This window comes from Vibrio aquaticus, from assembly GCF_003970385.1.
In the GTDB taxonomy this organism is placed as follows: domain Bacteria; phylum Pseudomonadota; class Gammaproteobacteria; order Enterobacterales; family Vibrionaceae; genus Vibrio; species Vibrio aquaticus.
This window is the reverse complement of record NZ_RXZH01000002.1, coordinates 230,687-288,357: the sequence shown is the minus strand read 5'-3', so window position 1 is coordinate 288,357 and position 57,671 is coordinate 230,687. Positions and strand designations below refer to the sequence as shown.

Genomic DNA, 57,671 nt, shown 5'->3' with positions numbered 1-57,671 from the left:
CGAGAATCTCTACCACACTGATGTTTAGGGCAAACAACAGAGTTTGGGTCTCTATACCTTGAGCTTCCAGTTTTTTCACCAAGTTAGCGAGCTGGCCAATATTGAACTTAGTGAGCAGTCCAATATCACCTATACGTTCGGCAATTGGAATAAACTCCACTGGCGAGACAAACTCGCCATTGAGTGTCCAACGGATCAGGCACTCTGCCCCGGCGACGCTTTGTGACTCGGTCTCGTGAATCGGTTGAAACAAGACATAGAAATCTTGATCCAACTTATCTCGACTGAGGGCAGCACGAAACTCAGTTTCCAAGTTATTTTGATGTTCGATTTGACGAGCCAGTTCTTCTTGAAATTCAGCCAGCCGCACTCGCTCGCTGAGAACATCAAGAATCGCCATTTCTGCCTTGTTTAGACTTAACTCATGCGCATCACCAGGTTGTTCAACGTAATAACCAAGTGCGACGTTACTGAAAAAGTGGCGCTGATTAAAATGGAACGGTTCATTGAGCAAGGCGTAGAAACGCTCAACATTAAAGTTAATCTCAGGAGGAATAAACACATTAAAACTGTCGGTTGAATGTTTACTGCAAATCGCATCGGGGATGTCACTCATCACCCTTGATAAGACTTCCATAAACACAAGGTTTGCAACCGCGGTTCCCCATATTTCATTGATGCGTTGATAATTACAAATACGCACGCAGCAGACCGTACCGCATTGATCTTTCGCATTGAGATTAGAAAGAAAAGCCTCTCGGTAGAACAAACCGGTATGAGGGTCTTGCGTCGACAATTGACGATTCAGCCGACGAGTGGCGATCAGTTCGCTGTGCTCGATCAGGTACAAGATGTAATAATCTTTATATTGGATCAGTGACAAAACTGCCCATTCAACATTTTTGTCAGGGTAGCTTAACCCAATCTCCCACTGAGCATCTTGATGGGTGGCCATTGAATGACGCAACTTTGCCTGCAGATCAAAGCCCTCAAAGCTTTCATCAATCACTCTGACATTGCCTGCAAAAAGGTAATCGCCTTTCGATACACGAAATAGCTCCGAAGCTTGAGTCGAAATTTCGCAAACCTCTAACGACTCTTCCACAACCACATAAGCGATGTGCATGGCTTCAATTTGATCACTCAAGTTATTCATCGCGCCTCCAGCGATTTTATTACCTGATAAGGCAATAGCTCCAACGCATACACCCCATCCACTCCACCTTTCTCTATCGCTTCTTTCGGCATCCCATAGATTAAGCAGCTTGCTTCACTCTGAGCGAATGTTCTTGCGCCAGCATGATGAAGTTCAAGCATGCCTTGTGCTCCATCATCCCCCATACCCGTCAAGATGACACCAATCGCATCTCTACCCGCGGCTTTTGCTGCCGAGCGAAACAGAACATCAACCGATGGTTTATGCCTTGAAACCAACGGACCGTCTTTTAATTCTAGGTAATAATGCGTTTGTTTGCGTTTTAACAGGGTATGCACACCACCGGGAGCGATGTATACCCAGCCTGCTTTCAACTCTACTCCCTCACTCGCCTCTACCACGGTTTGCTCTATTTCATTGTTTAGCCGCATCGCAAACGCACGAGTAAATTTTTCAGGCATGTGCTGAACCACCACAATTGGCGGGCCAGATATAGGCGTATGGTGCAAAAAATGGCGTACCGCCTCTGTCCCACCTGTTGATGCCCCTATCACGATAACTTTGTCTGCGCCTTCGGTCGGAGAACATGACTTATAATCCAACACCACATCCGCATTGTTATGCGTCCGGTAGCTGTGTTCACCGATGTACTTGAGTGTTTTGACCTTCGCTTTGGCGGCTTGTTTGATTGCATTTAAAATCACCACCACTTGTTGAGAATGCAGATAGTCATTGAGCTGAGATTGAGGTTTATTGATCACTTCAATCGCCCCAGAGGACAGCGCCTCAAGACTAAGCTGTGGATCGGCTTCAGTTTTCGCGGAACATATAACGATCGGGGTTGGGTGGGTCGACATAATATGGCGTAAGAAAGCGATGCCATCCATTTTCGGCATCGCAATATCTAAAACCACTACGTCCGGCCAGTCCTTCACCATCTTGCGTTCAGCAATGAGTGGGTCCGGTGCTGAACCACAAACGGTCAATTGAGGATCGCTTTCGATGACCTCTCCAAGAACCTGACGCATAACAGCGGAGTCATCAACGATGAACACTCGAATCTTATTCATGCTGACTCCTTCCGATAGACGCAGTTGTCGACAAACCGCATCTTCGGGTGCTGTTTTAGGACATTCTCACTATGACCTAGAAACAAGTAGCCCCCGTGATGCAATTGATTTATCACACCATCAACAATTTGGTTCTGTTTCTCAACATCAAAATAAATAAGGACATTGCGCAGGAATATGGCATGAAACGGTTGATCAAATTTTGGTGACAGGAGGTTCTGCTTAATGAAGTGGCAACGTCGGCGTAACTGATTAGATATAGTGAAGTAACCGTCAAACTCCCCGACCCCTTTAAGACAATACGCCCTTTTTAACTCAGTAGGAATCTGCCCAACCAAGCTAATATCATACTGACATGCTTTAGCTTGAGTCACTGCGGCTTGAGAAATGTCGCTGCCCGTAATGGACCACTGTCTTGCGCCCAAGCTCTGATCCAATACCATTGCAAGGCTATAGACCTCTTCACCTGTCGAGCATGCTGCACTCCACACTCTTATTGGCGCACTGGTTGGCCACTCTTGAATCACATCGCTGAGTTGCTCAAACTGCTGCGATTCACGGAAAAACCGGGTTTCATGGGTGGTCAAACGGTCGATAAAGTAATCCAGCTCCTCACCATTTTTTGGTGTATACAAGAGTTGAATGTAGTCATCAAACGTTGTGCAATCTCGGTAAGGTAACCTGGTCTTCAAGCGGCTTTCAACCATCACTCGTTTATGCTCGCCGAGGTGGATACCGGTGTGGGTTTCCATCAGTTTTTGTATCGATTTAAATTGAGCCTTGTTGATGATGCCATTCATATCAGGCTTTCCACTGCATAAGAGCGGCTCGTTGATGGGCTAGCATCCCTTGATTAATCTGGCGTCCGTCGAGTAGTGCTTCCATCGCCAGCAAAGGGATGGTCTCTTGATCAACCTCAATCATGTTAGTGACATATTGCTCTGGGATGTGAACGCCAAACGCCGGCTTATCCATGATCTGTGCGTTAGAAATTGTTTGTATGGAACGGACCCTAGAGACGACTAACCCTATCATGATGTTCTCTTGTAACTTTTCATCCATCGATTCATATAAAATGATGCAGCTGAATTTGTCGTATTGATATTCTGTCTCCATCCTTAATCGAATGGCTGCGTCCACGACGGGAACGACACTGCCTCGCACATTGATAACGCCACTCACCTCTTTGAAACACATCGGAACGGACGTAATTTTCGAGTACTCAATCACTTCGTTGACCGCTGAGATAGGAATGGCGACAAGCTCGTTCGAAACATCCACTAACAGGACTTCAAACCCATTGACGGTTTCTTGTTTTTCTAACTCACCCATGGTTTAGCTCCTGCTGTGCTTGTGCCTCCGTTAACCAAGACCATTGTTGATGAGAGAGAAGTCGCTCGACATTCAGGATCGTCAATAGACGTTCATCCAGCTTTGCGACGCCTTGTACCATTGGAGATTCAAAGTGACCGCCGAGTTTTGGTACTTCTTCCATCTCTTGCTGCGAAATATCGATGACTTGCCTAACCAGATCGACTTTATTAGCCACAACATAAACCACGTTTTCTTTCAGCACTTCCGTCACGATGACACAGGTTTTAGTCGTCACCGGCGTTGTCGGCTCACCAAGGCAAGAGGCGATATCAAACACCACCACTAAGTTCCCCCTAAGGTTCATCACGCCCAGTAATTGCTGAGGTGCCCCTGAAATCTGTTCAATGTTCGGGTATTCGATAATTTCACGAATCGAGTGAATCGGATAAGCGAAATATTTATCTGCGACCTTAAACTCTAGATATTTCTCTTTCATAACGGCCTGCTCTATTCATCAAATGGAACATAGCCAGTTTCACGCTTGGCATTGTTACTTACTGCGGCTTGTCTGCGTGCCGTCTTTGGCTCATCTCCTTCATTAGTGAGTTTAAAGAAGCTCACCGTGCTACGAATGTCGTTGGTTTGGTCTTGTACCATGGCCGCTGTTGATGCCAATTCCTCAGATGCAGAGGCGTTCTGTTGCGCGATTTCATCAAGTTGTGAAACCGTGCGATTTATTTCAGCCACACTGGTGCTTTGCTCTGTCGATGCTGCCGTGATTTCTTGTACTAAGTCGGCGGTTTGTTGAATGTTGGGAACCATGCGGTTGAGCATATCGCCTGCGTGTTGAGCGACTTTCACGCTGCTGTCTGCAAGCGTACTGATTTCTTGCGCCGCCACTTGGCTTCGTTCTGCTAACTTACGCACTTCATCCGCTACCACAGCGAACCCTTTACCATGTTCACCTGCCCTCGCCGCCTCAATCGCAGCATTCAGGGCAAGTAAGTTCGTTTTGTAAGCGATGTCTTCAATGATGCCGATTTTCTCAGCGATCGCCGTCATCGCATCCACGGTATCATTAACTGCTTTACCCCCTTCATCCGCTTCAGAGCTTGATTGGGTGGCAATGCCATTCGTCACTTTTGAGTTTTCGGTATTCATGGAAATAGAAGAGCTCATCTGGTCCAAAGAGGCACTGGTTTCTTCAACACTGGAAGCGAGTTGGCTGGACGTGGTACTCAGCATTTGCGAGGTCGTGGAAACCTCATTGGTACTATGAGCAATCGCTTCGACCGAGCGTCTAATATCGAGCATGATGTTTTGTAGCTTATCGAGGAAGCCGTTAAAGCTTTGCGCTGTTTCACCGATTTCATCGCGGCCAAAATCGGGAATACGACGAGTAAGGTCACCTTCCCCTGAGCGAAGATCCTCTGCCGCTTCAGAGAGCGCTTTAATGGGCAATACGATCCCTTTGATTAAGAACATCGCGGTCACAAACGCAAGCAATACCGCTAAGCCAAGTAGCCCCCAAACTAGCGAAATACTTTCTCGCGCCGCTTCTACCAGTTGGTCCAAAGAGTCCCCACTTTGACGATCGGCCGTGTTACTGATGTCATCTAGGATGGTTTCCAGTTTGCTAAACACTTCATGTTCAAGTTTGTCGATTTCTAACGCTGCTTCAAGTTTGTCTCTTGGCCGATACAAAGCGAAGATGTCTTTGCCACCTTTGTAGAGCTCTTGATACATTTGCTCGACTTGCCCTAGGCTCTTAATCTCTTCTGGCTTTCTTTCTAACGGCTTTATCAGTTCTAGGTATTCAGCAAAGTTACGAGATTCTTGTTCAAAGACATTGATCGCCCCTACCTCGCCACGCATGTAAGCGTTGAGGGCAGACATCATATCGCCCTCTTCATCTATCAGCTCAAGATAGTAACGCACCCCTGGCAGGTCATCATTGACCACATCTTCAAAATCACCCCGGCCCGCATCCGCGACTTCTTCTTCTTTCAGCGTATCGAGCATTCTTTCTAGTGGGTCGGCAAATTCACTGATCAAGTAGTTGTACTTATCTACGGCTTGGCTCTCTAAGGTTGGATCAAACTGCTTAAACACCAAGTTCAGCATGTCATCGTAGTAACGTCGGGATAGGTCATCGATTTGACGAACTAAGATGGGGTCAGCCGACTCTAACTGCTTCAAGCTTTCAAAGTAGGCCACAAAGGCGGTGTAGTTTTCTTGGAAGTTATCTTTTTCTTCCGCTTCCCCGGTAATAAACTCCAAGACATTCGAGTTCATATCGGCGAGCTCATCCAGCATGTTGAGTGACAAAATCACTTTAGGAATTTCTTCACTGCCGACGCTGATTGCATAGGTTTCAATCGTCCGATTTTTTAGCTGCACCGATACCGCAATGACTAACAACAGAAACCCCATTGTGCACATTGCGACAATGATCTTGTTCTTTATCGATAGTTTACTGATCATGCCCCTCTCCCTAGTGTGCCGATGTCTCTCACCGACTCGCACCCAAATTGCGGAACGTTTCAAACGCTAATTGAAACGTTCGGTATTCACTCGATCTGATGGATTCAAAGCGGTCTGAATTAAAGCAAAAATGTCCAAAATAATGGCCACCTCTCCGCTTCCTAAAATTGTAGCCCCGCTGATCCCTTGTAATCCTTCAAACAGTGGTCCTAATGGTTTCACCACGGTTTGGAACTCTCCGCTCAAGCTGTCTACTACAAGGCCCGCCCTTAAAGAGCCCAGCTGAATAACGATGAGTGCTTCTTGCTCTGAGTCGACTGTTCGTTGAATCCCAAACCATTCAGCCAGCCTCAAGAATGGCAACACCTCATCCCTCAGGTGGACGTATCGCTTACTGGTGCTTTGAGCCCCTTGTAGCACTTCACTGAGTTCCAAACATTCGACAACGTTATCCAGTGGAATCACATAATCTCCACCTGCGACTTTGAACATGAACCCATCCACAATCGACAGGGTAAGTGGTAAGCGGATAATGAAACGGCTTCCTTTACCCTGTTCGCTGCTGATCTCGATATTGCCGCGCAGCAGCTCAATGTTCTTCTTAACCACATCCATACCAACGCCTCGGCCAGATAAGTCGGTGACCGTTTGGCTTGTCGAGAATCCTGGCTCAAAAATCAGATTCCAGATCTCTCTCTTGGTTAGGACTTCCTCGCCATGAACCAACCCCAACGCTTTGGCTTGGCTTAGCACTCGCTCTTCATCAATGCCTTTGCCGTCGTCACTCACTTCAATCACAATCGATCCCGAGTCATGGTAGGCGTTAAGGCGGATGACCCCTGAATTGGGCTTTCCCGCTGCCACTCTGTCTGCCGCAAGTTCAAGACCATGATCGATGGCATTTCTAACTAGGTGGGTTAACGGGTCGCTGAGTTTTTCAACAAACGTTTTGTCCAACTCAGTTTCAGCACCACTGACAATCAACTCGACGTGTTTACCGAGCTCTTGAGCCGTGTCTCTGGCGATTCGCTTAAACTTATTGAACGTGTCCCCTATTTGAACCATCCTCAGTTGCAACGAACTATCACGAATCCCCTCAACTAATCGTTCCAGCATCGCCATGGATTCAATCAGTGGCTCGTTACCCGTTTGATGCGCCAATAGATTGGTTCGAGCACCCATGATCACCATCTCACCGACTAAGTCGATCAACCTGTCTAGTTTTTCTGCTTCGACACGAAGCGTTTTGGACGTCACAATATTGGGGCGGTAGGTGGGCTCAGAATCGGGTTCACACTGGTGACTTTGCCAATTTCGATATTGTTCAGGAGTGATGACGGACATCCCCGCCCACAGGCTCATCAAATGGTCAGTGCTACCTGTTAACCGCTCTGCCAGCGCGACATAATCATCAAATGAGCTCTCAGGTGACAACACCTCAACCTGTGCGTCATTGAGAAGAAAGTCAAACGCATCCAATATCTGATTTTTGTTAGTAAATGCATTAAATCGAATCTCATAACCCAAGTAGCTTTTCTGAGGCTGAAACGACTCTTCTTTGATGCTGACATGTAACGATTCCGTGACTAACTCGATATGTTCCAACTCCCCTTTTGTGCCCAAATAATGAATAAAGCGAATCGGATCGAGTCCATCTTCCAATACGTGCGGCTCTGGACGTAAGGAGATATGCCAAACCCCAGAGCAATCATCGACGCTTTTTTCAGGTTCAGGCGTATGAATTTCGGTGCTGCTAGTGATGACTTGGATGAGATAAGGGGTAAGCCTTGCGACTACAGATTCGGTATTAGGCAGAGGCTGCGCTTGGCTGAGGGCGCTTACTTGTTGGCGGACAACGTCATTACTTTCGATCAGAGTCGCTAGTAAGCCATCATCAAGACGAGTTTGCCCATCCCTCATTTGAGCTAGCAAGGACTCGAGCAAATGCGTCAACGTAGTGATTTCATCAAAACCGAATAAGCCTGCGCTGCCTTTAATGGTGTGAATGGCTCGAAACAGTTCGTCAATCCATTCTGAAAACTGCTCATCTAACAAGGTTTGATTGAGCAGCAGTTGTTCAACGTCATCCGTCAATTCTAATGACTCATTTATAAACACTTGAACAGCTCGATCAAACTCTGTCATTTTTAGCCCACTGATTGAAGTGTCTTGATGGAAAACAGCGCCATCTGCTGCTCAAGAAACAGCGGAACATTGAAGATGTTTACACCTGATTCGGAAACATCTGGCTGAGAAAGGTACCAAACCAACAACTGAAAGCCGGCGGTATCGAGTTCAATCAAATGTTGGCAGTCTAACTGAACAAAGTCATGATCTTGTATCGCTAAGCACAACTCTTGGTAGGTTTCTTCTACCTCATAGATGGTCAACTCTTGGGGAAGCACATAGCTAAATCCACTCATCGTCTACCTCAATTTAGCAGTTTGTTGACCGCTTCAAGCATCTGCTCAGGTCTAAATGGCTTGACCATCCACGCTTTTGCCCCTGCTTTTCTTCCCTCCTCGATAAGATATTGTTGGCTTTCTGTGGTCAGCATAATGACAGGGGTGAACTTATATTTGGCCAGTGATTTAAGTTGCTTCACGAAGTCAATGCCGTTCATGTTCGGCATATTGACATCACTGATGATCAGGTGGATTTTAGCCCCATCTAATTTCGCAAGACCGTCGACACCATCTCTTGCTTCGAGCACTCGATACCCTGCTCCACCTAAAGCAATACTCACGACTTGTCGTAACGACTCAGAATCATCCACAACCATAATTGTCTTCTGCATGTTTACTTCCTAAAAAAAGGTCACACTTCCTTCATCTTCCGGTGAGCGTCCGGGCTCGACTTTGGTCGTCTGTTCAATAAGCTCCAGTTCTTCCAAGAGAGTCACTTCATCCCAACCAAGTTGTTCTATATCGTTTAACGCTTCCTCTACCATGCTCAGCCCTTCTTTTAGCCCTTCTTGCTGCTGGTGTAATCGGTCCCCAAATTGAAGCACGACCAGTATATCTTTATAGAGCTGTTCCATTTGGTCACGGTACTGTTGGATCTCGTTACAGGGGTCAGCATCAACCTGTTTAATGTGGCTGGCAATGTTTCGCATCGACTCAACTTTGGTACTAAGTTGTATCACCGCTTGATAAGAAAATTCCGAAGAAGTCACCACTTGCTGACGCAGTTTGGGTAATAAGCGTAACGCTAATGATTGGAGGCTTTGTTGATAGAGATGTGAGGTCGATTTTCGGGTCTTTAGGAAGACGATAAAAGTAAGTGTTGTGATAAGCGCAGCGGATAGCATCGCCGGCGCAGTCACCCCGACAAGCAGAGCCTGGATTAAGAAAATAGTCGCTCCAAGACCAATTAAGTACATATAGCGCCCCACTTAAATACCCTTTTATCAATAGCCTAGTTTTTAGACTAGTTCATAAACAAACTAGGAGCGCAGTTTTATAATAAAAAAGGTCTAAACGTTGCCGCTTAGACCCTTTAAGATACAATGTAGAAGACGTTATGCGTTGTTCGCTTCAAACTCTTGCATAAATGCCACCAAGGCTTGAACACCTTCCAATGGAACAGCATTGTAGATCGACGCTCGCATGCCACCCACAGCTCTGTGACCTTTCAATGACACCAAACCTTTCGCTGCCGCTTGCTCTAGGAACAAAGCATCAAGTTCTGGCTTCGCTAACTGGAATGGGACATTCATGCGTGAGCGGTTATTCGGATGAACATTGTTGATGTAGAAATCTGAGTCATCGATTTGTTGATAAAGCAGTTGTGCTTTTTCTTTATTGATTTGCTCCATCGCTGCTACACCACCTTGCTCTTTCAGCCATTTAAAGACCAAACCTGATAAGTACCAAGCAAACGTTGGTGGCGTGTTAAACATGGACTCTTTCTCAGCCAAAATTTTGTAGTTCATGAAACTTGGCAGTAAGTCATGCGCAAACTCAAGTAAATCATCACGAACAATCGCAATACACAAACCAGCTGGGCCAATGTTCTTTTGAGCACCGGCGTAGATGACGCCATATTTAGCAACATCAATCTCGCGAGACAAAATAGTTGAAGACATGTCAGCGACGATTGGCTTATCGGTTACTGGAAGATCTGCGATTTCAACACCATCAATGGTTTCATTCGGACAGAAATGAACGTATGCCGCTTCTGGATCCACTTGCCAGTCTGACGCACTCAATACGGCTGTTTTGCCATCAATCTCAGACTTCGCATTAAAGGTATCAACCTGACAGTATTTGCTGGCTTCACTGATGGCACTTTCTGCCCAGTAGCCAGCGTCAATATAAGTTGCCTTTTTCGCCGAGCCCAAAAGGTTCATAGGTACCGCGGCAAACTGAGCGCGAGCACCACCTTGGCAGAATAGCACTTTATAGTTGTCAGGGATGTTTAGAAGATCTCTTAAGTCTTGCTCAGCGTCTTCAGCAACTTTAATAAACTCTTTGCTTCGGTGGCTGATTTCCATGACGGAAGTGCCTAAGTTGTTCCAATCAACCAATTCCTTTTGCGCTTTTTCCATCACCGCTTTAGGCAGACCAGCCGGTCCTGCACTAAAGTTAAAAACATTGTCCATTTTGTTTCCTTGCACACGATTTATTAATCTAACTACCCGATTAATACCATGTTTTTCGATGTATAAAAAGCAAGAAAAGAGGTCTTACGACCTCTTTTCATTTTAAAACCATCAAATAGAACAGTTAAGGCTGAATTAGAGCAGGCAGAATCAAAGCCATTAAAGGGATCTGTTGGCCATTTTCAAACACTAAGTTGCCTTCTTTTAGCTCCGCATGGATTTGATAACCCTTATCTGTCTCTTGAATCAATTCCATGATCATCGCTTCATCAACGCCTTGTTGAATAAACGGGTACTCCTTTACAAGACCACTCGAAAAGAAGGTATCTAACTGCCCTGTTAGGGCCGGCAAGATCATCATTGGGTTTTGAGCTACGTTGCTTGTGCCTTCTGGAACCGTCAACTTCCAGCGAGATTCAAACTCACTTTGATCACTTAACTTCACCGCCATTTTATTCATCGCTAGGTAAAAACCTTTTGAGAATAGGTTCTCGACATAAGGAATCGCAGACTCGATATCCGCACTCGTCAACATCGGATTGTTTTGGTAGAGGTTCACTAGATGCTCAAAAGACTCGCTATCTAAGTCACCGAAAGAAAGATCAATGGAAACGCTATCCACTTCACCGTCCGCTGTCAGCAGATTATTCAGTTCTACTTTGTGGCCGCTACTGACGGTTTTAGCCAACTCATCAAACGAACTGTTGAATGAATATTGACTGTCACTTAATGCAAACAAAGGCTGCTGGGAAACATCAAGGATTGATGCCTTACCCACTTTCATTGTCTGCTCACCAAGCCAGAAGCTGTTCATTTTTTTGCCTTCACCTTGGCCGGTTAACCCAGAAAGCAGCACTTTTTCACCAGAGTTGAAGTCAATTTCTACCGAAGGAATATCAAGGTCATAGGTAATATCACCTAGCACACTCACATGGCCTTTCAGAGTCGATGGAGAAACCGAAACAATCGCACCTTCAGCGCCTTCTGTTACCTGATTCCAATTGCTCAATGTTAGCTCGTAATCCGTATTACCATTGAGCTGAGTGGTGGTATTGAGAGTCAATGGAAACTCGGGCATGTCTTTTAGCGTCGATACTGCACTTAAGCTGAGTAGGCCATGCGACAAATCACTGTGAACAAGAATAGTTGAAGGTAAGCCATCAATCGCAAACTGTTCCGCTAAGGTTGGATCCGTGACTGTGTAACGGGTAGTCACCGTTGACGAAAAGTAACCACGGTCGTATTCAACAATTTCAGCCTGAACTGACTCGTTGTTTAAACTGACTACGCCGTCTTCAATCACTTTTTGACCAATATGGCCAACCGCTAAAGGCCAACACAACGCAAGCGAAATTGCGCCACCGATGGCGCCGATTTTTTTAAGTTCCATGGATTTACTTTCTTATATTCGGGTTTCTTTCAGTCTACACGAAAAAACATTGAGTTAAATCAGTGTATTGGCTTTCTACAAATTTCATTCAAAATTCTCGTAGCTAGCTCTCAGCAAGCCTAGTAGAAGATTGTTAAATTGATAGGTAATGATCAATAGAGTGTAGCCTAGTTGTGAATCAATTTTCCGTCCTTTGCCTTGACAGTAACCCTATCAGCAATGAGCAATTGCGGCGTGAGCTTAGCCCTTTTGCCAGCAAGTTTGATCTTCACTGTCTAGAGTCGATAGCAGAAGCCAACGCCGCTTTAGAATTTTGTACCGAACGTCACCAAACCATTGCTCTTGTTATTGCTAGCCATCACGAAACCTTTAATGGCGCTGATTTTCTCATTCACCTCGACAAGCACCGCCACACTCAAGACGCGCGGAAAATATTAATCAGCTGCGGTCAGGATATCCAAGCCATTCTATCCGCGGTCAATGACGGTCGACTCGATCACTGTTTGACAAAACCGCTACAAGATAACTTGGTACGAAAAACCGCAGAGAAAGAGCTCACTACCTTCATTATTGAACATGACCAAGATAACCTGCTCTCATACAGCCACATCCTTGATCAACATCGCTTACTTCGGACTCACATTGATCTCAAAATGCGTCACTACCGCGAGGGGTTTATTACTGATCACCATAGCCTCTCAGACCAACAACTTGCCAAACAAGTCAGTAGTGCGTTGCTGACCTTCTTCGACCAAGAAGACGATACCCACGCCAAACGTGTCTATTCCGCCGATCATCTTTTAACCCAAGAAGGGGAAGAAAATCAGTTCTTGTGGTTCATCACCAAAGGGGTTGTCGCGCTCTACAAAAAGGATGAAGAGGGACGTCAACGTGAAGTGGTTCGTCATACGCAAGGGAATATAGTCGGAGGCATGTCGTTTGTTACCGGTGAACCGTCATTTTCGACAGCCATAACATTGACCGATACCGAGGTCATTAAATTGGATAGAGCGGTGTTTGCCAAGGTCATGCACTCTAATACAACCTTGCTGCCCCTCTTTACTAACTTGCTGTTACGTCACTTCAATCGCCGCTTGCAACGAAGTATTACCACCAAATTAGAGCTGCAAAAAACCATTGAATCCCTTGAAGACGCCCACCAGCAATTGATCGAACGTGAGAAGATGGCAATGCTTGGTCAACTGGTCGCAGGGGTCGCTCATGAGCTGAATAACCCGATAGCCGCCATATTACGTGGCACTGAAACCCTGACCAATAAGATTCAGCCTCTTCTTGATGTCCGTTCCTTGCAACACGCCGGAGAATCGGCAGAGCACATGTTGCAGCGTGGATTAACGCAAAGGCCCCGCTCTACCGCCAATGAACGGGAACTAACCCGAGAAGCAGAAAAAGTCACACACAATCGAAGAATTGCCAAAAAGCTCGTCAAGCTAGGGTTAACTAAAGAACAACATTGGCAAGCACGTTCGGTGGAATCACCCGAAGCGACCTTAGCGCAGCTAGAACGGTTAGAAGAGTATTTCTTGACGGGGTCGACGCTACGTTCGATTAATGTTTGTGCTGGTCGTATTGCCGATATGGTAAAAAGTTTAAAAGGCTATTCGCGTTCAGACGATGAAAAACGCAGAGAAGTCGACATACATGAAGGGATTGAAGACACCCTAGTGATCTTTGAAAACAAGCTTAAATTCCATCGAGTCGAGCGTCACTACTCGTCACTACCCCGCATACTCTGCTTACCGATTGCTCTACAACAGGTTTGGACCAATCTCATTTCCAATGCGATTGATGCGTTCCCTGAAAAGGGGCAACTCAAGATCCACACCGAGCAATGTGATCATGAAGGGCTACCAGGGGTCCGGGTCTCCTTTAGAGACAATGGCTGCGGGATTCCTGACGCAATAAAAGAGAAGATCTTCTCACTTAACTTTACCACCAAGAAAGAAGGCAATTTTGGCTTAGGGATCGGCTTGTCGATCTGCCAACAAATTATTCATCAACATGGCGGAAACATTGAAGTGGAATCGCAGCCAGATACGTTTACGGACATTTCAGTTTGGCTGCCTCTTAGCGCAACGCCAACCATAAGGAGTTATGAATGAACAAATACCTCATTTTATGCGTCGATGACGAACGTGAAGTACTCGACAGTGTCATTCAAGATCTTGACTGTTTTGAGGAGCACTTCTTGCTTGAAGCTGCGGAATCAGTGCAAGAAGCAAAACATCTGATTGATGAATTTGAACAACAAGACGTAAAATTGGCGCTTATTGTTTGCGACCACATTATGCCAGAGACCACTGGCATTCAGTTTCTTATCGATCTCAATCAACAAACATCAACTCAGGCAACAAGGAAGCTACTTCTGACAGGGCAAGCGGGGCTCGAAGATACCGTGGAGGCGGTCAACCACTCCAGTTTGGACTTTTATATCTCCAAACCATGGCAAGGGGACGAACTGCGCGCAGCAGTGAAACAGCAGCTGACCCAATATGTACTAAAAAATGAGAAAGATCTCATGCCTTGGGCGTCTATTCTTGATACAGAGAAAATTTTCGAGGCTGTCGCACAAAATCGGCTCAGCTATGGCGAATAATTACACAGCCCTTGGCACACGAGTTGCATTAATTATTAAATAACGACAAAACAATGACATTTCTATAGTGGCTACCGCTATGATGCATTATCATGTCGTCTTAAACGTCATGGCGCACGTCGCTTAAGACCAAGGAAATTTACAAGACATAGGTTTATCGTCAATATGCGTAAAACAATCTTAGCTGCAGCATTAGTGCTTGCATCTGGTCAATCTTTTGCTCAAACCGACCCTAACAGCCCGGCGGTAATGAGCAACTTCAGTTATGACTACCTAGAAGCTCGTATCGGCGCAAGCCCGGTTACTTTTGGTGCCGCAATGAGCAAATCAATCCACCCTAACGCGCACGTTATTGGTCGTATCGATTCTGAATTCGAAGGCGATTACGATGCTGCAGCAGGTTTCGGCTTCCATGCTCCTATCAATAACTGGGCTGACTTCACCGGTGAAATGCTACTTCGCTTAGTCGATGATGGTGGGGCGAAAGGCACGGACACAGGTATGGAACTGAACTTGGGCGTTCGCCAATGGTTAGGTCCACAGCTTGAAGTTGGTGGTAAAGGCGGTTACGTCTCAATTGATAATGAAGATGACTGGATTGGTTCTGCGTATGCACGCTTCCACTCAACAGAGCTATTCTCAATCGGTGGTGAAATTCGCATCAACGATTTCTACGGTGATCAGCTTATGTTCACAACTCGCTTTAAGTTCTAATTGCTAGCGAGAGTCGCAGACACTAAAAAACCGAGGTTTCAGGCCTCGGTTTTTTTATGCAATTCCGTTTGCAATGAGCATTTCGTTTACTTTTTCGATCAGTGACAATTAGCCAACAGTTGACGCTTACGTGGCTCTTGGATCAGCTTCCAGTGAATGCCTTCAATTGCGCCAGCAAACTTCCATAACAGCTTCACATCCACATCGCTGCCGTAGGCTTCTCTTACACGAGAAAACACAGCTGGTGCACCCATTTCAAGGAAGCTGTCTACGTCTTCGATACCCGCTTTTTTCACCATGCGCTCTAACGTTAGCTGCATGTTTGGAAGATCTCTTAAACGGCGGTTCGCTGATGAACGTTTGTATTGACGCTGAGAGACTGAAAATTGAATAGACTGCTCAACCAGCTCTTCTAAGCGATCATGTTTTTCAGTAAACAGCTCGGTAATATCATAGTAGTTAACCGTAGCCGTTGTTTGTTTCTTTACGTGGCGATATTTTTCACAATTCAGTTCAATCAATTGTTCATCGAGTCTGTCCCCACCACGGATAAAGATTCGATCGGCACTGAGTAGCGCGAACATTGCTTCGTCTTTAAAAAGGCCCGTACCACCAAACATCGAACGCTTTTGAAAGTCACCGAATTTCGTTACGTATTGAATAAAAATTTGCTCTGTCATATCCATTGATCCTTAATCTTTAACCCCGATTAGTTATGATCACCAGATAGCAGCATTTATAAGCGAAAAAAGTAATAAAACCCACTTAAGCCAATATTTTATTTTTTTAACTTAAGTAGTAACAAGTACCGTAAATCATAGTTAACGAAACAAAATAAGTCTGTGCATATGTCACATGAATCGCATTTCATAATCAACGTAACTTGACCGAAGTCACAACAATGGACTTTTGGGTATTTCCTTACTCGGTTACATCCTGACATAAAACGCTACGCAAATTATCAATAATATGATTTCCATTGATTGCTAATATACGGCTAGAAACGTTACACTGTAAAAAGTAGCATAATTAGAAAGCGTATATGAGCCACCTATCTTTTTACTGGTTACCAGAAAATGGTGACCTTCTGGTTAAGGGCATCGAGTCTGAGTTTTTCAGCTTGATAGAACATTCGATCAAATCAAGAAAGATATCCCTTCCTCCTATTCCCGATGTTGTCTTGAAGATTCAGCAGCAATGTACTGAAGACACCACCACCATTTCTGATATCGCGGATCTGTTAATTGAAGACCCAAGTCTTGCGGCGATTGTGATTCGCGTTGCTAATTCGGTTATTTTTAACCGACGCAACATCACATGTACGGATCTGCTTACCGCCGTCTCTCGTTTAGGTATCTTCCGAGTGCGTGACATCGTGACGGCTCAAGCCATCGAACAACTGAAGCACTCCGTTAATCTAAGTCAGTCCTGTAACCGTATCCTGGTTCAAAGTGCGGCGAATTCTCGTGAGTTGGCGGCAACTATGGTGCTCGTTACTCGTGGGTTTAAAGAAACTCAAAGCGAAAAGTATCGTCATCTGGAAACGGATAAAGCACTTCTATGTGGCCTTCTGGCAGATATCGGCTTGTTCTGCATTGTTGAGGAGTACCACAACTATCTAGAGCAAGGTAACTATCTTGATGAGTCCATCGCATTTCAAATTTTTGACCGCCAATGTGCGAACGCCAGTCGATTGGTGCTAAGTACTTGGGGGTTTGACAACGATTTCCTTGAGGTTTCCGCGAATCAATCTTTGTCAAAAGGTAGTGCTGACGTTAGCTATTTAGATGTGGCTCGTATCGCCAATCACATTCTAATGTTCCGCCGTCAAGACGAAAGCCTAGATGAACATAGTGTTGAAATTGATGTCACCGGAGCAGATATACTGTACAAACTCAGTAATTTAAGTGATAGTGAGTTCAGTACACAGATAGACGAGCTTATTAGTGCGAGTGGCCTATAACCACTCATAACAGGATGCAGTATGTTCTCAGGGATGATCTTTATCTTTGCCCCACTTGTGGTGGGGTATCTTATTTCTATTTCCAAGAAATCAACACTTAATACGATTAATACCACAACCTCGAACCTTATCTACGTCATTTTGGCGTTGATGGGATTGAGCTTGGCGGGTCTTGATAACTTGGGCCAAAACATACAGCTTATCTTGAAAACAACCGCCGTCTTCTTTGTGGTGTTAAGCTTAGCTAACCTTGCCACCCTCCCACTCGTCGATAAATTGTTGCCTATCGAAACTGACACCAATAATGCCAAGCTTCCTCTGTCCTCTATGGCAATGGAGTCAGCAAAGCTAATTTTGGTGGTTGGTGGTGGACTATTAGTTGGCCTGGCCCTTCCTTTCGACCTTAGTTGGGTGGATACTGCCAGCGAGTGGATCTTATTCCTTCTACTGTTTTTTATTGGCATCCAACTTCGTAATAGTGGTTTAACTCTTCGTCAGATTCTGCTGAACAAACATGGCATGGTCATCGCCTTGCTCGTGATCATTAGCTCTATGCTCGGTGGCGTCATCTCTGCTCTGATTCTTGATATTAATGTCTATCAAGGCTTAGCGATGGCCTCAGGTTTTGGTTGGTATTCGCTAGCAGGGATATTAATGGGTGACGCGTTTGGTCCAGTCTACGGCGGTGCATCATTTATGATCGAATTGCTACGAGAACTCATCGCGCTCATTCTAATCCCACTATTTATCCGCACTAAGCCTTGCACTTCCATCGGTTATGCCGGAGCGACAGCAATGGACTTTACGTTACCAGTTATTCAAACAACCGGTGGCGTACGTTGTGTACCCATTGCGATTGTGAGTGGCTTTATCTTAAGTCTTCTCGTGCCCGTATTGATGCTGTTCTTTGTCTCTCTTGCAGGCTAGATCGCAGGAAAACGACTTCAAATTCAGTATTATCTACGGCCGATAGTTCGGAACGTTTAACGACAACTCATTTAGACAACTATAATAAGACACATTCAAAAGGAATCACTATGAAACGCATGATTGCAGCTCTGCTACTAAGTACGACGTCTACTTTCGCCGCAGCCGCTGATAACGCTTGTCTTTCTAAAAAGTACGATGCTTACATTGATGCCTCTCTGCATTGGTATGAAGATCTTGCCCAGCTGACATCTGAGCAATACCCAGATTTAAAAGAAGTGAGCGAGTGGTTCCTTGAAGGTCGTAAACACCACTTTGAACTTAACCGTGCAGCTGTGCATTACTACCTTGTTGAAGACCAAACCAAAGTGGCCACTGCACAACCTGTTGAAGCTTGGTTGCAGCTAGAACAAAAAGACATTAAAACCTTGTCAACGCGTGGTGACGAACTTGGCCAACTTGCGAAAGTAACGTTTGATGATCGTCAATCAAAGCCGCATGAGAAGAATTACGAGCTTCGTTCAGCGTTCGCTGACCTACTCAGCCACCCAACGAAAATTGATTCTGCACTGAAGCGTTACAACGCCTCAATTAAACAACTTGAAGCAATCAATTGTCAGTAAACCTATAGCTCATAGGGTTACTCTGTCATTCTGCGACTCTCGTATTACTAAATCTAAGATTCGTTAATTAAGACGGGACTTTGGTCCCGTTTTCGTTTAGATTGTCGCGCTGCAATAAAAAAGATTAGAGCAATGTAGCTGTATGAAATCGGAACAGAAAACGGCTGATGTGAGCTTCGAAAGTTTACTTCGAATTTTCACAATTCCTGAAGGGCCAGACTCAACGCTAACCAAAATCGATGAAGAGCTTTCACGTAACCTGAATAAGTTCCTAAAAGAACATATTGTTGCGGAAGAAAAGCCGCTGCGAGAGATTGAAAAAGACTTCTCTAACGCATCGATCCCTGAACAACCAGAATTTGTTTCTGATCATACTCAGCACCTGCTCGATACACTGGTTTCCCACTCCGTTCATACCTCTGCGCCAAGCTTTATTGGCCACATGACCTCGGCTCTCCCTTACTTTTTGATGCCGCTGTCAAAGATCATGATCGCCCTGAACCAAAACTTGGTAAAGATCGAAACCTCGAAAGCGTTTACCCCTTTGGAACGTCAAGTTCTTGGCATGCTTCATCGCCTTATTTACTCTCAGGACGATTCGTTTTACGGTCAATGGATGCACAGTGCCAACCACTCTCTTGGTGCGTTTTGCTCTGGCGGGACCATCGCCAACATCACGGCACTGTGGGTCGCTCGCAACAATGCATTGCGCGCTCAAGGTGATTTTAAAGGGGTTGAGAAAGAAGGTCTGTTCAAAGCGATGAAACACTATGGCTATGAAGGTTTAGCCGTATTAGTTTCTGAACGGGGTCACTACTCGCTCAAAAAAGCCGCTGACGTTCTTGGCATTGGTCAAGAAGGACTGGTGGCCGTAAAAACCGATAACAACAACCGCATTTGCCCTCAAGCACTGCAAGAGAAAATCGTCGAGCTAAAAGCGCAGCGCATTAAACCCTTTGCCGTTATCGGCGTAGCAGGTACCACCGAAACAGGTAGCATTGACCCACTGACTCAAATTGCCCAAATTTGTCAGGAAGAAGAGTGTCATTTCCACGTCGATGCTGCTTGGGGCGGTGCAACATTGATGTCGAATAACTATCGTCACCTCCTTGATGGTGTTGAACTCGCTGACTCAGTCACGATTGATGCGCATAAACAGCTCTACATCCCTATGGGCGCTGGTATGGTTCTGTTTAAACAGCCAGATGCGATGAAATCTATCGAGCATCATGCGCAATACATCTTGCGTAAAGGGTCGAAAGACTTGGGTAGCCACACGTTAGAAGGCTCTCGTTCAGGTATGGCGATGCTAGTCTATGCGGCAATGCACATCATCAGTCGCCCTGGCTACGAGCTTCTGATCGACCAAAGCATCGAGAAAGCTAAGTTCTTTGCGAACCATATTGAACAGCAAGCCGACTTTGAGTTAGTGTCCGAACCTGAACTTTGCCTACTCACGTACCGCTACGTACCGCAATCAATTCAAGAAGCGTTCACTCAAGCGACGGAAAGTCAAACTGAGAAGCTAAATGAATTACTCAATGAACTGACGATGTTTATCCAAAAACGTCAACGTGAAACCGGCAAGTCTTTTGTTTCTCGAACGCGACTTAACCCTGAGCGTCTGCATCACCTGAACACGATTGTCTTCAGAGTGGTATTGGCGAATCCATTAACCAGCTGTGACATTCTTGGCTCGGTATTAAAAGAGCAACGAGAAATAGCCAAACAAGCACCAAAGTTAATGGCGAAGATTGAAAAGCTGGCAGAGCAGATTCGTCATTCATAGGAAGAAAACTGAAATTTTCTTTCTAGAAAAATGTAATTTCTCTATCAACGACAAGCCCAACGTTCAAAATTTTAGCGAAGCTCAGTCTAATTCTGTAGTTTAGACAAAATTTAGTTTGAGGCTTGTCATATATTAGCTAATTCCCTAGTAGAAAAGTTGCCGTAAACCTTTTGCTTAGGTTTATACTGGCTTCATGGCACTGGAAGGTATTTACCCTATTTGGGAACAGGTTGTTTCCTATCATTACTATCGGGTATTTCCAGTGAGTTGTTCTCTATACCCTCGTGAACACTATGAACACATTAGAAAAAATTCAAAAAAACCTAGAAAACTTTAGCAAGTCTGAGCGTAAAGTTGCAGAAGTCATCATGGCGTCTCCTCAAACGGCTATCCATTCTAGTATTGCTACACTGGCTAAAATGGCCGATGTAAGTGAGCCAACTGTTAACCGTTTTTGCCGCCGCCTTGATACCAAGGGCTTTCCTGACTTTAAACTTCACTTAGCTCAAAGCCTCGCCAATGGTACACCTTATGTGAACCGTAACGTCGAAGAAGACGATGGCCCAGATGCGTACACGCATAAGATTTTCGAATCGACTATGGCGTGTCTTGATGTCGCTAAAAATAGCTTAGACGCAATGCAAGTTAACCGTGCTGTTGACCTGCTTACTCAAGCAAAGCGCATCTCTTTCTTTGGCTTGGGGGCATCTTCTGCAGTTGCCAAAGACGCTCAAAACAAATTTATTCGCTTTAACATCCCAATTACCTGCTTTGAAGATGTAGTCATGCAGCGTATGAGCTGTATTAACTGTACAGACAATGATGTGATCGTGCTTATCTCACACACGGGTCGTACAAAGAGCCAAGTAGAGATCGCAAACCTTGCTCGTGAGAATGGCGCAACGGTTATTGCAATTACGGCTAAAGACTCACCACTCGACAAAGCAAGTTCTCTGTCTATTTCTTTAGATGTACCTGAAGACACTGACGTTTACATGCCAATGGCAAGCCGCGTGGTTCAAATGACAGTCATTGATGTATTAGCGACCGGCTTTACACTTCGCCGCGGCACAGGCTTTAGAGAAAACTTAAAGCGTGTAAAAGATGTTCTGAAAGACTCTCGCTACGATAAGCTGTCTCAATTCTAAACAAAAACGGAGCAACGATTGCTCCGTTTTTTATTGCATTTCATACGTATCTAGCTATTTTGAAATCGACTCTCGCCCTCAACATCCCCTGACAAGATAACCTCGGCTCTCCCCACGTCCATTGAGGTTTGAGACTGCTCACAATCACTTTGGCACTGACAGACTTGATTTAAGATATACGTCAGGCGATCTTTGGTTAGCGGTAGCGGGTTACCTTTGATTGCGACAGACTTCAATGCATCCTCTGCCACCGCATCAAACGAAGTGCAACACACACCGAATTGCGCCAACTGCGGTATCGCTAACCGTTCAAGCATCATGTTAGCCCATAGCACGGCATCGTCACGGTGAGCATTGACTCGTCCCGTTAAGATGTGGGCTAATTGACGGTAGCGAGCCAACACATCACTTCTTCCGGCGGCGTTCGCAGCTTTCATGTTTTCCTGCATCACGAACGGCGCTAAGCGAGCGGTAATAACACTATGAGGCGCTTGTAATTTACCACCCAATGCTGAGGCTAAGCCATGAGCCGCCCCCAGTTTCGCGTTCGAAATCGCCATCCCACCGAGCATCGCCGCAAAGGAGAGATCGGAGCGCGCTTTATGATCATCTTGCAAACAACCAGCGATCATCGATGAAGACAGTCGTCTTAGCCCCTCTTCACATATCATGTCAGTGAGCGGATTAGGCTCACCGCAGACATACGCTTCCATCAAGTGGGTAAAAGCATCCATTGCCCCTCGACCTGACAAATAAGGATCAGTGCCATAAGTGAGTGAGGGATCGACTATCGCTACATCAGCTAACATATCAGGGCTACGTAAGCTGACTTTTACCCGATCTTGACCAGAACGAAGCACCGCGTTTTTGGTGACTTCAGAGCCAGTGCTCGCAGTGGTGGGAATAGCAATAAAAGAAATAGGCTTTGACTTTAAAGGGACGTTTCTACCGACGACTTCAACGTAGTCATACACATCGCCTTGATTGGGAATAATCGCAGCTAACGCCTTGCCCATATCTAACACGCTACCACCACCAATCGCCACGACCATATCCGGACGAAACTTTCGCCCAAGTAATGCCGTTTCTTCGATCATAGTGATGTTTGGCTCACCACTCACGGCCACATGCTGGTAACGCATGTTTTGCTGCTTTAAGTATTGAATGATCGGCGATGCTCGCTCGGTATTCTTTCCTGACACTAATAATACACTGTAACCAAACTGCTTTAATACCGACAAGGATGACTGTAATGCGCCTTCACCAAAAATAATCCTTGTGGAGGTCATAAACTGAAACATGCTGATGGGCTCCTTTTACGGTGATCGATAGGTCTGCGTATTAAGCTTGCACCCTGTTGAAAATAAATAAGGTGACATACTGCAACTTGTGAGAAATAGCCTGATCTTTTCTACGGCTTTTCGACCTAAAGCACGTCATAAAACGCATTTTCTCCTATTTAGGTTCATTTTTTGTTCGATAGATTTCACCTATCGGAACAAGTGGTAAATGCCACTTTATTTCCGAGATTGATTCGGGCATAGTTGCAGATAACAAATTATAGGAGAAAGAAATATGTTCGTTGTTATCTTTGGTCGCCCAGCTTGTCCTTTCTGTGTTCGTGCAAAAGAGCACGCTGAAACACTTAAAGCAAAACGCGATGATTTCAACTACCGCTATGTAGATATTCACGCAGAAGGTATCTCTAAAGCTGACCTAGAAAAAACAGTAGGTAAGCCAGTTGAAACTGTACCTCAAATCTTCATCGACCAAGACCACATCGGTGGTTGTGATGACTTCGAAGCGTACGCGAAAGAGCACCTAGGTCTATTCGACGAGTAATCGCTCCCCCCCATTTTTTAAAATAGCCGCTTTCAACAGCGGCTTTTTTTCGTCTGCCATTCGGCTACCCTGCTGTTTTAGGCTTAGGTAAGATAATGGTAAATTATTAAAATTTTCACTTATCTTTTTGCAATATTCAGATACAATTCGCACACTTAACTTACCCTCGGCATCAACATAAGAATTGCCCGTGAACATAGACGTCGTACTCCTGCTCGAACAAAACCCTATCTTATTGATTTTCGTTGTATTAGCGATTGGCCTTGGTATCGGTAAAATCCGATTCGGCAACCTTCAGCTTGGCAACTCTATTGGCGTGTTGATCACCTCTCTGGTGATGGGACATCTCGGCTTCTCGTTCAATGCAGATGCGCTGACCATTGGTTTCATGCTGTTCATCTACTGTGTTGGTATTGAAGCCGGCCCGAACTTTTTCGGTATCTTCTTCCGTGATGGTAAGCACTACTTCATTTTAAGTATGGTGGTGTTATCCACCGCCCTATGTATTACCTATTTCGCTAGCCACCACTTCGGTCTCGATTTCGGTTTATCGGCAGGTATGATGGCAGGTGCGTTAACCTCGACACCGGTTCTGGTAGGTGCGCAAGATGCGCTTAACTCTGGCTTAGCCACTACGCCTCGCAACATGGATTTCGCTCAAGTGATTGAGAACTTATCGGTCGGTTATGCGATGGCGTATTTGGTTGGCTTAATCAGCATGATTATGTTCGCTAAACTACTACCGAAACTGCAAAAACAAAACTTATCTGATTCGGCGCTGCAAATCGCTCAAGAGCGTGGGTTAGGCAGCTCAGGTCAACGTAAAGTCTATCTGCCGATTATTCGTGCTTACCGTGTAGGTCAAGAACTGATTGACTGGATTGATGGCAAGAACCTGCGAGAGCTGGGTATCTATCGTCAAACGGGTTGCTACATTGAGCGCATTCGCCGTAACGGCATCTTGGCCCACCCTGATGGTGACGCTATTTTGCAGCAAGGTGACGAGATTGCTTTAGTCGGCTTCCCCGACAGCCACGCGCGTCTTGATCCTAGCTTTAGAAACGGTAAGGAAGTATTCGACCGCAACCTGCTTGACCTTCGCATTGTTGAAGAAGAGATCGTGGTAAAAAGTGACTCTATCGCTGGTAAACGCCTATCAGATTTAAACTTATCTGAGTATGGCTGTTTCCTAAACCGAGTTGTTCGCGCACAGATTGAAATGCCAATGGACTTAGACATCGTGCTTGCCAAAGGTGACGTTCTGCAAGTCAGTGGTGAAAAGAGCCGTGTTCATGGGCTTGCTGAAAAAATCGGTTTCATCTCGATTCATAGCCAAATGGCTGACTTATTGGCGTTCTGTAGCTTCTTCATTCTCGGCATTATGTTCGGTTTGATCACCATGACGTTCGGCCAAGTTTCATTCGGTCTTGGCAACGCGGTAGGCCTACTGCTGTCAGGCATCACTCTTGGTTTCTTACGAGCAAACCACCCGACTTTCGGTTACGTTCCTCAAGGGGCACTTAACATGGTCAAAGATTTGGGCTTAATGTTCTTTATGGTCGGCATTGGGTTAAGTGCGGGCGGTAAGATGTTTGAGCACTTGTCGCAGGTTGGCCCGCAGGTGATTGGTCTTGCTTTCGTCGTCAGTGTTGTGCCTGTGGTATTGGCTTATTTAGTGGGCGCTTACCTGCTTAAGATGAACCGCGCACTTCTGTTTGGTGCGATCATTGGTGCTCGTACCTGCGCACCCGCAATGGACATCGTGAACGATTATGCGAAATCAACTATTCCTGCACTGGGTTACGCAGGCACCTATGCAATTGCCAATATTTTGATGACACTTGCTGGTACTGTCTTAATCATTTTAAGTTAGTGGTTCACTCACTATCAGACACAAAAAAGGCTTCCAAATCGGAAGCCTTTTTAGTGTAGAGTGTGTTAAACGAATTAGCTTAAAGGTCGCATGTAAGCTAGGAATCGCTTCTCAGCAAACTTAAAACAACCAAGAATAATAAAGGTCAAAGCCATGTAGAAAAGGCCTGCCGTTAGGAACGACTCAAAGGGTGCATAGTAGCGAGAGTTCACTAAGCGAGCGGCGCCTGTAAGATCAACAATCGTTACAATACCTGCGACCGCACTACCATGAAGCATAAAGATCACTTCGTTACTGTACGCTGGCAATGCACGACGTAATGCACTTGGTAGAATGATGCGACGATAGGTCTTAAACGTGCTCATACCATACGCTTTGGCCGCTTCAACCTCACCTTTCGGTAAGCCATTGATAGCACCACGAATAATTTCTGCTGTATACGCTGACGTATTTAAAACAAAGGCGACAAGCGCACAAAACCAGGCATTTTCCCATAACGTGTCTTTTACTGGGAAGAATTGGTCCATGCCGTAGTAGATTAAGTACAGTTGAACAAGTAACGGCGTTCCACGGAAGAAGTAGATAAACGCCCAGCTTGGCCCATTAAATAAATAGTTCGGACTGTTACGCGCCACACCTAATGGAATCGCGACGATAAGGCCAAGAATCAGTGCCGAGCCAACTAGCCATACGGTGGTCCACAAACCATCTAGGTATATTGGCAAGCTTTCTAAAATCAACGAAAAGTCCATTCTTTACCTCGCATGAATACTGAATTTGCGCTCTACCATCTTCAAGAACCCTGTCGAGACACTGGTAAAGAATAAGAAAATCAAGGCAACAGCCATATAGAAGGTAAATGGCATTTTCGTCGAGCCTGCCGCCAATGCACTCACTCGAACCATATCTTCTAAACCAATGATAGAGACAAGTGCCGTAGTCTTTAACAGGACTAACCAGTTGTTACCAAAACCCGGTAATGCATGGCGAATCATTTGCGGTAGAAGAATACGGCGGAACGCTAGGAATGAGCTCATACCATACGCTTTTGCTGCTTCTAGCTCACCACGGTCAACGGCCATAATCGCACCACGGAAGGTTTCAGCCATATAAGCGCCAAAGATAAAACCAATGGTCAATACACCAGCCACAAACGGGCTCACGTCAATGTAATCCGGTAAATAGGATGTCCACTCATGCTCAGGGTTGCTTGATGCAAACCACTCGTTGAGCCATTCATTGATTGAGTAAAGGCTGTTGTTGAGAAGAATTTGTCCACCAAAGAAGATCAGCATCATCAGAACTAAGTCCGGAATGCCACGAATAACGGTGGTATAAAGTGTCGCAATAGCTCTTGCCCAGCGATAGGGGGCCATTTTTGCGAGTGCACCAAGCATGCCTAAAATCATCGCCACCAGCAGTGACAACAAAGCAACCTCTATGGTCACAACGGCCCCTTTCAAAATAGAGGCTTCATATCCTTGTAAATCCAGCATAGGTCTGTTCCTAATCCCTAAACTTTAAAAAGGCCGTCAGTCATACTCCTAGGAACAAAAACTGACGGCCATTACTCAACGTTTACTGACCGTAAACGTCGTAGTTGAAGTACTTAGCAGCGATATCTTGGTAAACACCCTTCTCACGCAGAGAAAGAATCGCAGCGTCTAGTTTCTTCGTTAGGTCTTTGTCTTGCTTACGTACCGCAATACCAAAACCTTCACCGAACCATTTAGGATCCGTTAGTGATGGGCCGACGAATTCGTAAGCATCACCACCCGCTTTGTTAAGAACACCTTCTTCTAGAGCAGATGCATCACCTAGTACAGCCGCCACACGGCCGTTTGCTAGGTCAAGGTAAGCTTCGTCAAAAGAGCCGTAACGTACGATAGATACTTTGTCACCGTAGTTATCAGTTAGGTATTTGTCGTGCGTTGTTGCACGTTGAACCGCAATTTTTTGACCGTCTAGGTTGTCGAAATCTAGACCAGCGCCTTTCTTAGCGATGAATTTGTTTGGAATAAGTGCGTATTTGCCAGTGAAGTCGATTTTCTTTTTACGTTCTTCAGTAATAGACATCGCCGCGATGATTGCATCGTACTTACGTGCTAGAAGCGAAGGAATGATGCCGTCCCAGTCTTGAGGAACGATCTTACATTTCACTTGCATCTCTTCACACAGTGCGTTTGCCATATCTACGTCAAAACCTTTCAGAGAACCATCGGCCTCTGTCCAGCTAAATGGAGGGTAAGCACCTTCAATACCGAAGCGAACTGTTTTCCAATCCTTTGCTTGAGCCGCACCTGTTACTGCTGTAGCTGCTAATGTTGCTGCTAATAACCACTTTTTCATTTCCATACTCCTGATTGTGATTTTTATTTGTGCTTTTGTTGTGTTTGCCGTTACCGGCGATTAGTAAATCGATGAGATGAACTGCTGTAATCGTTCAGAGTCCGGGTTTGTAAATAGTTTAGAAGGGTTTCCTTGTTCTTCAACGAGTCCTTGATGTAAGAACATAACGTGGTTAGACACATCGCGAGCAAATGCCATTTCATGTGTTACAACCAACATGGTGCGCCCTTCTTCTGCGAGATCTCTCATTACCCCAAGAACTTCACCCACTAACTCTGGGTCTAGCGCAGAAGTTGGTTCATCAAACAGCATTACTTCTGGGTCTACCGCAAGCGCACGAGCAATCGCCGCACGTTGTTGCTGACCACCGGAAAGGTGCCCTGGGTAATAATCTTTACGCTCATACAAGCCGACTTTTTTCAGCAGCATTTCAGCGTTTTCAATCGCTTGTGCTTTTGGGACACCCAGTACGTGAATGGGTGCTTCAATCACATTCTCCAAGACCGTCATGTGTGACCAAAGGTTAAAACCTTGGAAAACCATCGCTAAGCGAGAACGAATACGTTGAACTTGTTTTTCATTGGCAGGAACAGCTTCACCTTGACGGTTGTTTTTCATTTGGATCAATTCGCCATTGACCCAAATCTCGCCAGCGGTAGGTGTTTCAAGAAGGTTGACGCATCGAAGGAAGGTACTCTTACCAGAGCCTGATGAACCAATGATTGAAATAACGTCCCCTTTGTGGGCTTCTAATGAGATGCCCTTTAGAACTTCATTCTGTCCGAATGTTTTGTGCAGATCTTTGATATCCAGCGCTGGTACATCATTCATGCGCTTTAGCTCCCTGTAATTATTATCACCAAGTGTTTATTGTCATTTATTCTTGGCTTACTGCTGGGTTCCACCCATATAGCGCTACAAATTATCACTACACAGCGCAACATGCAACAAATCATTAACCTGCAAATTCAGGATATACAGTCACTTTATATGACTAAAAATGCTCATGATAGAGAAATAATCTTTCATTTCCGCATAAAACACATTCAGCACACTTCTTATTGCAGTCATAAATAATTAACAATTTTATAAAAACAAGATCTCTCTCAAATTATCGTCTTAACAATGATACCTGTTGCTATTTTCACCTTGTTTTCATTTCTAATTTTGCTCGCAATATGAAACTTTATTTCATCATCAGATTCTCTAAAAATGTTAAGCGCGCTCAGTTGTGTAGTTTTCTTTCACAACCTTTCATAAAGTGATCTAAATCAATCACTCTTAAGGGTTAGCACGTTACACTCGCCTCAAAGATAAAAGCCTCAATAGCCTTATTTTTGTCTTTTAAATCCTCTACGCTTAAGCTCACTAACATCGTGCTACAGCGAAGATGACCAGGATTCAAATGCAGGACGCTAAACCAGGTTATAAATAGAGTGACCGTCATAGAATAATAATCGGGTCACATTTTAAAGAGTCATTAACATTTTTGAATATGAGGAATCTATGTCAGACGCAGTAAACAAGCCGCACTCTGATTCGGATATCGAAAACAAGAGCTATCAAGAGCTGCATCGTCCAGCTTCTGAGTTTGAAAGCCGTTCAGACTACCTTGACCACGAACTACAGATCATGAAGCCACGCCGCTTTGGTTTGAACCTTCCTGGTCGTGACTTCCGCTTTGAGCTTGAAGACCTTGTTCCTGCACTTGCTGGTACAATTGGTATTATCGCAATGTACTCTGCGGTAATGATGTCTTGGGCTGAAGGCCTAACCGCAGCATGGGACCACGTAAACTTAGGTAAAGAGTTTGCTATCGAAGTTGCTCGTGTTGAAATGCTTATCCCTGCACTTCTTTTCTGTGTACTGGCTTCTGGCTTTATTAACCCTAAAGCAAACCTTGCTGGTAACCACGGACCAATGATCCCCCTTATCGGCACTATCGCTTTGGCAGGTGCTCACCCTCTTGCATTGGCAATCCTGATTGGTGTATTCGGTTTGATCCTGAGCTTGCTTAAAGGTGGCTCTAAACTGGTAAACCTAACCTCGCAAGGTACAGCCGGTGGTTTACTTATCTTCCTTGGTTTAACCGGTACGATGAGCCAAATCAACTCAATCCAAAGTTGGGCGGTTGGCCTACAGTCTGACACTGTAGCGGCTGGTAGCATGGGTTACATCGGTTTAATCGTACTTGCCGTAACCATTGGCCTATACGCATTCCTTGCAAAAGTGAACAAGCGTTGGTTAGCGATTCCAGTGTGTGCGTTTACCGGTCTTGCGATTGCTCTTGTTCTAGGTGCGGGTTTTGACATCAAATTCGTGACTGAAACAGGTCTACCAAACCTAAACCCAGTGTACTGGTGGGGCAGCACTGAACAAGGTTGGATGCTTGGTCTACCAAATGTTCAGCACTTCATCGCTTCGCTTCCATTCGCTATCTTAGCGGTTGCGATGTGGTCACCAGACTTCCTTGGTCACCGTATCTTCCAAGAACTGAACTACCCTAAAAAGTCTGAAAAAGTTCTGATGGACGTTGATGACACAATGACTATGTGTTCGGTTCGCCAGATGGTGGGTACTGCAGTCGGTGGTGGTAACATCACGTCTTCTTGGGGTACTTACATGATCCCAGCGGCGATTGCGAAACGCCCTATCCCAGCGGGTGCAATTCTTCTAGGTTCACTGTGTATCATCGTGGCAATCCTTGGTTTCCCTATGGATATCGCGGTCTGGCCACCAGTCATGCGTGTTGCTCTTCTTGTTGGTGTATCTCTACCACTACTTGAAGCGGGTATGCAGATGGTGAAAGACAGCAAAGATTCACAAGCTGCAGGTATCTGTATCTTTGGCTCAGCAGTTGTGAACCCAGTACTGGCTTGGGCACTAACGATGCTTCTTGATAACAACGGTCTAATCGGTGACAAAGAGCGTGCAGCGCGTCTGTCATTCGTAGACAAAATTGTTATCCCTGTGGGTGTACTTGTTATCTGTCTTGTTGCTATGCTTGCAGTTGGTATGCTAGAGGGTCAATACGGAATCCCTGCATTCCTATAATGCAAAATATGTTGAGAGCCAGCTTCTGGCTCTCAAATTTTTTTTAGTTTCAAACCTTTTTTTAAAAAATAATTTAGTAAAGTTACCATTTATTGATTTAGTTTAAGGTTTACAGTTTTTTTTTAGTTTACTCTTGAAAGCAAGTTAGTAAGCAACCATATAGAAAGTAGTGACAATATTTATCGTTTTATTACAACGTAATTGATCGATTTTTAAGACTATACATATTGTTATTCATAAGAGTGTACCGCCCCAGTGATGGGAAACTAACTGGCTCAACAGTTAGCAAGGTACGTGTTTTTTCTACTAAAAAGGTAGGTATGTCATGGCAGAGCAATTTGCTAAAGCTTGGGAAGGTTTTGCTGAAGGTGATTGGCAAAACGCAGTAAACGTTCGTGATTTCATTCAAAAGAACTACACACCGTATGAAGGCGACGAGTCTTTCCTAGTTTCTGAAGGCACTGAAGCAACTAACGTACTTTGGGCTAAAGTAATGGAAGGTATCAAGCAGGAAAACGCGACTCACGCACCTGTTGATTTCGATACTTCTGTTATCTCTACCATCACTTCTCACGATGCTGGTTACATCAACAAAGATCTTGAGACTATCGTAGGTCTTCAAACTGAAGCTCCGCTTAAGCGTGCAATCATGCCAAACGGCGGTGTACGTATGATCGAAGGTTCTTGTAAAGCATACGGTCGTACGCTTGATCCTCAAGTATCTAAAATCTACTCTGAGTACCGTAAAACACACAACCAAGGTGTTTTCGATGTTTACTCTCCAGATATCCTAAAATGTCGTAAGTCTGGCGTTCTAACTGGTCTTCCAGATGCGTACGGTCGTGGCCGCATCATCGGTGACTACCGTCGTGTTGCACTTTACGGTGTAGACTTCCTAATGAAGGACAAAGTTGCTCAGTTCCACTCAACTCAAGAGCAACTAGAAGTTGGCGACAACCTTCAAATGACTATGCAGCTGCGTGAAGAGCTTCAAGAGCAACACCGCGCACTAGGTCAAATGAAAGAAATGGCGGCGTCTTACGGCTACGACATCTCTGGTCCTGCGACTTCAGCTCAAGAAGCTATCCAATGGACTTACTTCGGTTACCTAGCGGCTGTTAAATCTCAAAACGGCGCAGCAATGTCTCTAGGTCGTACTTCGACTTTCCTAGACGTTTACGTTGAGCGTGACATCGCAGCTGGCATCATCACTGAAGAACAAGCTCAGGAAATGATCGACCACTTCGTAATGAAACTGCGTATGGTTCGCTTCCTACGTACTCCTGAGTACGATGAGCTATTCTCTGGCGACCCAATCTGGGCGACAGAATCTATGGGTGGTATGGGTGTTGACGGTCGTACACTAGTTACACGTACGAACTTCCGTTTCCTAAACACGCTATACACTATGGGTCCTTCTCCAGAGCCAAACATCACTGTTCTTTGGTCTGAGCAGCTACCTGTTGGCTTCAAGAAGTTCTGTGCGAAGGTATCGATTGATACGTCTTCTATCCAGTACGAAAACGACGACCTAATGCGTCCTGATTTCGACAACGATGATTACGCTATCGCGTGTTGTGTATCTCCAATGATCATCGGTAAGCACATGCAGTTCTTCGGCGCTCGTGCAAACCTTGCTAAAACTCTACTTTACGTTATCAACGGCGGTGTAGATGAGAAGCTTAAGATTCAAGTAGGTCCTAAGACTGAAGCAATGACTGACGAAGTTCTAGACTTCGACAAAGTTTGGGCTGGTCTAGACAACCTAATGGATTGGCTAGCTAAGCAATACGTGACAGCACTGAACGCTATCCACTACTCACACGACAAGTACAGCTACGAAGCTGCACTAATGGCACTTCACGATCGTGACGTTCGTCGGACTATGGCTTGTGGTATCGCGGGTCTGTCTGTTGCAGCTGACTCACTGTCTGCAATCAAATACGGTCAAGTTAAACCAATCCGTGACGAAGATGGCATCGCAATCGACTTCGAAATCTCTGGTGACTACCCGAAATTTGGTAACAACGACGCACGCGTAGATGACATGGCTTGTGAACTTGTTTCTAACTTCATGAACAAGATCCGTAAGCTTAAGACTTACCGTGATGCAGTACCAACTCAGTCTATCCTAACTATCACTTCAAACGTGGTTTACGGTAAGAAGACGGGTACTACACCAGACGGTCGTAAAGCAGGCGCGCCATTCGCACCAGGTGCAAACCCAATGCACGGCCGCGATGAGAAAGGTGCAGTAGCCTCTCTAACGTCTGTAGGTAAACTACCGTTTGCTGATGCGAAAGATGGTATCTCTTACACCTTCTCTATTGTGCCGAATGCACTAGGTAAAGAAGAAGGTTCACAGCGCGCTAACCTTGCTGGCCTTATGGATGGTTACTTCCACCATGAGCAAGGCATTGAAGGCGGTCAGCACCTGAACGTTAACGTTCTTAACCGCGAAACTCTAGAAGACGCCGTTAAGCACCCTGAGAACTACCCTCAGCTAACAATCCGTGTATCTGGTTACGCTGTACGTTTTAACTCTCTAACTGTAGAGCAGCAAAAAGACGTAATCGCACGTACTTTCACTGAGTCTCTATAATCTCAGCTGAATGATTGACAAAAGCCCCGCTAATGCGGGGCTTTATTGTTTCTATCAATCGGAATCTTCCTATTTAAGCGATACAGTGCTCACTTCACCTGTTTGGTATATTTATTGCTAACATTGGTATCGAATAATCCTGTACTATCAGCCCACTACTTTAGTGAAGCAAATCAATATGAAGTTAAAACACGCACTGATTTTGCCATTAGTCATGGCATCAACCGTCGCTCTCGCGTCAGACAAATCAACACTTTCATTCGCTCTTGATAATGATGGTGTCTTTGGTGTTGACCAAGACTATACCAACGGCCTATTTCTAAGTTACACCAGCGGTGCGATTACCCCTTACCCAATTTTCAGCCCTCTGAGCCTCTCATTTTGGGGCGGTTCAACGCTCGATAAATTTGAGTTCAGTATCGGCCACAAGATGTACACACCCTCTGATATTGAAGCAACGACTCCCCTACCGAATGATCGTCCTTATGCCGGCTATCTGCATAGTGAGTTCAATTACATCAGCCTTCACCCGCAACAAGCACATCGATTCAACCTCACATTAGGAACGACCGGTGAAAGCGCGTTGTCGGAAGAAGCCCAAAAATTGGTTCACTCAATTACAAAATCCGATGAACCACAAGGCTGGGGATACCAAGTTGATGAAAAATTTGTCGGCAGTGTCGGCTATTTAAGCCATTTTAACCTATGGCGTCAGCGCTCGATTGCCAACACCGACTGGGAAATTTCAAACGTATCTGAAATCAATGCAGGTAATTTCCGAAGTGATGTTTCAACCGGTTTCATGCTGCGTTGGGGTTCTGACCTTGGCGGCAGTATGGGCGCGGCAAACATCGACAATGAAAACCCGTTCCGTGCAGGTATGCTTGGTGGCTCTCAAGGTGGGTGGTTCATCTTTGCTGGTGCAGAAGCGCGTTATCGCTTCAACGACATCACCATTGAAGGCGACCGCTCAGGCGTTGAGCAGTACGCTATTGATAACGGCGAAGACCCAAGCCTCTATGATGTTGAACTAGAAAATGTTCAAGCCACCGGTGTCGCTGGCTTTGCTTGGTATAACCAGAGCTTTGGCGCAACATTAACGGCTACGGCCAAAACTCCTGACTATAAAAACGCAGCCGAGTCCATCTATGGGACTGGTGCATTTACGCTGTACGCGTTCTTCTAAATCGTAAATTTCTGGCAGTCTTGATTGAGGCTGCCAGCTCTTTGTTCTACGGCTCCACTGACACTCTTCAATTGCTCATTGTTCTCTTCAAGCTCCTTCATTGCTGATGATATCTGCGTCATGCTATCCGCCATCGATTGACTGGTCGTCGCAAGTTCTTTGATTGAAGAGAAAATCACTTCCGTTTGATGTGACGCTTCATCCGCTTTTTCTGTAATGGTTTTCAGTGCACCCATCGCTTCATGCCCTTTCTCCCGACCCGTTGTCATCGAGGATTCTGATTGACTGATATATTGGATAACTTCCGCACTCTCTTTTTTCATTGTATCAATCGTTCCTGAAATCTCGGTAACAGCATCCACCGTACGGACTGCGAGGCTTCGAACTTCATCAGCAACAACCGCAAACCCACGCCCTTGTTCACCAGCCCTTGCTGCCTCGATAGCGGCATTAAGTGCTAATAAGTTCGTTTGTTCAGCGATGCCGTTAATGATCTCCATAACAGAGTCCACTTTAGAGGAAGCTTGTTCGAGTTGCTGAATATGCCCTGCTGCAGAAGTCATGATCGCGCCCACTTCTTCAAGCGAGCCGATGGCAGAGCCTATGACTTTTGCCCCCTCTTCTGCCGCGTGAGTGGAGGAGCGGCTAATCTCTGCCACAAATTCCAGCGAGTTAGACACTTCTTGTGTCGTCACACTGACTTCTTCGGTGGCGGAAGCCAATAGTTGAGTTTGACCCAAAACTTCACTTTGATGGTGAGCCAACATATCCAAACCTTGATTCAGTTCCGCGGCATTACCAGACAACTCCTGACAGCTTGTTTGAACACCAGAGACAAGCTCACCCAGATTTTCACAGCTTTGATTGATGCTACTGGCGAGTTGATTAAATTCGTCATTTCGATTTTTGGTTTGCGCCATGCGCTGAGATAAATCGCCCGTGGATACACTATGCAGTACCTCTTTGGTTCGATTCAAAGAACGAGACATAGAGACGCTTTGCATACTAAAGATGGTAATGGTGAAGATAGCAAGCACAGCACACGCAATGAGAATTGACCATAAGGTTTGAGTTGAGTCTCTCTCTGCGACACTTTGGTACTGCTGACTGATGCCACCCAACTCAGCCGTAATATCACTAATCAGCTGCGTCATTTGGACTTGGGTTTGTTCTAACTGTTTTTCGACACTACCAAGTTGCTGAGAGAGTTGCGCGACACGACTGAATGTTTGCTTGTATTGCTCTATCTCTTTCTCGTAGAGCTCGAGCATGGCATAAACATTAGACATGCTCTCAAAGCTGCCCATTGCTCGATTAAACAGCTTCAAATTTTCTTCGGTGGGCTGCAGCAAATAGTTCTGCTGTGATTTGACCATTGCTTGGAAATCAGAGTTAAGGGTCACCATACCGGTTTCAGCGATCTTTTGTTCTATCACAACAGAGAGCTGCTTAAGAACGCCTAACTTCCCTTCATCAATGTTGAACCCAAGTTCTTGTTTAATCTGAAGCCAAGGTGTAACTGCACTGCGAAAGGCAGTGACGCTATCGGTGAGAGACTGTGCTTTCGCATTCAGCCCGACTTGCGAGAGAAACTCGGCGTCTTGCTCAATTGCAGTCGCGATCTCTTCTATCTTGATCTGCGTTTCATTAACTCTGCCCCCCGTCATCACATCCAGGTCGCCGCCCAACGTCAATATTTGACTTTGGGTTTGATAGATCGACAGTGACCCCTTAGCGATATCCCCGCTACTGTGGTACTGCTCAGTCATGTGTGACAAACGAGTAGAAGTAAAAATGGCGAGGGAAACGAATCCCACCGTCAGAACGAGCAAAAAAACAGTGACTTTCTGTCTTTGCGAGAGCGCAAGCATATCCATAAAAAATCCCTTTGTATCAAGTGGATGTAAAATACCTTGCCTAGACGTTGTTAATTATTTTTATTGATTTTTATATTAATTAAACATTTTTATAACATAGATTTTAGCAAATATGCGCATTTTTTCTTAAAACCACTTTTCTCGTGCAGAAATCGCCGAAGTGCTACTTTGTCCCTACATTTTGTAATAAAATAACGCACAAATTACTAATACGAGATGAGCTCATGTCAACAACTGGTCGTATTCATTCTTTCGAATCGTGTGGAACCGTAGACGGACCTGGAATCCGCTTTATAGTCTTTCTACAAGGTTGCTTAATGCGTTGTAAGTATTGTCACAACAGAGATACTTGGGATACCCATGACGGCAAAGAAGTGACCGTTGACGAGATCATTAGTGAAGCGAAATCTTACCGTCACTTTATGAACGCCTCTGGCGGCGGTGTGACATGTTCAGGTGGTGAGGCCATGCTTCAGCCTGAATTTGTTCGTGATTTTTTCCGCGCCGCTCAGAACGAAGGGATCCATACTTGTCTGGATACTAACGGCTACATTCGTAAACACACCGAAGTGATCGATGAAGTATTAGAAGCCACTGACCTCGTCATGCTTGATCTTAAACACATGAAAGATGAGATTCACCACGATTTCATTGGTGTTTCTAACAAGCGTACACTTGATTTTGCTCGCTACTTACAGAAAGTGGGCAAGAAAACTTGGATTCGTTATGTGGTTGTTCCGGGCTACACTGACGATGCTGAAGCTGCGCATTTGCTCGGCGAGTTTATCAAGGACATGGACAACATTGAGAAAGTGGAGCTCTTGCCATACCACAAACTCGGTGCTCATAAATGGGAAGCGCTAGGTCTTGAATACCCACTAGAGGGGACAAACCCGCCGTCAAAAGAAGTCATGGACTCTATCGTATCAATCCTTGAGCAGTACCACTCAAACGTAAAATACTAGTCTTTCCATCAATTAGACTTTCTTGCTATGCCAGCCTTTGAGGTTGGCATTTTTGTTTCTAGAGCATTGCTTTCATTTTTGAAAAATTTTGTCAATTTTCATATTAAATATGTGTTGAGATCATGTTTCAGACCACAGGGAAAAGATAACCTAAGCACATTAAAAATGTATTAGATGATTTAGTGAGGCCCCCATGGAAATGACAAACGCTCAACGTTTGATCCTATCAAATCAGTACTACTTGATGTCGCAGATGGATCCTGAAAACGCGTCAAAGTATCAACGTATGCAGACGATTGTAGAACGTGGCTATGAACTGCAAATGCGAGAGCTCAACAAAGACTTCGGTTGTCTAGTTGAAGCGGAATGTCGCGAAGTGATCGATATCATGGAGATGTACCATGCGATGCAAGAATCAAACAACATGCTAGCAGCCGACGAGCAGCAAGATGTTGATCAGCGCCGTTTAACTTTCTTAGGTTTCGATATTGCTACTGAAGCACAGATGGTGAATTACGTTCGCTTCTTGGTGGACTCTGAAGGCCTCTACCCGCAATTTTCTAAAGGCGACCACCACTTCAATGCTCAAATGCCAATGCTAGATAAGTACCGCCGCATGTTAACAACATGGCGTAACTGCCCTCGTCAGTACCATCTATGTGCCAACGAACTAAAGCAAATCTTTAACGCGTAATAACCTTACCCAAATAAAAATATGCTCACATAAGCACATGGCTCTGAAAAACACATTTCAGGACGACACAAAAACAAAAAAGGGGGGATTCACATTGAATCCCCCCTTTTTTAAATCTTAATTAGAATACGTAAGCCACACCAATGTTTGCTGTGGTATTTACGCCGCTTTCAATCAGCGGGCTACCTTCAATGTCCCCTTCCAGGTTAGTGTATCGAACACCACCGGTCAGACGAACGTTTGGCGTTAGGTGCATGTAGGCCGATGCACCAATAAAGAACTGACCATCCCAATCTGCGTCAAACTCCAAACTAGGGTCACCAGCTCTTAATGCTTCTTCCGCACTCACACCATACAAGTGGTTGTTTAGTCGCTCACTGTTGTATGCATAACCCATTGACGGGGTGACTGCCCAACCTTTGCGGCGAATTGGTAATCGCCAAGCCGCTTCTGCATAAACGCCATTGTGAGTACGACCTAAATCACTACCCGCAGTCGCTTCAAACATACCCACTAAGGTGATCAATTGGTAACTCACACCACCCATAATGGTCGCTTTACGCTCGTCCATCTGCTGGATATCTGGATTACTTGAATCTTCTGGCTTTAGTGTTCTTGGATCGTAAACCGCTCGGAATACGATATTTTGAGGAGAACCCACTGGAAATAGTCGGTAACCCGCACTAAATCCACGCAAGAATAGATGTTCACCTTCATAACCAACGACTGGAATCACGGTTTTGTTTGATGGCGTATCTTTATAGACCGCTGGAGAATAAGAAGCCGCAACACCAAGTGACCACTGAGAGATTTTCGCGTTTGCTACAGGAGCCGCGATAACTGCTGATGCTACAGCCGCTTTTAACCAAGAAGATTTCAACATAATACCCGACGAGACTATAAGTAGAATAAATGACGAGCACATTATATAGAACGCCATACAAAATGCAATGCTAGTGCTCTAATCTCATATTCACCAAACAAAGAAGCCTGTGACTGACGGGTTGCCAACATCCAAACGCACTCACACCTATCAATGTGAGGCACATTTGCTCAATTGATAGTTCCCATAAATAGATGACGTACACCTCAATCAGCAGAGTGGTCGGATAAGTAGGCCATGCTCACAGATTGCAATTAAACACATATTTTTTAAGCAGAATTTGAAAAACCAACTAGGCTTAAATTAGAAAGGATTTGCTTTTCTATGCGGGTTTATTGTCAGTTAGACAGGTTCAAAGGGGAATTCATTATGAGTATTTTCGACCATTTCCAAGCACGCTACGAAGCCTCAAAGGATGAGGAACTCTCCCTTCAAGACTTCCTTGGCCTATGTAAGGATGACAAAAGTGCATACGCGAATGCAGCAGAGCGCCTTCTCATGGCGATTGGTGAACCTGAAGTGATTGATACCGCTCAGGATCCACAGCTCAGCCGCATTTTCTCAAACCGCGTCATCTCTCGTTATGAAACCTTCAAAGATTTCTATGGGATGGAAGATGCGATTGAACAGATTGTTTCTTATCTTAAACACGCCGCTCAAGGTCTTGAAGAACGCAAACAGATTCTCTACCTTTTGGGGCCAGTAGGGGGTGGTAAATCATCGCTTGCCGAAAAACTCAAAGCATTAATGCAACAGGTGCCCGTTTACGTGCTTTCAGCCAATGGTGAACGGAGCCCGGTGAACGACCATCCTTTCTGTCTGTTTGATGTGAATGAAGACGGCGACCTGCTCAAACAAGAATACGGCATCGAGAAGCGCTACTTACGTTCTATTATGTCTCCATGGGCGGCAAAACGCCTGCATGAGTTTGGTGGTGATATCTCCAAGTTCAAAGTGGTGAAAGTACGCCCGTCAATCCTGGATCAGCTTGCGATTGCGAAAACAGAACCGGGCGATGAAAACAACCAAGATATTTCGTCTTTGGTGGGTAAAGTCGATATCCGTCAACTGGAGCATTTCTCACAAGATGATCCAGATGCCTACAGCTACTCAGGCGCGCTATGTCGAGCGAACCAAGGTTTGATGGAATTTGTGGAAATGTTTAAAGCGCCAATCAAGGTGCTACACCCTCTCCTAACTGCGACTCAGGAAGGTAACTACAACGGTACCGAGGGCTTATCCGCTTTACCATTTGACGGGATGATCCTCGCCCACTCTAACGAATCTGAATGGCAGACCTTCCGCAATAACAAAAACAACGAAGCTTTCCTCGATCGTGTTTACATCGTAAAAGTGCCTTATTGTCTTCGCGTTGCCGAAGAAGTGAAAATTTACCAGAAACTGCTTGACCACTCAGAGCTGTCAAAAGCACCGTGTTCACCAAGCACGCTCGAACTGCTATCGCAATTTAGTATTCTGTCTCGACTAAAAGAGCCAGAAAATTCTTCGATTTTCTCTAAGATGCGCGTTTACGATGGCGAAACCCTGAAAGACACTGACCCTAAAGCGAAGAGCTACCAAGAATATCGAGATTTCGCCGGTGTGGATGAAGGAATGTCAGGTCTATCAACCCGTTTCGCCTTTAAGATCCTCTCCCGTGTATTTAACTTTGATCAGACTGAAGTAGCTGCAAACCCAGTACACCTCTTTTATGTGATTGAACAGCAGATTGAGCGTGAGCAGTTCCCTCAAGAAACAGCCGAGAAATACTTGGAGTTCCTAAAAGGTTACCTTGTTCCTCGCTACGTTGAGTTCATCGGTAAAGAAATTCAGACGGCGTACCTAGAGTCTTACTCTGAATACGGTCAGAACATTTTTGATCGTTACGTCACTTACGCTGACTTCTGGATTCAAGATCAAGAATACCGCGATCCAGAAACTGGCCAACTGTTCGACCGTTCAGCGCTTAACAATGAACTTGAGAAAATTGAAAAAACCGCTGGTATTAGCAATCCAAAAGACTTCCGTAATGAAATCGTCAACTTTGTGCTGCGTGCCCGTGCCAACAATAATGGCACTAACCCAGTGTGGACCAGCTACGAGAAGCTCCGCACCGTGATCGAGAAGAAGATGTTCTCTAATACGGAAGAATTGCTACCTGTTATCTCATTTAACACCAAAACATCTTCTGAAGATCAGAAGAAACACGATGACTTCGTTGCTCGTATGATGGAGAAAGGCTACACCGAGAAACAAGTTCGATTGCTGTCTGAGTGGTACCTGCGCGTACGCAAGTCATCGTAGCAGCAGTGTTTTAGCCCATGATTAACCTACCAGAACCTTTGTTCTGGTAGGCGATAGGATGCAAATATGGCCCGACTTAACGATTCGGTCGGGCTATGTACGAGATGAGGGGGAACTCATGGCGCAATTTATTGACCGACGACTGAACGGCAAAAATAAGAGTGCTGTAAACCGCCAGCGCTTTCTACGTCGTCATAAAGAACAGATTAAAGAGTCTGTGGCTGATGCGGTAAATCGCCGTTCGATAACCAACACAGAAACAGGTGAAGATGTTGCTATTCCACATAAAGACATTAAAGAGCCAGTGTTTCACCAAGGCAAAGGTGGGTTAAAGGAACGTGTTCACCCTGGTAATGACCAGTTCATTACTGGCGATAAAATCGAACGCCCGAAAGGAGGTGGCCAAGGTGGTGGCTCTGGTGAAGGTGATGCGAGCGCAGATGGTGAAGGCCAAGACGATTTCGTTTTTCAGATCTCTAAAGATGAATACCTCGACATTCTTTTTGAAGATCTAGAACTCCCTAACCTAGAAAAAAATCAAATCAACAAGATCACCGAATGGAAGACCCACCGAGCGGGTTACCAAACAGCCGGTGTTCCTGCCAACATCGCCATCGTAAAATCCTTACAACAATCTTTAGCACGTCGTACCGCAATGACCGCAGGTAAGAAACGTATGCTTCGAGAGCTCGAAGAGGAGCTTGACCAGGTAAAAATGAGTGAGCCTGCGCAAATGCTAGAGGAAAAACGCTTACAAGATGAAATTAAGAGCTTACGCAGAAAAATAGACAGTGTTCCATTTATCGATACCTTCGATTTACGCTTCAAAAATTACGAACGCCGCCCAATTCCATCTAGCCAAGCCGTTATGTTCTGCCTTATGGATGTGTCGGGGTCAATGGATCAGGCAACCAAAGACATCGCAAAACGCTTTTATGTTCTGCTTTACTTGTTCCTGACCAGAACCTATGAAAACGTCGAAGTGGTCTTTATTCGCCACCATACCCAAGCGAAAGAAGTCGATGAGCATGAGTTTTTCTACTCACAAGAAACCGGCGGTACGATTGTGTCGAGCGCACTGAAATTGATGAATGAAATTGTTGCCGACCGCTACCCTGTCGGCGAGTGGAACATCTATGCAGCGCAAGCATCCGATGGTGATAACTGGGCAGATGACTCCCCACGCTGTAAAGAACTCTTAACCAAGCACCTACTACCTAACTGTCAGTACTATTCTTATATCGAAATCACTCGCCGCTCTCATCAAACTTTGTGGCATGAGTATGAAAAGCTCGAAGGCGCCTTCCCGAACTTTGCGATGAAGAACATTCGCAGCGTAGAAGACATCTTCCCTGTATTCAGAGAGCTTTTCAAAAAGGAAACCGCTTAGGAGGCCTAATATGACTACAAAAACCAAAAAGCCGACCAAATCCAAAGCATTGCCTGACGGACCAGACTGGACGTTCGATCTATTAGAGCGTTACCACGTCGAGATCAAACGTGTCGCAGACCACTACAAACTCGATGCCTACCCAAACCAAATTGAAGTGATTACGTCAGAACAAATGATGGACGCCTATTCAAGCATTGGCATGCCCATCAACTATAATCACTGGTCATTTGGTAAGAAGTTCATTCAAACTGAACAGGGCTACAAACACGGTCAAATGGGCCTCGCATACGAGATTGTCATCAACTCTAACCCATGTATTGCCTACTTGATGGAGGAGAACACCGTCACCATGCAAGCATTGGTTATGGCACACGCTTGTTATGGACACAATTCATTCTTTAAAGGCAATTACCTATTCCAAACCTGGACCGATGCGAGTTCAATCATTGATTATCTGCTGTTTGCTAAAAACTATATCGCGGAGTGCGAGCAGAAGTATGGCGTGCAAGAAGTCGAAGATTTGCTCGACTCATGCCATGCGCTAATGAACTTCGGCGTAGACCGCTATAAACGACCAGAAAAGATCTCCATCGCCGAGGAGAAATCTCGCCAAGAAGAGCGTGAAACGTATCTTCAATCACAGGTGAATGATTTGTGGCGAACCGTTCCCAAATCTAAAGTTGAACCTGAGAGTGAAAAGATACGTTTCCCGAGCGAACCGCAAGAGAACATACTCTACTTCATTGAGAAGCACGCTCCCCTGCTTGAATCCTGGCAACGTGAAATCGTCCGTATCGTGCGTAAAATAAGCCAATACTTCTATCCTCAAAAGCAGACTCAAGTGATGAACGAAGGGTGGGCGACGTATTGGCACTACACCATCTTAAATCACTTGTATGATGAAGGTATGGTCACTGACCGCTTCATCTTGGAGTTCCTACACAGTCATACTGGTGTTGTTGCTCAACCTGCCTATAACAGCCCATACTTCAGCGGCATTAACCCTTATGCCCTTGGATTTGCGATGTTCCGAGATATAAGACGTATCTGTGAGGAACCGACCGATGAAGACAAAGAATGGTTCCCTGATCTTGCCGGTTCAGATTGGTTAGAAGCCGTCCATTTTGCGATGAAGAACTTCAAAGATGAGAGTTTCATTAGTCAGTATCTGTCACCTAAGTTAATGCGTGACTTTAAGTTGTTCGCCATCGTCGATGATGACCGAAAAAACTATATCGAAGTGAGTGCGATCCATGATGATAGCGGCTATCGAGCAATACGAGAAAAGTTAGCCGCGCAATATAACCTGAGCAACTTAGAGCCAAACATTCAGGTATTCAATGTCGATGTCAGAGGCGACCGTTCATTAACGCTTCAATATGTCCCACATGATCGCATTCCTTTAGATGACAGCTATGACGAGGTTTTGAAGCACATGTACCGTCTTTGGGGGTTCGACGTTATTTTGGAAGAAGTGAAAGAGACAGGCCGTCGCGAGATTCTAAGCACCTGCCCTAAGCGCAGCGATTATGATGCCAAAATCTAGTAACTTATTGAGATTGCAGCTTTGAAAACGGCTGTAATCTCAACTTTACAATACATCAATCCTTTTAAATTTAAATAATCATTTCATCAGTTTCATTTATTTTATAGTATATCAACCGATAAAGTCAGCTCTCACTATGTGATATACAATGAAATCAATAAAAACCGTCATCTCAGCCACAATGTCAGTCATGATGCTGTTGCTCTGCGCGATCTTGGTGTCTTACGCAACTAACGCGCTCTACCAAGAAAAACGCACCGACATCACGATCCAAGCAAAACAGTCTCTTACGTCACTCAACACGTTGACCAGTTTTTGGCAGAAAAACAAAATCGTCGAACTCGAGTACATTCACGCTATGGTTTCAGACAACTCTTTGTCAGAAGAAGAAGTCCGTAATGTCCTGATCAAATCCCTGACGGACCAAAGCCTAATCAATGCTTATGTCGGTTACTCAGACGGTCGTTTCATCCTTAACGACAAAGCGGCACAGTTAGACGCACTTTCACATGGATACGATCCGAGACAGCGCAGCTGGTATCAAATGGCGATCAATGCAGGCAAACCCGTATTAGTCTCTCCTTATGTATCCAGTGACGGCAGCCAACAGGTTGTGGTTTCAATGGTTATGCCTTTGGTTATTGATGGGAAAGTGCAAGGTGTGATTGGTATCGACTCGTCCGTAACCTTACTTCAAGACTTACTGCGCAGTATCCCTGCTCCTCCAGATACGCAGATGATGATCTTAGATGATGAGCAACGTATTCTTGCTCACACAAATGATGGTTTTCAGCTAAAAGAGTCAGAGTCTATCTCGAAAGATATTGCTCCATTAGTGAGAGCCGCTCATACAGCAACATCGATCAGAGCGATGGTCAATGATGTAGATTCCCATATTGTAAGCGCACCAACCCTGCAGTCTTGGTCGTTAGTGATGCTGCTTAATCGTGATGCGATGGTTGAGCCACTGAGAACACGGGTTCGTTCTTTGATTATCTTTGCTTTAGTGACCATTGTTCTAGCCATTGTCGCTATCAGCTTTACAACAAAAAAATTGGTTGCGCCGCTGACGATTGTCAATCATCACCTAGAACAAGCTTCAAAAGGCGCTGGCGACCTGACCATTCAACTTGAACCGAAATCTAACGATGAAGTTGGTCAAATTTGCCATAGCTTTAACGATTTCAACGGTACGTTACGAGAGATGGTGCTCAACCTGCTGACATCGATGAACCAGGTTACGCAAACGTCAACTCAGGTAAAAGAGATCGCAACACAAGCTTCAAAAAATGTAGAGTTCCAACAAATCGAAATTGAAAAAGTCTCGACTGCCGTTCACGAGATGAATGCTGCTGCGTTCGAAATTGCTCAGAATATCGCAAATTCAGCCCAAGAAGCGGACTCCGCACAGAAGTACATTATGGAGAGTAGTTCTGAGGTGACAGCCACATCGGATCAAATTAAAAGCGTGGCACAAAAGACGCTTGAAACCTCGGATATGGTTCAAGAACTTAGCAAACGAACTGACCAAATTGATACGGTTGTTGAAGTCATCAACAATATCGCAGAGCAAACGAACTTACTTGCACTGAACGCGGCGATTGAAGCAGCACGTGCCGGTGAGAATGGTCGTGGGTTTGCCGTTGTAGCTGATGAAGTACGCAACCTAGCGCAAAAGACACAGAACTCGACAGAAGAAATTCGAACCACAATCAAAGGGCTACAAGATGAGTCACGTAACCTTGTGGAGATGATGAAACAAAACAGCATGCTCACCCATGAAACGGTAGATCAGGCAGATAAGGCAAACGCTAAGTTGGAGTTGGTTGTTGCCTCTATTCGACAGATCTCAGATATGTCAGCACAGATTGCCTCAGCATCTGAAGAGCAGCACATTGTCTCTGAAGATATTGGTAAGAACATCGAATCCATCCATGTTCTTTCAAGAGAAGTGACTTCTCAGGCTCAAGGCACTAATGAAGCGAGCCTAGACCTAAAAGAGGTGGTCGGTATCGCAGAGCAGCAATTGGCTCAATTCAAGGTGTAACCATTTAAAAATAACAATATAAAAGTAACGATCTAAAAAAGGCCCGAACGGGCCTTTTTAGTTGCAGTCTGATTATCACTATTGCTGGGCAATAATCTTTCTAACCACTTCCAAGTCTTCTGGTGTATCAACACCCGCGGCTGGCGCTTCTTTCGCGACTTCGACATGAATTTTTTCACCATACCAAAGTACGCGTAGCTGCTCTAAACACTCAATCTTTTCGAGAGCGGTTGGCTCCCAGTTAATATAAGTATTAATAAAGCCCGCTCGGTAAGCATAGATGCCAATGTGACGCATTAGAGGTTGGGCAATGGTTTTGTCTTGCTTAGCGAAGTTGTCACGATCCCAAGGGATTGTGGCACGGCTAAAGTACATCGCATAACCCTCTCTATCCGTCAGCACTTTAACCGCATTAGGATTAAAGACTTCCGCTTCATCACTGATTTCAACCGCTAACGTGGCCATTGGGGCTTGGCTGTTCGCGAGGTTGTTAGCAACCTGGCTAATAATCGCCGGTGGGATCAGTGGCTCATCACCTTGAACATTCACAATGATATGGTCGTCAGGGATGGCCATTTTATCAACCACTTCAGCCAATCGCTCTGTCCCAGACTCATGGTTAGGAGAGGTCATACACACCTGACCACCAAATGCCAATGCCGCTTGCTCTACTCGGCTGTCATCCGTTGCAATGATCACCTGTTCAGCACCTGCTTGGATAGCCTGTTCGTACACCCACTGGATCATTGGCTTTCCACCAATATCAGCCAATGGTTTTCCCGGAAGTCTCGTCGATTGGTAACGAGCAGGAATAACAACAGTAAAAGACATTACTTGCCCTCATCCATACCAATTTGGCGTGCTTCTGGCTCAAGTAATACTGGAATACCTTCTTTAATCGGGTACGCCAAACGGTCAAGCTTACACACAAGCTCTTGCTTATCCTTATCAAAAGTTAATTTACCTTTACATACCGGACAGGCAACAATCTCAAGCAGACGGTGATCCATACTTTTCCTTAACCTCTTTAATCTTATCTAAAATGCGCTTTTCATCAGCAATACTAAACTCCGCACTCACGGGTAAATACCACCAATTCTCTTTAGCGTAATTTGCGCATTTTACTGCGTCTTTTTCCGTCATAATCAAGTGACTACCCTTGGCAGCCAATTCATCAAGCTGTGACGGTTCAAAATCTTTATGATCGGCAAAGCCCTGCTCTACACAAGGCGCTGCACCTAATTTCGTTAGCGTAGCAAAAAAACGAGGGGGATGCCCTATCCCGGCCATTGCGACTAAGCCTTGTTTTAGCTCTGTCACATCAACCTTTTGACCGGTAATCAGGTTCACCGCTAGGGTTGGAACCAATGACATCGCCGCTTCATTCTTTTGAGCTTGACCACCGTTAGTGATCAATAAGTCAACATCTGAGAGTCTCTCTACAGACTCTCTTAACGGGCCCAGTGGAATAAGAGATTCGTTACCGAAACGGCGTTGACCATCGATGACGACAATCTCAACATCTCGCTCTAACGCATAATGCTGCAATCCATCATCGGTAATAATAATATCCACACCGATTGGCAATAACGCTTTGACTGCGTCGCTACGCACTGGGGAAACCGAAACCGGTGCCCCGGTTCGCTTGTGAATCAATTTAGGTTCATCACCACAATGTTTGGTTGATGTGCCCTCTTCCACAAGCAGCGGATAGCTAGGCGCTTTTGCACCATAACCACGAGAAACAACACCTGGTGTGAAGCCAAGTGCTTGCAGTTTTTCAACCAACCAGATCACAACCGGCGTTTTACCGTTACCACCCGCAGTGATATTCCCCACAACGATAATAGGAACGGGAGCTCGATAACTCTCTTTCTGACCATTTTGGAATTGCTGGCGGCGTTTGCGGCTAATTACACCAAACAAAATGCTGAGTGGCCAAAGTAATGGCCACAACAGGAATTTTAAAGGGTGATTCTCAAACCAGATTTTCTCAATCAAGATTAGGCACCAAATTGAATGCGATGCAGTTGTGCATACGCCCCATCTTGTTCGATCAACTCACTGTGATTGCCGCGTTCAACAATCTCACCTTCATCAACCACTAAGATTTCATCGGCGTTTTCGATTGTCGACAATCGGTGAGCAATCACTAACACCGTTTTATCTTTCTGCAGTTCATCTAAAGCTGATTGGATCGCTTTTTCAGATTCGGTATCAAGTGCCGATGTCGCTTCATCAAGAATCAGGACTGGGGCATCACGCAGCAAAGCACGAGCGATAGCAATGCGCTGACGTTGACCACCAGACAGACTCGCACCATTTTCACCAATGACGGTATCTAGGCCATCATCCATTTTATCAATGAAGTCCATCGCATGAGCGAGTCGAGCCGCATGTTCAATTTGCTCGCGGCTGTACTGCTCGGTTGCCGCATAAGCTATATTGTTCGCGATAGAGTCATTGAATAGATGGACATTCTGAGAAACCAAACCAAAGTGGCTACGCAGATTAGTTAGCGCATACTCTTTAACATCATGACCATCGAGAGCAATAGAGCCTGAATCCACGTCATAGAATCGAGTAAATAAATTGGCGATGGTGCTCTTACCTGAGCCAGAACGACCAACCAGTGCCACTGTTTTCCCTTGAGGGAGATCAAAACTGACACCATTTAGTGCTGGTTTTTCTTTGCCTTCATAAGTAAACACTACGTCTTTAACCGCTACATCACCACGTACTTTTTCTACTTCTAACTTGCCGTTATCTTGCTCTGTTTCTAGGTCAATTAAAGCAAACAACGTTTGGCTCGCCGCCATACCACGTTGGAAATCTGAGGTCACGTTAGTCAACGCTTTTAACGGGCGCATAAGACCAAACATTGCAGAGAAAACTACCGTAAAAGTACCTGGGGTCAGGTCGGCACGAATTGAATCGACGCTGGCTAAGAAAAGAACAACCACTAGAGCAATAGAAGCGATCACCTGAATGACAGGGTTAGCAATGGCTTGAGCGGCCACTAACTTCATCGATTGCTGACGCATTTGGTTGCTTACTCGGTCAAAGCGCGCGCGCTCAACCGTTTGGCCACCGTAGCTCAGAACCACTTTGTGACCTTTTAACATCTGCTCAGCAGAAGAAGAGACATGGCCCATCGCCTCTTGCATGTTCTTAGATATTTTGCGGAAACGCTTAGAAACAATACCAATTCCCCAAGCAACCAACGGTGCGACGACGAAAAGTACCAAAGAAAGCTGCCAACTGTTCCAAAACATCAAGACCAATAGACCAATAATGCTCGCCCCTTCACGAACGATACTCACTAATGCACGGCTCGTTGCTCCGGCAACCTGCTCTGAGTCATATGTAATGCGCGAAAGTAGGCCACCAGCTGATTCTTTATCAAAGTAAGACACGGGCATGTGCATGAATTGGTTGAAGATGGCTCTACGCATCTGCATAACCACGTTACCTGATACCCAGCTTAAGCAGTAAGTCGAGACAAACCCACTGAACCCTCGAACCACCATCATGCCGAAGATAATGAAAGGAAGCGTACGAAGGAAGTTCGATTCAGCGTTACCAAAACCCTCATCAAGAAGTGGCTTAAGTAAAGAAACCATGTAAGTATCTGCGACCGCGTTAATGATCAATGCAACAACCGCTACTGCTAATCCTGCTTTATATAAACGGATGTAAGTCCACAGGCGCTTGAAGGTTTTCCAAGTCGTTTCGTCTTGATTCAGTGACATAGAAATGCTTATTTTCTTTTGAAATATTCCTTCTATTCTACTCCCTTACGTAGCATCTGCCTATACCAATGGTGACCTTTGCTGTCCCTAAGTCCGCCTACATCTATGCCATCTGAGTAAAACTTCACCACAACTTGGCCAGATGTCCCTGTATCTCGCCAATTAGCCCCCTCATTTTGGTATCTTTCCACCACCTCTTGATTGGGCAGATTCCAGCGCCCACCTTTGGCTGTCGAAGCAATCGCATAATCGGGTTGAACCACTTCAACAAACCGCGCAATGGAGGAGGTCTTACTGCCATGATGTGGGACTAGCAGAACATCTGCGTGTATCTTTTCAGGTTGGCGAACTAAATGCCATTCGGCGATGGTTTCAATATCACCAGTCAAAAGAACTCGAAAAGGCGATGTTTCATCGGTGATCAGTACGACACAAGAATGGGGGTTATATGCTCTAGTCACTCGTTTTGGCGGCCACAGGACCTCTAAGTGAATCTCTCCCAACTTGATTTTTTGCCCCATCACACACGCTTGACCACCTATCTCTTTTTGGCTACTCATCACCGTTTTGGGTCGCCATTTTTCAACTAATGTCTGCCACCCTCCTGAATGATCATTATCGAGATGACTCAGTAATAAAAAGTCCAATGAATCCACACCTGACTTAATCATATAGGGCGAGATAATTTGTTCAGCAATGCTTGAGGTACTCCAAGCCGCTCCAGTGTCATAAAGCAGCATTCTGTCTTGCTGTTTTGCGGCAACCGCTAAACCATGCCCAACATCGAAGACCACCAGTTCCCAGTGCGGTGCCTTTTTCCAATCTACTAGATAGATACTGGACACAACCCCGACCAACATCACACCGACACGATTGAGAACGAGGGATGAAAACGTCAGGACAAGTAAAAGAGATCCCACTACAACCATTTGCCGCGAAACATCAATCCAGCCCCACTGCGCAAATTCAATCAGATAGACAACCGGCGACAAACTTAAATCGACCAGTTCCCATAGCACTGCTCCCCCATAGCCTGTATAGCTCCACACAAATGAAACTAAAATCAGCGGCACAACCACAAAGCTGAACCAAGGCACAAAAATCAAGTTGTAAAACACAGCGCCAAGCGCCACACCGTGAAATAGAAAGGCTGAAATCGGCATCATCAAGAGAACTAAGACTAGCTGCATCATGAACGCTTTTCGCCACAAAGATGAGGCACCTCGTTGAAATGACAAGAAGAGGAAGACGACTCCAACCGCATACATCGACAGCCATAGACTTGTGCTAACACTAGAGAAAGGATCAATAAACAACAAGCTTGCGAGAACCAGCCACCACTTATAGGGGTAAGATACTCTCCCCGGAAGCGACTGGACAACACAAAGCAACACACACATCAACACTGCTCGTTGAGTTGGGATTGAAAAACCCGCCAACCACGCATAAGTCAACGCCACCAGCAAACCGAATCCAATCGGCACTATGGTGAAACACCAGTGAAAGCGTAACAAGAGCTTGCCGAATCCCCAGCCCAGCCCAAAAGCGATGCCAATGTGCAAACCTGAAATCGCAATCAAATGGCTTAAACCACTGTACTGAAGTTTTGACCAAGTCTGCTGGGAGATCTCATCGCGAATACCAAACAACAGCGCGAGAGCGAGATCCCGATGTGTTAGGTCTAGGCTGTGTTGGTTAAATTTAACCAACGCTGCGCCTCGTAATGAACGGGAAGAGATAACAAAAAAGCTTTCATTTATGACACGGGCAGAACCCACGATACTTTGTGACAAAGCGTAAGTTTCTGCGTCAAATCCTACATCATTAAATAGCCCGACAATTGGCTTAACTTGGACTTTACCGTTGAATTTATCGCCTAACTGCATAGGAACCGGCGAGGTTAAACGAATTTTGGGTTGGACAAGTCGGTTCAAGGAGTAACCATTCATTGATCTAACTACAACTCTGCCTTGAAAGCCTCGACTTATTGGTTTAAAAAGGCTGTCAACGTCAGCAATTATGTTAATATCCTGACCTGCTTTAAAAAGTTTTTCTGTTTGGTATTGAAGCAAGTTGCCATTCACGTATATGACGACAAACGCTAACGCTATACCCAAAGCGAATCGAGCTTTCCTATACTTGATGGAGACAACCATCACTACTATAGCGATTGCAAGAAAATGCCCACTCGGCATAATTGGCCAATATGGGCAAGTGATGATCAATAAACAAAAAGAAATTAGCGACCAGTAATTTAAGTAGAGAGTCATATTTCCCTATGCCAAGAAAATTTATCCAACGCTTTATGCCTGACCACGAAGTAATTAAGCGTCAGAAGGCACTAAAGGTTTTTGGCAATGTGCTTTACAACCCTAATTTATGGTGCCTTAACCGCCGTTCCGCTGCTGGTGCATTTGCGGTTGGCCTATTTATGGCCTTCGTTCCCCTTCCGAGCCAAATGATCATGTCAGCAGGCCTGGCGATTGCTTGTGGCGTAAACCTACCGCTTTCCGTCGCTCTCGTATGGGTCAGCAATCCCGTTACCATGCCGGTGCTGTTCTACTTCGCCTATAAGGTAGGGGCTTGGGCAATGCATGTCCCACCGCAACATTTCCACTTCGAGCTTTCATGGGAGTTCCTACTGCACCAAATGAGTACAATTGGTCCCCCATTCTTACTTGGTTGCCTGATTTGCGGAGTGATTTCAGCCATGATTGGCTACTTTGGTATTAAAGCTCTGTGGCGCTACTCTGTCGTTCGCAGTTGGCAAAAGCGTCAAATCAGAATAAAGGGCTTACTGAAGAAGTAAATGACCATCTTGATTGCTACAAACAAGTTCTAAATATGATGTAATGAGCTTGTAAGACAAGAATGAAAAAAGGACCTACCCAGGTCCTTTTTTTGATCTTGATGGCATGTCGCTATTTCGAACTGAGCACTGCCGCTGGGTTGAGTTTGCTTGCTCGTGAAGCCGGATACCAAGTCGCTAATAGACTCAGTACAATAGCGGTAATCGATACAACAGCGACATCAAACACTTCAACTTGTGATGGCAAGAAGTCGACAAAGTAGATATCACCCGATAAGAACTTGTGGCCAATCAGGTTCTCAAGGCCAGAAATCATCGGCGTAAGATTCAGGGCGACCAAAACACCAACTAAGCTACCAACAACACTGCCGAATGCCCCAGAGAAGACACCTTGCCAAACAAAGATACGTTTAACGAGCCCATCGGTAGCGCCCATTGTGCGTAAAATCGCAATCTCCGCAGCGCGATCTTTTACCGCCATCATCAATGTTGAAACAATATTAAAGCTCGCCACCCCAATCACTAATACCATCACCAAGTACATGATGGTTCGAACAAGCTGGATATCTCGGTACAAGAATCCATATTTTTGTTGCCAACTGCGCAGATAGACATACACATCTAATGTATTGCCTGCCTCTCTGACAATTTGAGTCGCTTGTAAAACATCACTCACTTTCACCGCAACACCCGTCACTGACGCGCCAAGCTTAGCGTAGCGTTGTGCATCCGCCAGAGGAATCAAAGCAAGACTATGATCGATCTGACCATTTAAAGAAAGCAAACCGGCCACTTTGACACGTACGCGTTTAGGCGCTTGAACGGAAGTTACCGCACCACTGGTTGGAATCATCAGAGTCAGGAATTCGCCCTGCTTCACGTTGAGAAGATCCGCAATGCCTTTACCTAAGATGACTTGCTGACCGCCTGCGGTGAAGTTTGCCCAAACTTTCGGATCAATAAAGTCACTCAGATTGGATACACGAGATTCTTGTTCTGGGTCCACACCTCTGACTTCAATCGCCTTGAGCTGAGCTCCTTTTTCAGCCAGCGCGGTCATTTTTACATACGGCGCTGCGGCTTCAATTTTCGGGTGTTTCTCTGCTTGTTTAACAACGTTCTGCCAATCAAGCAAAGGCGCTCTGACCCCTTCAAACTCACCATGAGAGATAACGGAAAGCACTCGGTTATTAAGCTCTCGCTCAAAACCATTCATCGCAGATAAACCAATAATGATCACCGCAACGCCAACAGCAATTCCGATAGTGGACGACATCGAAATAAACGACACCATTGTGTTTCGCTGTTTACCACGACTGAAACGACGCGCAATAAAATGAGACAGGGAGGAAAACACTTACACCCCCTCAACATTAAGCAACAAGCCATCTTGCATATGCAGTTGACGATCCATCTTTGCCGCCAACTCACCATCGTGTGTCACTACCAAAAATGCCGTTTGTGATTCTTGGTTCAACTCGCGCATTAAATCGTATATAGCCAAGGCGGTTTTATGATCCAGGTTACCTGTCGGTTCATCAGCCAACACTAAAGAAGGGTTATTGACCAAAGCTCGGGCGATCGCAACACGCTGACGTTCACCACCCGATAATTCGGATGGACGGTGGTCTAAGCGGTGGCTCAAGCCGACTTTATCCAGCAATGCGGTCGCCGCTTGTTTCGCAGTGGCCACTTTCGTACCACCAATCAATAACGGCATAGCGACATTTTCAACGGCACTAAAATCAGACAATAAATGGTGGAACTGATAAACAAAACCAAGATGTTGATTACGTAATTTCGCTTGTTTGTTCGAACTGAGCTTAGACAGGTCTTGGTCTAGAAAAGTAACATGCCCTTCTGTCGGGTCATCCAATGCACCAAGAACATGCAGCAGCGTGCTCTTACCCGAACCGGAGCTGCCAATGATCGAGGCTAACTCGCCTTTTTTGAGATCGAAGCTGACCCCTTTTAAGACTTGAGTATCAAACGAACCCTCTCGGTACGTTTTACAAACGTTATGACATTGAAGAAGGTTACTCATATCTTAAAGCCTCAGCTGGTTTCACAGAAGATGCGCGGTAGGAAGGAAATAGAGTTGCCACTAGGCTTAGCGCAATAGCCAAAACAACAACAATCGAAATTTGAACAGGATTAATCAGTACAGGTAACTCGCCACCAACAGAGAAAAGTGCCACGCCCATTGAATCCAAAATCGTATTCAGGTTTGACGCGAGCAACACACCAAGTGCGCCACCAATCAACGCACCGATCACACCGCTGCTTGCCCCTTGCACCATGAAAATCGCCAACACTTGCCTATCGGTCATACCTTGTGTTTTTAAGATGGCGACTTCGGATTGCTTCTCCATCACCACCATGATTAAGGCAGAGATGATGTTAAAGGCTGCTACACCAATGATAAGGCCTAGCATCAATCCCATCATGTTCTTTTCCATACGAACTGCTTGGAACAGTTCACCACGCTGGTCTCGCCAATCTTGCCATTTCCAACCGTCAGGTAACGGTTGATTGCTTAACTCGGACACCACAAACGGGTCATTGAAGAACAAACGCCAGCCAGTCATCGTGTCTGGTTTCAGTCGCATTAACTTCGCCGCATCATCAATATGAGTCAGCATCAGCTGTCCATCGACATCAGAGCCGGTATTGTAAATGCCTGCGACTGTGAACAAACGTTGGCTCGGGATACGGCCTAATGGTGTGAATTGACTTGCACTGGTGACCATCAATCTCACTTTATCACCAATAGACACATCCATTGATCTCGCTAAAGTATGGCCGATAAAGATTTGATACTTGCCCGATTGCAGATTCGATAACCGCCCAGCGATGAGGTGCGTTTCAATCGGATCATGGTCGGTTGGTTTAATACCAATCAGTAGTCCGGCGCTGAGTTGGCTAGCACTTTGTAACACAGCCTCACTTTGCACAATCGGCTCTGGGTGACCAGCATCAGAAAAATCGCTGATAAATTGGGGAGGTATGTCTGAGCGCTCTGTCTTTCCATCGTGCTGGGAGACAATCGCTTGAGGTAATACCCCTAAAATTCGACCTTTAAGCTGCGCTTCAAAGCCATTCATCACCGAAAGAACCGTGACTAAAGACATGACACCAATGGTAATACCTGCGGTTGACATGTAAGAGACAAAGCGACTGAACCGATCACCCGAGCGCCCACGTAAGTAGCGCAATCCGATAAAGGTTGAGACTGGATGAAACATAGAAGAAACCAATGTTGAGTCTAGTGAGCTGAGAATTGACTGATTTAAAAGTGGTTGCCACACGTAGAAACAGACAAAACCCAGTTAATGGGGTTACTCTACCGATTAAATGATGCTCCGTGTAGTGTTTAATTGCCAATTACTCGTTAAATTGTGTAATAAACAAAGGGATATCTTGATTCCTAGGCAGGTATAACGATAATCAAATCTAGATAAAGAAGGAATTGAGCATGTCAGACCAAGAATTTTTCACTGTGAACCATACAATGACGGTGAATATCGAACCATTAGAAACCGGTGAGGTGTTCCCTAACCCTGAAAACTTCGAAGGTGAGATCCCTGCGCCATTCTTGGTCGCCAGTGAGTTTAGCCACCTAGACTTGCTTAATGACAGTGCTCGAGCAGAGCTCAAAAACAACGATTTTAAGCACGTTATTCAGTTGCTCGACACGCAAAACTCTAAGCTAAACCTATTGCTGACTTTTATGCTTTCTCAGCAAGATGATCCGTCATTTCGCCACCAAACTCGCTCTTTCGGAGCCAGTCAATTTAGCTACCTAAGCCAAGAGACACTAGAGCCTGGGACTAAGGTGCGCGCAAAGATGTTTTTGGATCACCCAGCAGCCGCTATCTATTGCTATGGTCACGTTGAGAAAGTCGAAGCAGATGGCGATCACCACCTCGTGACCATTAAATATGACCTGCTGCGCGATCTCGATCAGGATCTACTGATCAAAGCCGCCCTTTTCCAACAACAGAAATTACTTCGTCAGCGTTCGCTCAACCGCGATAAATAATCAAATATTATGTCTAACAAATCTCTTTTTAATCTCACTTGTGCCAATGGCGCTGGCGACAAAAAACACATTGGTAACCTGCAAGGAGCTAGCCTTGCCCTCGCGATTGCTGAACTGGCTCAGTCCCATAATGGGCACTCCTTGCTAGCGGTGCCTGATCCTCAGACCGCTTTAAAACTGCTGCAAGAAATCGAGCAATTTACCACTCAAGAAGTCTCACTGTTTCCAGATTGGGAAACACTGCCTTACGACAGTTTTTCTCCTCATCAAGAGATCATATCAGACCGTATCTCTAGACTTTACCAACTGCCAACAGTTAACAGTGGCATTACTATCATTCCAGTGAGTACATTACTGCAACGTCAATCGCCGCGTGATTACTTATTGCAACACACCTTGATGGTCAAAGTGGGCGATCTGTTTTCACTCGAAAAGCTAAGACTCCAACTAGAAAAATCAGGCTATCGCAATGTCGATCAAGTTTTTGGGCCTGGTGAGTATGCTAGCCGAGGTTCGATTCTCGATCTCTTCCCTATGGGCTCAAAAGATCCCTACCGAATTGACTTCTTTGATGATGAAATCGACACGATTCGTACGTTCGATCCTGAAAATCAGCGCTCCATTGAAGATACCAAAGAGATCCGCTTACTGCCTG

The 57,671-nt window shown here is 45.3% G+C and carries 50 protein-coding genes (2 of these 50 running past the window's edge); 22 read left to right on the top strand and 28 right to left on the bottom strand.

Annotation, left to right across the window (positions count from 1 at the left end; genetic code table 11):
* The 12 genes from EJ063_RS07220 to EJ063_RS07165 form a co-directional block, all read right to left on the bottom strand.
* Window positions 1-1,156, bottom strand: partial view of a bifunctional diguanylate cyclase/phosphodiesterase gene (locus EJ063_RS07220; protein ID WP_126573459.1) — the 5' portion only. Its footprint begins 461 nt before the window's first position; 1,156 of the gene's 1,617 nt are visible here — the first part of the coding sequence; it begins with the start codon at window positions 1,154-1,156; its stop codon lies off the left edge, out of view.
* Window positions 1,153-2,226, bottom strand: a complete 1,074-nt coding sequence (locus tag EJ063_RS07215; RefSeq protein ID WP_126573457.1) for a protein-glutamate methylesterase/protein-glutamine glutaminase — start codon at window positions 2,224-2,226, stop codon at window positions 1,153-1,155. Before EJ063_RS07215 ends, EJ063_RS07220 begins: the two co-directional genes overlap by 4 nt.
* Window positions 2,223-3,026, bottom strand: coding sequence for a CheR family methyltransferase (locus EJ063_RS07210; RefSeq protein WP_126573455.1), 804 nt, complete (start codon window positions 3,024-3,026; stop codon window positions 2,223-2,225). The genes EJ063_RS07215 and EJ063_RS07210 overlap by 4 nt, the downstream gene beginning before the upstream one ends.
* Window position 3,027: 1 nt before the next feature.
* Entirely contained in the window at window positions 3,028-3,558 is a 531-nt protein-coding gene (locus tag EJ063_RS07205) for a chemotaxis protein CheW (protein ID WP_126573453.1), read from the bottom strand.
* Window positions 3,551-4,036, bottom strand: coding sequence for a chemotaxis protein CheW (locus EJ063_RS07200; RefSeq protein ID WP_126573451.1), 486 nt, complete (start codon window positions 4,034-4,036; stop codon window positions 3,551-3,553). The genes EJ063_RS07205 and EJ063_RS07200 overlap by 8 nt, the downstream gene beginning before the upstream one ends.
* 11 nt (window positions 4,037-4,047) lie before the next feature.
* Window positions 4,048-6,024 (bottom strand): methyl-accepting chemotaxis protein, encoded by a 1,977-nt coding sequence (locus EJ063_RS07195; RefSeq protein ID WP_244225159.1) that lies wholly within the window; start codon window positions 6,022-6,024, stop codon window positions 4,048-4,050.
* A 66-nt stretch (window positions 6,025-6,090) separates the two neighbouring features.
* Window positions 6,091-8,169: a chemotaxis protein CheA gene (locus tag EJ063_RS07190; RefSeq protein ID WP_126573449.1), complete on the bottom strand. Its 2,079-nt coding sequence runs from the start codon at window positions 8,167-8,169 to the stop codon at window positions 6,091-6,093.
* A 2-nt stretch (window positions 8,170-8,171) separates the two neighbouring features.
* A complete protein-coding gene (locus tag EJ063_RS07185) occupies window positions 8,172-8,447 on the bottom strand; it encodes an STAS domain-containing protein (RefSeq protein ID WP_126573447.1) in 276 nt (91 codons plus the stop codon).
* Between the two features lie 8 nt (window positions 8,448-8,455).
* Window positions 8,456-8,821: a response regulator gene (locus EJ063_RS07180; protein WP_126573445.1), complete on the bottom strand. Its 366-nt coding sequence runs from the start codon at window positions 8,819-8,821 to the stop codon at window positions 8,456-8,458.
* A 9-nt stretch (window positions 8,822-8,830) separates the two neighbouring features.
* Window positions 8,831-9,406 carry a hypothetical protein gene (locus EJ063_RS07175; RefSeq protein WP_126573444.1) on the bottom strand — a complete coding sequence of 192 codons (576 nt, stop codon included), beginning with the start codon at window positions 9,404-9,406 and terminating at the stop codon, window positions 8,831-8,833.
* Window positions 9,407-9,544: 138 nt separating this feature from the next.
* Complete coding sequence (gene serC / locus EJ063_RS07170; protein WP_126573441.1) at window positions 9,545-10,627, bottom strand: 3-phosphoserine/phosphohydroxythreonine transaminase; 1,083 nt, start codon at window positions 10,625-10,627, stop codon at window positions 9,545-9,547.
* A 124-nt stretch (window positions 10,628-10,751) separates the two neighbouring features.
* Window positions 10,752-12,017, bottom strand: coding sequence for a DUF945 family protein (locus EJ063_RS07165; RefSeq protein ID WP_126573440.1), 1,266 nt, complete (start codon window positions 12,015-12,017; stop codon window positions 10,752-10,754).
* Window positions 12,018-12,190: 173 nt separating this feature from the next.
* Here EJ063_RS07165 and EJ063_RS07160 point away from each other — a divergent pair, with 173 nt between their 5' ends.
* From EJ063_RS07160 to EJ063_RS07150, 3 genes are all read left to right on the top strand, one after another.
* Window positions 12,191-14,140: an ATP-binding protein gene (locus EJ063_RS07160; protein ID WP_126573439.1), complete on the top strand. Its 1,950-nt coding sequence runs from the start codon at window positions 12,191-12,193 to the stop codon at window positions 14,138-14,140.
* Window positions 14,137-14,634: a response regulator gene (locus EJ063_RS07155; RefSeq protein ID WP_126573437.1), complete on the top strand. Its 498-nt coding sequence runs from the start codon at window positions 14,137-14,139 to the stop codon at window positions 14,632-14,634. The genes EJ063_RS07160 and EJ063_RS07155 overlap by 4 nt, the downstream gene beginning before the upstream one ends.
* A gap of 165 nt (window positions 14,635-14,799) precedes the next feature.
* A complete protein-coding gene (locus EJ063_RS07150) occupies window positions 14,800-15,348 on the top strand; it encodes a hypothetical protein (protein WP_126573435.1) in 549 nt (182 codons plus the stop codon).
* 98 nt (window positions 15,349-15,446) lie between these two features.
* On the opposite strand, the gene EJ063_RS07145 is transcribed toward EJ063_RS07150, so the two are convergent.
* Window positions 15,447-16,034, bottom strand: coding sequence for a TfoX/Sxy family DNA transformation protein (locus EJ063_RS07145; protein ID WP_126573433.1), 588 nt, complete (start codon window positions 16,032-16,034; stop codon window positions 15,447-15,449).
* 356 nt (window positions 16,035-16,390) lie between these two features.
* On the opposite strand from EJ063_RS07145, the gene EJ063_RS07140 reads away from it, so the two are divergent.
* The 5 genes from EJ063_RS07140 (at window position 16,391) to EJ063_RS07120 (ending at window position 21,798) form a co-directional block, all read left to right on the top strand.
* A complete protein-coding gene (locus EJ063_RS07140; protein ID WP_126573431.1) occupies window positions 16,391-17,311 on the top strand; it encodes an HDOD domain-containing protein in 921 nt (306 codons plus the stop codon).
* A gap of 21 nt (window positions 17,312-17,332) precedes the next feature.
* Window positions 17,333-18,238, top strand: coding sequence for a LysO family transporter (locus EJ063_RS07135; protein ID WP_126573429.1), 906 nt, complete (start codon window positions 17,333-17,335; stop codon window positions 18,236-18,238).
* 110 nt (window positions 18,239-18,348) lie between these two features.
* Window positions 18,349-18,861, top strand: a complete 513-nt coding sequence (locus EJ063_RS07130; RefSeq protein WP_126573427.1) for a hypothetical protein — start codon at window positions 18,349-18,351, stop codon at window positions 18,859-18,861.
* A gap of 142 nt (window positions 18,862-19,003) precedes the next feature.
* Window positions 19,004-20,650 (top strand): pyridoxal-dependent aspartate 1-decarboxylase PanP, encoded by a 1,647-nt coding sequence (gene panP, locus EJ063_RS07125; protein WP_126573426.1) that lies wholly within the window; start codon window positions 19,004-19,006, stop codon window positions 20,648-20,650.
* Between the two features lie 293 nt (window positions 20,651-20,943).
* Window positions 20,944-21,798 carry a MurR/RpiR family transcriptional regulator gene (locus EJ063_RS07120; protein ID WP_126573424.1) on the top strand — a complete coding sequence of 285 codons (855 nt, stop codon included), beginning with the start codon at window positions 20,944-20,946 and terminating at the stop codon, window positions 21,796-21,798.
* A gap of 50 nt (window positions 21,799-21,848) precedes the next feature.
* Here the strand turns inward: EJ063_RS07120 and EJ063_RS07115 are convergent, their stop codons facing one another.
* Window positions 21,849-23,099, bottom strand: coding sequence for an iron-containing alcohol dehydrogenase (locus tag EJ063_RS07115; RefSeq protein ID WP_126573423.1), 1,251 nt, complete (start codon window positions 23,097-23,099; stop codon window positions 21,849-21,851).
* A 274-nt stretch (window positions 23,100-23,373) separates the two neighbouring features.
* Between EJ063_RS07115 and EJ063_RS07110 the strand changes: the two genes are divergently transcribed.
* Together EJ063_RS07110 and EJ063_RS07105 are read left to right on the top strand one after the other, a co-directional pair.
* Window positions 23,374-23,640, top strand: coding sequence for a GrxA family glutaredoxin (locus tag EJ063_RS07110; protein ID WP_008077635.1), 267 nt, complete (start codon window positions 23,374-23,376; stop codon window positions 23,638-23,640).
* A 190-nt stretch (window positions 23,641-23,830) separates the two neighbouring features.
* The gene (locus EJ063_RS07105; RefSeq protein WP_126573422.1) at window positions 23,831-25,513 is read left to right on the top strand and encodes an aspartate:alanine antiporter; all 1,683 of its coding nucleotides are present in this window, start codon (window positions 23,831-23,833) and stop codon (window positions 25,511-25,513) included.
* Window positions 25,514-25,587: 74 nt separating this feature from the next.
* Here EJ063_RS07105 and EJ063_RS07100 read toward each other — a convergent pair whose 3' ends face one another.
* The 4 genes from EJ063_RS07100 to EJ063_RS07085 form a co-directional block, all read right to left on the bottom strand.
* Window positions 25,588-26,265, bottom strand: coding sequence for an ABC transporter permease (locus tag EJ063_RS07100; protein ID WP_126573420.1), 678 nt, complete (start codon window positions 26,263-26,265; stop codon window positions 25,588-25,590).
* A 3-nt stretch (window positions 26,266-26,268) separates the two neighbouring features.
* Complete coding sequence (locus tag EJ063_RS07095) at window positions 26,269-27,009, bottom strand: ABC transporter permease (protein WP_126573418.1); 741 nt, start codon at window positions 27,007-27,009, stop codon at window positions 26,269-26,271.
* A gap of 82 nt (window positions 27,010-27,091) precedes the next feature.
* Window positions 27,092-27,862 carry an ABC transporter substrate-binding protein gene (locus EJ063_RS07090; protein ID WP_167469886.1) on the bottom strand — a complete coding sequence of 257 codons (771 nt, stop codon included), beginning with the start codon at window positions 27,860-27,862 and terminating at the stop codon, window positions 27,092-27,094.
* 60 nt (window positions 27,863-27,922) lie between these two features.
* Entirely contained in the window at window positions 27,923-28,693 is a 771-nt protein-coding gene (locus EJ063_RS07085; RefSeq protein ID WP_126573415.1) for an ABC transporter ATP-binding protein, read from the bottom strand.
* Window positions 28,694-29,368: 675 nt separating this feature from the next.
* Here EJ063_RS07085 and EJ063_RS07080 point away from each other — a divergent pair.
* The 3 genes from EJ063_RS07080 to EJ063_RS07070 all read left to right on the top strand — a co-directional run bounded on the left by EJ063_RS07080 (window position 29,369) and on the right by EJ063_RS07070 (window position 34,704).
* Window positions 29,369-30,916, top strand: coding sequence for a DUF3360 family protein (locus EJ063_RS07080; protein WP_126573413.1), 1,548 nt, complete (start codon window positions 29,369-29,371; stop codon window positions 30,914-30,916).
* A 325-nt stretch (window positions 30,917-31,241) separates the two neighbouring features.
* On the top strand, window positions 31,242-33,518 hold the full coding sequence (gene pflB, locus EJ063_RS07075) for a formate C-acetyltransferase (protein WP_126573411.1): 2,277 nt from the start codon (window positions 31,242-31,244) through the stop codon (window positions 33,516-33,518).
* Between the two features lie 178 nt (window positions 33,519-33,696).
* A complete protein-coding gene (locus EJ063_RS07070; RefSeq protein ID WP_126573409.1) occupies window positions 33,697-34,704 on the top strand; it encodes a lipid A deacylase LpxR family protein in 1,008 nt (335 codons plus the stop codon).
* On the opposite strand, the gene EJ063_RS07065 is transcribed toward EJ063_RS07070, so the two are convergent.
* Window positions 34,701-36,581, bottom strand: coding sequence for a methyl-accepting chemotaxis protein (locus EJ063_RS07065; RefSeq protein WP_126573407.1), 1,881 nt, complete (start codon window positions 36,579-36,581; stop codon window positions 34,701-34,703). The two genes, EJ063_RS07070 and EJ063_RS07065, sit on opposite strands and share 4 nt — an antisense overlap.
* 224 nt (window positions 36,582-36,805) lie before the next feature.
* Between EJ063_RS07065 and pflA the strand changes: the two genes are divergently transcribed.
* Window positions 36,806-37,546, top strand: coding sequence for a pyruvate formate lyase 1-activating protein (gene pflA / locus EJ063_RS07060; RefSeq protein ID WP_126573405.1), 741 nt, complete (start codon window positions 36,806-36,808; stop codon window positions 37,544-37,546).
* A gap of 193 nt (window positions 37,547-37,739) precedes the next feature.
* Window positions 37,740-38,240 carry a YfbU family protein gene (locus tag EJ063_RS07055; RefSeq protein WP_126573403.1) on the top strand — a complete coding sequence of 167 codons (501 nt, stop codon included), beginning with the start codon at window positions 37,740-37,742 and terminating at the stop codon, window positions 38,238-38,240.
* Window positions 38,241-38,361: 121 nt separating this feature from the next.
* On the opposite strand, the gene EJ063_RS07050 is transcribed toward EJ063_RS07055, so the two are convergent.
* Window positions 38,362-39,123: a MipA/OmpV family protein gene (locus tag EJ063_RS07050; protein WP_439333266.1), complete on the bottom strand. Its 762-nt coding sequence runs from the start codon at window positions 39,121-39,123 to the stop codon at window positions 38,362-38,364.
* A gap of 369 nt (window positions 39,124-39,492) precedes the next feature.
* Here EJ063_RS07050 and EJ063_RS07045 point away from each other — a divergent pair, with 369 nt between their 5' ends.
* From EJ063_RS07045 to EJ063_RS07030, 4 genes are all read left to right on the top strand, one after another.
* Entirely contained in the window at window positions 39,493-41,427 is a 1,935-nt protein-coding gene (locus EJ063_RS07045; protein WP_126573401.1) for a PrkA family serine protein kinase, read from the top strand.
* 118 nt (window positions 41,428-41,545) lie between these two features.
* Entirely contained in the window at window positions 41,546-42,817 is a 1,272-nt protein-coding gene (locus tag EJ063_RS07040; protein ID WP_126573399.1) for a YeaH/YhbH family protein, read from the top strand.
* Between the two features lie 10 nt (window positions 42,818-42,827).
* Window positions 42,828-44,366: a SpoVR family protein gene (locus tag EJ063_RS07035; RefSeq protein WP_126573398.1), complete on the top strand. Its 1,539-nt coding sequence runs from the start codon at window positions 42,828-42,830 to the stop codon at window positions 44,364-44,366.
* A 148-nt stretch (window positions 44,367-44,514) separates the two neighbouring features.
* Complete coding sequence (locus EJ063_RS07030) at window positions 44,515-46,413, top strand: methyl-accepting chemotaxis protein (RefSeq protein ID WP_126573396.1); 1,899 nt, start codon at window positions 44,515-44,517, stop codon at window positions 46,411-46,413.
* Window positions 46,414-46,491: 78 nt separating this feature from the next.
* Here EJ063_RS07030 and kdsB read toward each other — a convergent pair whose 3' ends face one another.
* From kdsB to EJ063_RS07005, 5 genes are read right to left on the bottom strand one after another with little or no spacing between them, the layout of a single operon-like run.
* The gene (kdsB, locus tag EJ063_RS07025) at window positions 46,492-47,244 is read right to left on the bottom strand and encodes a 3-deoxy-manno-octulosonate cytidylyltransferase (protein ID WP_126573394.1); all 753 of its coding nucleotides are present in this window, start codon (window positions 47,242-47,244) and stop codon (window positions 46,492-46,494) included.
* Window positions 47,244-47,423 (bottom strand): Trm112 family protein, encoded by a 180-nt coding sequence (locus tag EJ063_RS07020; protein WP_126573392.1) that lies wholly within the window; start codon window positions 47,421-47,423, stop codon window positions 47,244-47,246. Before EJ063_RS07020 ends, kdsB begins: the two co-directional genes overlap by 1 nt.
* Window positions 47,404-48,414: a tetraacyldisaccharide 4'-kinase gene (lpxK, locus tag EJ063_RS07015; protein WP_126573390.1), complete on the bottom strand. Its 1,011-nt coding sequence runs from the start codon at window positions 48,412-48,414 to the stop codon at window positions 47,404-47,406. The genes EJ063_RS07020 and lpxK overlap by 20 nt, the downstream gene beginning before the upstream one ends.
* A gap of 2 nt (window positions 48,415-48,416) precedes the next feature.
* Complete coding sequence (msbA, locus tag EJ063_RS07010; protein ID WP_126573388.1) at window positions 48,417-50,165, bottom strand: lipid A ABC transporter ATP-binding protein/permease MsbA; 1,749 nt, start codon at window positions 50,163-50,165, stop codon at window positions 48,417-48,419.
* Window positions 50,166-50,197: 32 nt separating this feature from the next.
* Window positions 50,198-52,435 carry a DNA internalization-related competence protein ComEC/Rec2 gene (locus tag EJ063_RS07005; RefSeq protein WP_208640360.1) on the bottom strand — a complete coding sequence of 746 codons (2,238 nt, stop codon included), beginning with the start codon at window positions 52,433-52,435 and terminating at the stop codon, window positions 50,198-50,200.
* An 8-nt stretch (window positions 52,436-52,443) separates the two neighbouring features.
* Here EJ063_RS07005 and EJ063_RS07000 point away from each other — a divergent pair, with 8 nt between their 5' ends.
* The gene (locus tag EJ063_RS07000; protein WP_126573386.1) at window positions 52,444-52,974 is read left to right on the top strand and encodes a DUF2062 domain-containing protein; all 531 of its coding nucleotides are present in this window, start codon (window positions 52,444-52,446) and stop codon (window positions 52,972-52,974) included.
* Window positions 52,975-53,086: 112 nt separating this feature from the next.
* On the opposite strand, the gene lolE is transcribed toward EJ063_RS07000, so the two are convergent.
* From lolE to lolC, 3 genes are read right to left on the bottom strand one after another with little or no spacing between them, the layout of a single operon-like run.
* Window positions 53,087-54,331, bottom strand: coding sequence for a lipoprotein-releasing ABC transporter permease subunit LolE (gene lolE / locus EJ063_RS06995; protein ID WP_126573384.1), 1,245 nt, complete (start codon window positions 54,329-54,331; stop codon window positions 53,087-53,089).
* A complete protein-coding gene (lolD, locus tag EJ063_RS06990; RefSeq protein ID WP_126573382.1) occupies window positions 54,332-55,018 on the bottom strand; it encodes a lipoprotein-releasing ABC transporter ATP-binding protein LolD in 687 nt (228 codons plus the stop codon).
* Entirely contained in the window at window positions 55,011-56,219 is a 1,209-nt protein-coding gene (lolC, locus tag EJ063_RS06985; RefSeq protein ID WP_167469885.1) for a lipoprotein-releasing ABC transporter permease subunit LolC, read from the bottom strand. Before lolC ends, lolD begins: the two co-directional genes overlap by 8 nt.
* 230 nt (window positions 56,220-56,449) lie before the next feature.
* On the opposite strand from lolC, the gene EJ063_RS06980 reads away from it, so the two are divergent.
* The gene (locus EJ063_RS06980; RefSeq protein ID WP_126573380.1) at window positions 56,450-57,016 is read left to right on the top strand and encodes a PilZ domain-containing protein; all 567 of its coding nucleotides are present in this window, start codon (window positions 56,450-56,452) and stop codon (window positions 57,014-57,016) included.
* Window positions 57,017-57,025: 9 nt separating this feature from the next.
* On the top strand, window positions 57,026-57,671 hold the start of the coding sequence (gene mfd, locus EJ063_RS06975) for a transcription-repair coupling factor (RefSeq protein WP_126573378.1). Its footprint extends 2,816 nt past the window's final position; only the first 646 of its 3,462 coding nucleotides appear in the window; its start codon is at window positions 57,026-57,028; the stop codon falls past the right edge of the window.

Excerpts from the sequence above, each read along its gene's own strand:
- EJ063_RS07215 (WP_126573457.1), bottom strand. The coding sequence starts at position 2,226 with ATGAATAAGATTCGAGTGTTCATCGTTGATGACTCCGCTGTTATGCGT.
- EJ063_RS07210 (WP_126573455.1), bottom strand. The coding sequence starts at position 3,026 with ATGAATGGCATCATCAACAAGGCTCAATTTAAATCGATACAAAAACTG.
- EJ063_RS07205 (WP_126573453.1), bottom strand. The coding sequence starts at position 3,558 with ATGGGTGAGTTAGAAAAACAAGAAACCGTCAATGGGTTTGAAGTCCTG.
- EJ063_RS07200 (WP_126573451.1), bottom strand. The coding sequence starts at position 4,036 with ATGAAAGAGAAATATCTAGAGTTTAAGGTCGCAGATAAATATTTCGCT.
- EJ063_RS07195 (WP_244225159.1), bottom strand. The coding sequence starts at position 6,024 with ATGATCAGTAAACTATCGATAAAGAACAAGATCATTGTCGCAATGTGC.
- EJ063_RS07190 (WP_126573449.1), bottom strand. The coding sequence starts at position 8,169 with ATGACAGAGTTTGATCGAGCTGTTCAAGTGTTTATAAATGAGTCATTA.
- EJ063_RS07185 (WP_126573447.1), bottom strand. The coding sequence starts at position 8,447 with ATGAGTGGATTTAGCTATGTGCTTCCCCAAGAGTTGACCATCTATGAG.
- EJ063_RS07180 (WP_126573445.1), bottom strand. The coding sequence starts at position 8,821 with ATGCAGAAGACAATTATGGTTGTGGATGATTCTGAGTCGTTACGACAA.
- EJ063_RS07175 (WP_126573444.1), bottom strand. The coding sequence starts at position 9,406 with ATGTACTTAATTGGTCTTGGAGCGACTATTTTCTTAATCCAGGCTCTG.
- serC (WP_126573441.1), bottom strand. The coding sequence starts at position 10,627 with ATGGACAATGTTTTTAACTTTAGTGCAGGACCGGCTGGTCTGCCTAAA.
- EJ063_RS07165 (WP_126573440.1), bottom strand. The coding sequence starts at position 12,017 with ATGGAACTTAAAAAAATCGGCGCCATCGGTGGCGCAATTTCGCTTGCG.
- EJ063_RS07155 (WP_126573437.1), top strand. The coding sequence starts at position 14,137 with ATGAACAAATACCTCATTTTATGCGTCGATGACGAACGTGAAGTACTC.
- EJ063_RS07150 (WP_126573435.1), top strand. The coding sequence starts at position 14,800 with ATGCGTAAAACAATCTTAGCTGCAGCATTAGTGCTTGCATCTGGTCAA.
- EJ063_RS07145 (WP_126573433.1), bottom strand. The coding sequence starts at position 16,034 with ATGGATATGACAGAGCAAATTTTTATTCAATACGTAACGAAATTCGGT.
- EJ063_RS07140 (WP_126573431.1), top strand. The coding sequence starts at position 16,391 with ATGAGCCACCTATCTTTTTACTGGTTACCAGAAAATGGTGACCTTCTG.
- EJ063_RS07135 (WP_126573429.1), top strand. The coding sequence starts at position 17,333 with ATGTTCTCAGGGATGATCTTTATCTTTGCCCCACTTGTGGTGGGGTAT.
- EJ063_RS07130 (WP_126573427.1), top strand. The coding sequence starts at position 18,349 with ATGAAACGCATGATTGCAGCTCTGCTACTAAGTACGACGTCTACTTTC.
- panP (WP_126573426.1), top strand. The coding sequence starts at position 19,004 with ATGAAATCGGAACAGAAAACGGCTGATGTGAGCTTCGAAAGTTTACTT.
- EJ063_RS07120 (WP_126573424.1), top strand. The coding sequence starts at position 20,944 with ATGAACACATTAGAAAAAATTCAAAAAAACCTAGAAAACTTTAGCAAG.
- EJ063_RS07115 (WP_126573423.1), bottom strand. The coding sequence starts at position 23,099 with ATGTTTCAGTTTATGACCTCCACAAGGATTATTTTTGGTGAAGGCGCA.
- EJ063_RS07110 (WP_008077635.1), top strand. The coding sequence starts at position 23,374 with ATGTTCGTTGTTATCTTTGGTCGCCCAGCTTGTCCTTTCTGTGTTCGT.
- EJ063_RS07100 (WP_126573420.1), bottom strand. The coding sequence starts at position 26,265 with ATGGACTTTTCGTTGATTTTAGAAAGCTTGCCAATATACCTAGATGGT.
- EJ063_RS07095 (WP_126573418.1), bottom strand. The coding sequence starts at position 27,009 with ATGCTGGATTTACAAGGATATGAAGCCTCTATTTTGAAAGGGGCCGTT.
- EJ063_RS07090 (WP_167469886.1), bottom strand. The coding sequence starts at position 27,862 with ATGAAAAAGTGGTTATTAGCAGCAACATTAGCAGCTACAGCAGTAACA.
- EJ063_RS07085 (WP_126573415.1), bottom strand. The coding sequence starts at position 28,693 with ATGAATGATGTACCAGCGCTGGATATCAAAGATCTGCACAAAACATTC.
- EJ063_RS07080 (WP_126573413.1), top strand. The coding sequence starts at position 29,369 with ATGTCAGACGCAGTAAACAAGCCGCACTCTGATTCGGATATCGAAAAC.
- pflB (WP_126573411.1), top strand. The coding sequence starts at position 31,242 with ATGGCAGAGCAATTTGCTAAAGCTTGGGAAGGTTTTGCTGAAGGTGAT.
- EJ063_RS07070 (WP_126573409.1), top strand. The coding sequence starts at position 33,697 with ATGAAGTTAAAACACGCACTGATTTTGCCATTAGTCATGGCATCAACC.
- EJ063_RS07065 (WP_126573407.1), bottom strand. The coding sequence starts at position 36,581 with ATGGATATGCTTGCGCTCTCGCAAAGACAGAAAGTCACTGTTTTTTTG.
- pflA (WP_126573405.1), top strand. The coding sequence starts at position 36,806 with ATGTCAACAACTGGTCGTATTCATTCTTTCGAATCGTGTGGAACCGTA.
- EJ063_RS07055 (WP_126573403.1), top strand. The coding sequence starts at position 37,740 with ATGGAAATGACAAACGCTCAACGTTTGATCCTATCAAATCAGTACTAC.
- EJ063_RS07050 (WP_439333266.1), bottom strand. The coding sequence starts at position 39,123 with ATGTTGAAATCTTCTTGGTTAAAAGCGGCTGTAGCATCAGCAGTTATC.
- EJ063_RS07045 (WP_126573401.1), top strand. The coding sequence starts at position 39,493 with ATGAGTATTTTCGACCATTTCCAAGCACGCTACGAAGCCTCAAAGGAT.
- EJ063_RS07040 (WP_126573399.1), top strand. The coding sequence starts at position 41,546 with ATGGCGCAATTTATTGACCGACGACTGAACGGCAAAAATAAGAGTGCT.
- EJ063_RS07035 (WP_126573398.1), top strand. The coding sequence starts at position 42,828 with ATGACTACAAAAACCAAAAAGCCGACCAAATCCAAAGCATTGCCTGAC.
- EJ063_RS07030 (WP_126573396.1), top strand. The coding sequence starts at position 44,515 with ATGAAATCAATAAAAACCGTCATCTCAGCCACAATGTCAGTCATGATG.
- kdsB (WP_126573394.1), bottom strand. The coding sequence starts at position 47,244 with ATGTCTTTTACTGTTGTTATTCCTGCTCGTTACCAATCGACGAGACTT.
- EJ063_RS07020 (WP_126573392.1), bottom strand. The coding sequence starts at position 47,423 with ATGGATCACCGTCTGCTTGAGATTGTTGCCTGTCCGGTATGTAAAGGT.
- msbA (WP_126573388.1), bottom strand. The coding sequence starts at position 50,165 with ATGTCACTGAATCAAGACGAAACGACTTGGAAAACCTTCAAGCGCCTG.
- EJ063_RS07005 (WP_208640360.1), bottom strand. The coding sequence starts at position 52,435 with ATGACTCTCTACTTAAATTACTGGTCGCTAATTTCTTTTTGTTTATTG.
- EJ063_RS07000 (WP_126573386.1), top strand. The coding sequence starts at position 52,444 with ATGCCAAGAAAATTTATCCAACGCTTTATGCCTGACCACGAAGTAATT.
- lolD (WP_126573382.1), bottom strand. The coding sequence starts at position 55,018 with ATGAGTAACCTTCTTCAATGTCATAACGTTTGTAAAACGTACCGAGAG.
- lolC (WP_167469885.1), bottom strand. The coding sequence starts at position 56,219 with ATGTTTCATCCAGTCTCAACCTTTATCGGATTGCGCTACTTACGTGGG.
- EJ063_RS06980 (WP_126573380.1), top strand. The coding sequence starts at position 56,450 with ATGTCAGACCAAGAATTTTTCACTGTGAACCATACAATGACGGTGAAT.